This is a genomic window from Afipia sp. OHSU_II-C1 (assembly GCF_000497575.1).
GTDB lineage: Bacteria > Pseudomonadota > Alphaproteobacteria > Rhizobiales > Xanthobacteraceae > Afipia.
On record NZ_APJI01000009.1, the window covers coordinates 1 to 54,822 of the forward strand.

The following is a 54,822-nucleotide window of genomic DNA, read 5'->3' on the forward strand; positions in this document are numbered from 1 at the left end:
CGGCATGCCACTTGGGGAATGTATGCTAAAGGCACGCCAATGTTGCGCTTCCCGGTTGCAGAACCGGAGAGTTGCGTGAATCGCGGGTAAACGATCGGATAAGGTTTGAAGGTAATTTCGGAAGGCGGGAAGAAGTCCAATGAAAACAGTGCCTTCCCGGGTCCGTGGGAGCCGGCCCAATGCTGGACCGGCCCCTTGCGCGGGCTCTTGCGCCGGATCGTGCGCTGCGCCGGGTGACTTAGCTATCGCCTGGTCTGGGCTTTCAGCGTGTCGGCAACCACCTGGTCGAAGGACGAGGCCTTGGCAGGGGCAGCAGACCGCCGCTTTTCGGCGACGAACGCATCACGCTTCTGCACCAGCGCCGCGAGCTTTTCGTTGAGGTTTTTGCGAGCCGCCGTTTTCTTGTCGATCTCGGCCTTGCGCTGCTCCGGCGAGAGCTTGCGCAACTCGTCGGGCAGTTCGTCCTCCTTGACGCCTTCGATCTTGGTGCGGCCCGACGCCACGGCACTGACCAGATCGCCATCGCCGGTGACGGCTTCGGAGGAAAATTTCGAACGCTTGTTGAGATAGCTCGCCATGTCGGACGCCGAAGCGGGGGCCGCGGCGGCGACCTGGGACAGTTGCCGGGTTTTTTCTTCGACGCGCTTTTGCAGCTTCTGCGGGCCGTACGGAATGACCGTGCCGTTGATCTCCTTCTGCAGGATGATGATCTCGTCGTCGTAAGGCGTTTCGATCACGACGACCTCGCCGCCATCCTGTGGAATTGGAATGAATCGGCCGTCACCGAGCTGCGCAATGTCCTGCCAGACCCGCTCGGTGTCGCGAGCGTCTCCGGCCAGCACCGCGTTGACCACGATGTCGCGCTGCTTGGCGACAGCAAGCGTCTTCGGATATTTGGTGTCCTGCGCGTAATCCATGTGCGGTGGCGCGTCGCCGACAAGAAACACGATGCGCTTTGTATCGCTGCCTTTGGTCCATTGCAGTTTGTTGACCGCCACATCGAGCGCTTCGTTCACGCTCTCGGGCCAGTCGCCGCCGCCGCGCGCCTTCAGATCGAGCAGGTTGGCGTAGATGTCCTGAATGTCGGTGGTGAGATCGAATGTTCTGGTGACATATTCATCGCCGATGTCGCGATAGGCGACGAGGCCGATCCGGATGTCGGCGTCAGGATTGGTGTCGACAACGCTTGTTGCGATGGACCAGATCTTTCGCTTGGCGCCTTCGAGCAGACCGCCCATCGAGCCTGTCGTGTCGAGGACGAACGCGACTTCGACGGTGGGTTTGGCAACGGCTTGTGAGAACGTGGACATGATCGGCAAGGATAGAACGGCAAGTGCGAATGCAGTGCCGCCGAATTTAAATCTGTCGGTGATGCGTGAGTACATTTCCCCCTCCAAGGGCTCAAACCAATGTTCGCTCCCAGCGGAACCGATGGTTCCCCTGCTTCGCGACCGCTCGGGGTCCGAATTGTGTCGGGCCGTGTACGCTTTTGAGGCTGAGGGGTTTTGGCTTTTCTGCTACGCTTCCCGGAATCATGCATTCACCGTTTCGCCCCATCGAGCCGAGTTTGCCGCCGGATCGCCGCCAGTCCGACACAGCGCTGGCGATTGCGCGCGGTACTTCCAGGTTTTTGAAATCGCTGGGATTTTTCTGCGTCAGCGAATTGACCCTGCCGTCAGGCCGCCGTGCCGATCTGGTGGCGATGAACGCGCGCGGCGAGATCTGGATTGTCGAGATCAAATCGTCGGTCGAGGATCTGCGCGCCGATCAAAAATGGCAGGACTACCGGATGCATTGCGACCGGCTGTTCTTTGCCTTCACCCAGGACATGCCGTGCGATCTGTTTCCGGCAGATACCGGCTTGATCGTCGCCGACGCATACGGCGCGCATCTGCATTGCGATGCGCCTGAACACCGGCTGCCGGCCGCGACACGTAAATCGATGATTGTAAGTTTTGGATTGCTGGCGGCGCAGCGCATCAGCCGGCTCGTCGATCCGCAGGGGCATCACGAAGTCTAGAGATTGGCCTGTGTGAACTGGTTCACGGCAACGTTCGCCACCGGGATCAGGGCATCCTCAAACATCGCAAACGCAATCTCCGCGCCGTGCACGACGCCTGCCGGATCGGCCAGCGCCGCGGGATGGTTTTCCAGCAGCGTGAGAAAGCTCGGCCAGAACCGCTTGCCGAAGCCGTGCCGCAGATACGCCGTCGCGTTCATCGTCTCGGAGTCGGGATTTTCCGCCAGACGCGCCAGCATCACCCGCTCGCCCATGCGCGATGCTTCAAGCACATAAACAGCGCCGAGCATCTCCGCGGCCGATTTGAACTCAGGCGCGGACAGCGGCCGGCAGGGGATGCCCAGTGTGGCGAGATCGCGTTCAAGTGCGGGCGTGCGCACGCGCAGCGTCCAGTCGGGAATGAGATTTCCAATCCCGCCCGTTTCTAGAGCGGCTTCGAGCGGGAAGAGCGCTTCGGCCTGACTTCTTAGAAAGGCCTCGTAATAAAGCGGGATTGCGATATCGAGTCTGGACAGCGCGACATCGAGACGGCTGTGCGACGTCCGTGTCGCCTCGCGGATGATGTCCCAGATTGCGGCGCCCATGACGGTTTCGCCTTTCGATTGAAACTTATGTCACCACGATTTCGCGGGAGGGAACAAACGGCTCAAGCAGCGTCGTGACGTAGTTGCGCGTCAGTTGAGCAGGGTAAGCCGAACGCCTGCGGATCGTGACACGCGGAGCGCGGAGGGGCGATCCCTGAGGCCAATCGATCCGGTAATCTTCGACGAGGCCAAACTGCTTGGTGACTTCGAGGCGGGACGAGATTTCGATATGCCGGGCCTTTCGCATCTACCGTACGGCGGAGCCGCTCCCTGTGACAGTCCTGCGCTGATAACGCAGTCCTGCTCACAAAGGTTCCGCGCCGGAACAGCGCTCAGCGCGGGGCGCGCTTGGCCAGGATGCGCTGCAGGGTCCGGCGGTGCATGTTCAGGCGGCGCGCCGTCTCGGAGACATTGCGGTTGCACATCTCATAGATGCGCTGAATGTGTTCCCAGCGGACGCGGTCGGCCGACATCGGATTCTGCGGAAGCTGCGATTTATCGTCACCGCTTGCGAGCAGCGCGGCGACCACGTCATCGGCATCAGCCGGCTTGGAAAGATAGTCGACCGCGCCCATCTTCACCGCAGTAACTGCGGTTGCGATATTGCCGTACCCGGTCAGCACGATGGCGCGTGCATCGGGCCGCTGCCGCTTCAGCGCGGACACCACGTCGAGACCGTTGCCATCGCCGAGCCGCAGATCGACCACAGCGAAAGCAGGTGGCGTCTGATCGATGTGATGGAGGCCGTCGGACACATTGTCGCAGGTGCTCACAGCGAAGCCGCGAGTCTCCATGGCGCGCGCCAGCCGCTCCAAGAATGCCTTGTCATCCTCGACAATCAGCAAGGAACGGTCGGCAATTTCGGTCAAATCGGCAGTTGCGGTCACGGTTTTGCGCCTCCTGGGTACGCTGTGAGTGTGTCCTATAGATATGGCGCGTCAATCGGGCGATGCCAAGGCCGCCAGTTCGGGCTTCTCAGGCCACGCTTGCATGGACGTGGTTAAGACAGCGCCCCCGATGGAACTTCCGCAGTTTCGAAGCTGTCGCGCGGCCAGGTAATTGTGACAATTGCACCATGATCCGGAAAGGTCCGGTTGGTGAAAGACACGCGAGCGCCGGTACGCTCGAGCAAGGTGCGCGCGATAAATACCCCAAGGCCAAGCCCGCTTCGCTCGCCTCCCGTTTCGCCGGCGCGCCGCCGCGTCAGGTAGGGCTCGCCGATTCGCTTGAGAATGTCCGGCGGAATCCCGGGGCCGTCGTCGGACACGACGATCTCGACAGTATGCGCATTCCACCACGCATTCACCTCGACGCGCTCGCGCGCGAAATCGACGGCGTTCTCCAGAATGTTGCCGACGCCGTAGAGGATCGCAGGATTACGCATGCCGACGGGTTCCGCGTCCTGCGCCAGCGCGATACGCACCTTGATGGCGATGCCGAAGTCGCGATGCGGGGCGACCGTCTCCTCGATCAGCGTTGACAGCGGCATGCGGTCGAACGGTGCGCCATGCGAGGAGAGCTGTGTGATCTTGGCGAGAATTTCCCGGCAACGCTGCGCCTGTTCGCGCAGCGTCTTCAGATCGCCGCGGGCATGATCGTCGAGGCCGTTGGTCTGGATAGCCTGCTCCAGTTCGCGCGAAATCAGAAAGATGGTGGAGAGCGGCGTTCCGAGTTCATGGGCGGCGGCGGCGGCGAGTCCGTCGATTTGCGTCAGATGCTGCTCCCGCGTCAGCACGAGTTCGGTGGCGGCCAGCGCATCGGAGAGCTTGCGGGCCTCCTCGGTGACCTGAAACGCGTAAAGGCTGGTGACACCAATCGCGAGCACGATCGAAATCCACACGGCGATCATGTAGGTGCGCGGCAGCACAAGAGGCTCTTCGCCGTTCCACGGCAGTGGCAGATGGAAGAATCCGAGCGCGGTGGCGCAGGCGGCCGCGAAGATGCCGAGCGCGATGGTGATCCGTGTCGGCAGAGCGGTCGCCGAGATCAGAACCGGTGCGAGGAAAAGAAATGAAAATGGATTCTGCAAACCGCCGGTGAGGAACAGCAGAGCGGCAAGCTCCGCGATGTTGATCGCGAGAAGCCCCGCCGCATAACGGGGCGCCAGCCGGTGGACCGGGTTGAACCTGATCTGCAGCACCAGATTGAGGAGCGACGACAGCCCGATGATGACCACGCAGGGGATCACCGGGACCTCGAAATCGAGCCCTTCCGAAACGATGAAAATCGTCGCCAATTGCCCGAGCGCGGCCAGCCAGCGCAGCCGCAGGATGGTGTCGAGACGCACATAACGGCGCGGGTGGCGGAAATCGGAGGTCGCGATGTCGCTCATGCCATACTCTTAGCGTCCGGCAACGCCGATCACAAACCGGCCCTGCGTATGCGGCCCTTGCGGATGCCCTCCCGTTGGCTCAATGAACGGATATCATGACCGTGCAGCTCTCACCCTCTCGCGCCGCGTCTCATTCCGGTCCGGCCTCAGCCGCCGCGATCGAGCTTGAGCGGCTGGTGAAGGTTTACAAGACCACCCGCGCTGTCGACGACATCTCGTTCACGATTCCGCGCGGTTCGGTGACCGGGTTGCTGGGTGGCAATGGCGCCGGGAAGACCACGACCATCTCCATGATCATGGGGCTGGTATCGCCGACTTCGGGCCGTGTCAGTGTGCTCGGCTGCGCGATGCCCGAGCAGAGCGCGCAGGTGCTCGGCCGGATGAATTTCGAGAGCCCCTATGTCGACATGCCGGGCCGTCTCACCGTGCGGCAGAATCTCACCGTGTTCGGCCGGCTCTACGGCGTGACACATCTGAAGGACCGGATTCTTTCGCTCGCCGCCGATCTCGATCTTGGCGAGTTTCTCGACCGCCCGAGCGGAAAGCTCTCCGCAGGTCAGAAAACACGTGTCGCACTGGCAAAGGCCTTGATCAACGAGCCGGAACTTCTGCTGCTCGATGAGCCGACCGCGTCGCTCGATCCCGACACCGCGGACTGGATCCGAAGTCATCTCGAAAGTTACCGCAAGGAGCGCGGAGCCACGATCCTGCTGGCCTCGCACAACATGCTGGAAGTCGAGCGGCTGTGCGACCGGGTGATCATCATGAAGCGCGGGCGGATTGAAGACGACGATAGCCCGGCCGCTATTCTGGCGCGCTACAACCGCACAACGCTCGAAGAAGTGTTCCTCGATGTGGCGCGCGGCCGCGTGCAACAGGCGGCGTCATGAGCGGCATCGAGCTTCATCACGGCAATCCGCAGATGATCGCGCCACATCGCATCGGCGCGATGATCCTGCGCCACTGGTATCTTCTCACGTCATCCTGGCCGCGGCTGCTCGAACTGATTTACTGGCCGGTGCTGCAATTGATCACATGGGGCTTCTCGCAGGCCTATATCTCGCAGAATGCCGGATTCTTCGCCAAGGCTGGCGGCACCTTTATCGGCGCCGTGATCCTGTGGGACATCCTGTTCCGCGGCCAGCTCGGCTTTTCAATGTCGTTTCTGGAAGAGATGTGGTCGAAGAATCTCGGCAATCTGCTGATGAGCCCCCTCAAGGTCAGCGAATATCTGATCTCGCTGATGGTGATGAGCGTGGTGCGGCTGGCGGTCGGCGTGATTCCGATGACGATACTCGCCATCGCGTTCTTCGGCTTCAACCTGTTCGGTTTCGGCCTCGCGCTGGTGGCATTCTTCTGCAACCTGATTTTCACGAGCTGGTCGTTCGGGCTGATCTCGTCCGGGCTGGTGCTTCGCAATGGCATGGGCGCGGAAGGGTTGGCGTGGACGCTGATGTTCGCGCTGCTGCCATTGTCATGCGTGTACTACCCGGTCTCGGTCCTGCCGGACTGGCTTCAGGTCGTGGCCTGGATGCTGCCGCCGACCTACGTATTTGAGGGGATGCGGGCGCTGCTGATTGACCATGTCTTCCGGGCCGATCTGATGATCCAGGCGCTGGCCATCAATGTGGCTTTATTCGCCATATCGACTGTTGCCTTTTTGCTGTTGCTGAAAAGCGCCCGAAAAAACGGTTCCTTGGTCCAGAGCGGTGAATAACCATCGCTAGCGGGCCTCCGCCGGTTAATTAATCACCTGATCTGTAAAATGGGCGGATTGACGCTTTGTCGCAGGCCCGACAGTATGTTGCGCCGCGAAACTAGTGATCCGGTTCTGACATTCGTATCATTTCCCAGCCGACACCTTTTACGAATGTCAGAACCAAAGGATCACTAGAATCACAACGCAGTGTCCTTTCGTATCCGACGTTCGTTCGGAAGGTGCTGCATAGTGAGGGCGAACGTCGGATACGGGACACTAGGATCGAGGAATCATTATGCCGATAGGCGAATTTGGCAGGCCGCCTGGCTTGCCGTCCGAGGTCAGCCCTGCGCTGACCACGCCCATGTACTGGATGTACGAGATGGGTCAGGCCTCGCTCAATCCGGCGCGGGCGATGGCGGACATGATGAAGCTGTGGTTCGAGAACCCCTTCAATCCGGTTGCCAGCACCGAGGTCGGAAAATCCATCGCCGCCGGCTGCGAACTGTTCGAGCGCACAACGCGCCGTTACGGCAAGCCCGAATGGGGCCTGCACGATACTGAAGTCAACGGCATGCGCGTGCCGGTCGAGATCAAGACGGTCTGGGAAAAGCCGTTCTGCCGGCTGCTGCACTTCGAACGCAAGTTGACCCAGCCGCTGCGGACGCCGCATCCACGCGTGCTGATCGTGGCGCCGATGTCGGGACATTACGCGACGCTGTTGCGCGGCACGGTCGAAGCTTTCTTGCCTGGTCATGATGTCTACATCACCGACTGGGCTGACGCCCGGATGGTGCCGGTGGCGCAGGGCCGATTCGATCTCGACGACTATGTCGATTACGTCATCGAGATGATCCATGCGCTGAAGGGCGATGTGCATGTCGTGGCTGTATGCCAGCCTTCCGTGCCTGTCCTGGCTGCGGTGTCCATCATGGAGGCCGAGAAGGACCCGTATTACCCGACGTCGATGACGCTGATGGGTGGGCCGATCGATACGCGGCGCAATCCGACCGGTGTGAACGATCTCGCCGAGCAAAAGGGAATCGACTGGTTCCGCAACAACGTCATCACCAAGGTGCCGTTCCCGCATCCCGGCTTTATGCGCGACGTTTATCCGGGCTTTCTCCAGCTCACGGGCTTTGTGAGCATGAACCTCGATCGCCACGTCGACGCGCACAAGCGGTTGTTCGCTAATCTCGTCAAGGGCGACGGCGACCTTGTCGACAAGCATGTCGAATTTTACGACGAGTATCTGGCCGTGATGGATCTCACCGCCGAATTTTATCTGCAGACCGTCGATCTGGTGTTCGTGAAGCACGCCTTGCCGAAGGGCGAGATGAAACACCGCGGCAAGCCTGTCGATCCGTCAAAGATTCGGCGCGTTGCGCTGATGACGGTGGAGGGCGAGAACGACGACATCTCGGGTTTGGGCCAGACCGAAGCGACACACGGGCTGTGCAGTTCGATTCCAGACGCGCGGCGTGTGCATTATGTGCAGAAGGGCGTCGGCCATTACGGTGTGTTCAACGGCTCCCGCTTTAAGTCGGAAATCGTGCCTCGAATTTCCGATTTCATGCACTCGTCGGCTCATAGCAAGCGGGTTCTGGCGGCTGCCGAGTAGGCTTTTTTCGGCCCTTTGGGGCCGGAAAAGCCCATTTTATTGGGGATTTCGGAGCTTTGCGCTGCCGGATCTTCTCCGGCTCGTCTAACTATTTGGATTCGCTTCCTATTTTGCCTCTTTCAATTGAGGCGACGGAGTGAATTTCGCGAACTGTTTCCGGTCGGGGCTCCAGCTAAAAAATGAATCTTTATTTCAGGTTTCATCCCCCCGGATATGGGAGGCGAACCCCCTAAAACCACGATATATTGGGCAAATGATTTGTTTTTGCGCCGATGAATTTCACTGGCGGCGGATATGGCAGAATCCCGGCGAATTCCTGCTGTCCGGACCTGCTGACATGGCTTTTCGTGCTCTCCTTTATCGCCGACCGACCGAACCGCGCACGCTCGCGGTCAAAATTGGCTCATCGATCTACACGATTCAGCTCAGGCGTCATCGGCGCGCGCGCCGATACACGCTGCGCATTCATCCGAGCAGGCGCGAAGCCATTCTCACCATGCCTCCGCGGGGAAATCTGTATGAAGCCAAGGACTTCGCGCAACGTCACGGTGCCTGGATCGCTGCACGTCTCGGTGGTTTGCCGAAGGCCGCGCCGTTTTCGCCGGGCACTTCGGTACCTTTGCGTGGCGTTCCGCACCGGATTGTGCATCGTGCCGGTGTGCGTGGAACCGTGTGGCCGGAGACGCGTGACAGCGGCGACAAGATTCTGTGTGTCGCGGGTGATTCCGAATTCATTGATCGTCGCGTTCACGATTTTCTCAAGCGTGAAGCCCGTCGCGCGCTGACGGATGCTTCACATCGTTATGCCGAGGAACTCGGCGTCAAGGTGAAGCGGATTACGATCCGCGATCAGTCGAGCCGATGGGGGTCGTGTACCTCCGCGGGCGCGCTGTCGTTCTCATGGCGGCTGATTCTCGCGCCGCCTTATGTGCTGGATTATCTTGCGGCACATGAGGTTGCGCATCTCGTCGAGATGAACCACTCGCCGCGATTCTGGAAAGTTGTAGCCAAGATTTGTCCGGCGACCGAGCGCGCCAAGCGATGGCTCGATACCCACGGCAATGATCTTCATCGCTACGGGATTGAAGAATGACATCTGATTTTGAGAATGAGCGGTGAGTCTGATTCAGTAGAGTTGAATCAGACTTCAGTTGCGCCGCGCGTTAGCGCCGGCCACCGAAAACCCGATCGATCAGCCAGCCATCGAGCCCTGCGGCTGCTTCAGGACGCGCAGATGTCTGCGTGACCGGCGGACGAGACTGCTGCTGCGGCGGATAAGGCGCAGGTGCGTTCGGCGGCGGGAAGTCCTGATTGTTGGACGTCTGCGGATAAGGCTGCTGCGGATAGGGCGCGCGCGAAGGCGCGCGTGAACTTCCGGGAAACAGATTAGAGAGGAAGCCGCCCGACGGCTGCATCGAGCCCGGCAACGGCGCAGGCGCGACGTTCTGGTGCGCGGCCTTCATAAAGCGGGTCCAGACCTCGACAGGCAAGCCACCGCCGGTGGCTTTCCTGGTCGGCGAGTTGTCGTCATTGCCGAGCCAGATGCCGGTGACGAGATTGGCGGTATAGCCGATGAACCAGGCGTCACGGAAATCCTGGCTGGTGCCGGTCTTGCCTGCGGCCGACCAGCCCGGAATGTCCGCCTTCTTTGCGGTACCGGTGACCAGCGTCTCGTGCATCATGACGTTCATCATGCCCACCGCGTTGGCGTCGATCACGCGTGCCGGGGGATCGTTGCGGCGTGCGTACAGCACCTTGCCCTCGGGGGTACGAATCCGGTTCACCACATGAGGCGAGGCGGTAAATCCGCCATTGGCGAACGGTGCGTAAGCGCCCACCAGTTCGTTGAGGGAAACTTCCGACGTGCCGAGCGAGATGGTCGCGTTGGGCTCAAGCTTTGATGCGATACCGAGACGATGTGCGGTGCGCACCACATTGGCCGGGCCGACTTCGAGCCCGAGTCGGACCGCAACGGTGTTCAGTGACATCGACAGCGCCTGGGTCAGCGTCACCGGGCCGAAATACTCCCGGCTGTAGTTCTCCGGCCGCCAGCCTTTGACGTCGAGCGGCGCATCCTGGCGCACGGTGTCGGGCGTCATGCCCCCTTCGATGGCGGTGAGATAGACAAATGGCTTGAAGGCCGAGCCAGGCTGGCGTTTGGCGGTGACCGCGCGGTTGAACTGGCTTTCGGCATAGTTGCGGCCGCCGACCATGGCACGCACCGCGCCGCTCGGTGTCATCGCCACCAGCGCGCCCTGCGTAACGTTGAATTTCACGCTCTTGGTGGCGAGTTCGTCGATGATCGCGGCTTCGGCGACGCTTTGCAGCTTCGGGTCGATCGAGGTTTCCACCACGATGTTCTGGTCGATCTGGCCCACCAGATCGTCGAGCACTTCGCCGATCCAGTCGGCGACATAGTTGATGGTCCCGGCGCCGACCGGCCTGACGGCATAGGACGGCTTCTCGATCGCGGCCTTGGCCTGCGCGTCGGTGATGAAGCTGACGTCGGCCATCGCGCTCAGCACGATCTGCGCGCGCTTCTCCGCGCCTTCCGGGTTGCGGTTCGGCGCAAGCCGCGACGGCGACTTGACGAGACCGGCAAGCATCGCAGCCTCGGAGAGCGAAACGTTCTTCGCGGATTTGCCGAAATACTTCTGTGCCGCCGCTTCGACACCGTAAGCGCCGGAGCCGAAATAGACCCGGTTGAGATAGAGCTCCAGAATTTCGTTCTTCGAGTACTTCCGCTCCAGCCAGAGCGCGAGTTCGACCTCCTGCAGCTTGCGCTGGAAGGTGCGTTCCTGGGTCAGGAACAGGTTCTTGGCGAGCTGCTGGCTCAGGGTCGAGCCGCCCTGCGACACGCCGCGATGCAGAAGGTTGGTGACGGCAGCGCGCATGATTCCAGTCGGATCGATACCGAAATGCGAATAGAAGCGGCGGTCTTCGATGGCGATGAACGCCTTCGGCAGATAGGGCGGCAGATCCTTCAGCGACACATTGGCGCCCGGCATTTCGCCGCGCGTTGCAATGACGCTGCCGTCCATCCCGGTGATCTGGATGGTCGGTGGACGTTTGGGAATTTCCAGTGACTGGATCGCGGGCAGATGCGCGCCGACCCAGATGATGACGCCGGCACCGGCGATGATCGCCCACAGGCCGAGCACGGCGCCCCAATACACAAGACGGCCGAGGCCGGAGCGCGAACGGCCTCTCGCCTTCGACTTGTTTTCTTTGCGCTCGGCAGCGCGGGTCTTGCGAGGGCGCTCGCGAGGCATGTCATCTTCCTCGTCGTATTCGACGGGACGGCTTTTCGCCGCGCGGCGCTTCGGTGGGGCATTGTCGTCCACACCGCCGATACGATCTCGCGGATTGAGGCGGACGCCATCCAGCGACGCGGCGCCGTCGAATTTCGGCTCCTTGCGACCGCTGTTCTTTTTACGCCCCAGTGCCATCCAAATCCGTGTCGCAATGCTGATGATGCAAGGCGTGCAGGCTAGCGATGGCGGTTTAAAGGCGCGTTACGCAAAGGTTAACGAGCGTTTAGAGGTTCCGCTTCCCGGCAAGGTTACGCAGGTCGAAACAGAACTTGAACAAGCTGTGCAGCCGTCTGCTTCAACCGTTTCCGGTTGTGATGGACACGTTCCATGACGGCCAGTCCACGGGTGAACGTGACGATCAGGTCCGCCGCGGCGTCGGGTGCAACAGTAAGTTCTGCTTTTGCGTCGGCATGCGAGAGGGCCGCGGTGAGCAGCGCTGTCAGGTCGCCGATCAGTCGTTTGACGCGCGCCTCGATGGCGGGCCCGGCGGTATCGAGATCAAGGGCGGTTTTTGTTGTGAGGCATCCTCGCGGCGGGGAGCCGCTGGTCATGTTGGCGATCGCGGTTTCGAAGAACGCATTCAGAGCAGTTCGCGCGTCGGAGGCGGAAAGGGCCTGCTCGGCAGATTCGAGGAAACGCTGTGTGTATCGGTCGAATGCCAGCAGGAACAACTGCTCCTTGTCGCCATAGGCGTTGTAGAGGCTGCCGCGCTGGATTCCGGTCGCCTCCGCAAGGTCGATCATCGACGTGCCGGTAAATCCCTTGCGCCAAAAGACCTCCAGCGCGCCGGCCAGCATCTCGTCTTCGTCGAATTGTCGCGTTCCGACCATGCAACAGCACTAGGTCATCATTGACACCGATGTCAAGAATGACTTAGCTGAAGAAAATCAAAGATTCGTGGGAGAAGAAAAATGACCGGCCATATCGATCCGACCAAGGAAGTCTTCGCGGCGTTCCGCGACAACAATCGTCCCGGTCCCATCCACATGCTGAACCTTGTGCGGCTGCACGCGCAGGCGAAGTATCCCGATGGCCGCAAGGCCACCGGCGCGGAAGCCTATGCCAGTTACGGCCGCGAAAGCGGACCGGTGTTCACGCGGCTCGGTGGCCGGATCGTCTGGCAGGGTAAGTTTGAACTGATGCTGATCGGTCCGTCAGAAGAACGCTGGGATCATTGCTTCATCGCCGAGTATCCGAGTGTTGCCGCGTTCGTGGAAATGATCCGCGACCCGGCATACCGCGAAGCGGTCAAGCACCGGCAGGCTGCGGTCGAGGACTCGCGGCTCATCCGCACCGCACCGATGCAGGTCGGCACAACGTTCGGCGAAATTCCCGGCTAGCGGGCCAGCCAGAGCAGGATCAATGCAACGGCGGCGGGAAGCGCTTGCACGATGATGATCTTCTTGCTGACCGAGTAGCCGCCATAGAGCCCCGCGACGATCACGCACAGCAGGAAGAACACCTTGATCTGGAAGCCGAAAGCCAGGCTCGGATGGAGCAGGCCCCAGATCAGGCCCGCAGCAAGGAAACCATTATAGAGTCCCTGATTGGCTGCAAGCACCGCGGAAGCCTGCGCCTTTTCGATGGTGTTGCCGAATGTCGCGAGGCCTTTCGGCTTGGTCCAGAGAAACATCTCCAGCACCAGGAAATAGATGTGCAGCGCCGCGACCAGCGCGACGAGACCGTTGGCAATCAAATTCATGGCAATTCCCCCTGTAGGGAAGGGAAGCTAGCAGCAAGCGCGCCGATTGCCGAGGCCCTGATGTTGTCGGAAAACGGAAAGACTTCCCGTGTCATCACGGCCAGGATGGCCGAAACTCGTGATGACGGATATCGGACATGACTGCAAAACAATCTCACCGATTTCAGATCGGCCGGCTCGAAACACCGATCGGCACCGCCTTGCTCGTCACCGACGATCAGGGTTTCCTGCGCGCGCTCGACTGGAGCGATTACGAGACACGGCTGCATCGGCTGCTGCGGCGGCATTACGGCGACTATGTTCTGGAAAAGGCGCAGGCTCCCGCGAACATCACTGCTGCCTTGACCCGTTACTTTGCGGGGGATCTCGGCGAACTGAAAACCATCAAATGGCGGACCAACGGCACGCCGTTCCAGCGCAAGGTGTGGGCTGAACTTCAGAAAATTCGCGCGGGCAAGACCTCGAGCTACGGTGCGTTCGCGGCGCGCCTGAATGTGCCCAATGCGGCGCGCGCGGTCGGTCTCGCCAACGGTTCGAATCCGGTCAGCGTCGTTGTGCCGTGCCATCGGCTGATCGGCGCGGATGGTTCGCTGACCGGCTATGGCGGCGGGCTCGCGCGCAAGGAATGGCTGCTCGCGCATGAAGGCGCGGCGCTCCGCAAACGGGCGCGCATTTAGGCCGCCGGTTTTTCCGCCGCGTCGCCGTTGGCGAGCAGATGGATCAGCGCCCGTTTGATCGCGGCCTGTCGCGTGGGCGCGGTAATCTGCGCGCCTAGCAGGTCCGTGACATAGAACACGTCGCGGGCACGCTCGCCGAAGGTGGCGACGTGGGCCGATGCGATGTTGAGGTTCAGCTTCGAAATCGCGGTGGTGAGCTGGAACAGCAGACCCGGACGATCGAGGCCGGACACCTCGATCACGGTGTAGCGATCGGACCACTGATTGTTGATGCTGACTTCCGGCTCGACGCTGAACGGCTTGAGCCGCGTCTTGGACGCCGTCCGGCGCGCCATCATGTCGGGCAACCGCAGTTTGCCTTCCAGCACCTGTTCGATGGTATCGCCGATGCGGGTTGCGCGCCGGCCCTCGTCGTCATCGCGGTCATATTCGCGGGTAATTGCGATGGTATCGAGCGCGATGCCGTCGGTGGTGGTGTAGATCTGGGCGTCGACGATGTTGGCGCCGGCGGAGGCACAGGCGCCCGCGATGATCGACAGCAGCCAGGGATGATCGGGCGCCATGATCGTCAGTTCGGTGACGCCGCGTCCCTCATCGAAGCCGACATTGACCGCCAGCTTGTGACCGCCGGCCTCGCTGGCCTTGACGAAGCGCGCGTGGCGAATCTTGCGCGGCAGTTCCACCTTCAGCCAGTAAGCAGGATAGTGCCGTGAGATATAGGCCTCGAGTTCGGCGGTAGGCCACTCGGTGAAGGTTGCACGGAATTCCGCCTGCGCCGCGTCGATGCGCTGGGCCCGATTGACCTCGGAGAAGCCGCCGGTCAGCACCGGTTCGGTTTCATAATACAGCGTGCGGATCAGCTGCGCTTTCCAGCCGTTCCAGACGCCCGGGCCGACGCCGCGAATGTCGGCCGTGGTCAGGATGGTCAGCAGCTTCATCTGCTCGACTGATTGAACGACCGCTGCGAAGTTCTCGATGGTCTTGCGGTCCGACAGGTCGCGCGATTGCGCCACCGTGGACATGGTGAGGTGTTCCTCGATCAGCCACGCGATGAGCTCGGTGTCGGCTGCATTGAATCCAAAGCGCGGGCAAAGCCGCCGTGCGACCTTGGCGCCCGCGATGGAGTGATCCTCGGGACGGCCTTTGGCGATGTCGTGCAGGAACACTGCCATGTAGATCACGGCGCGATGCTCGGGATGGATTTTCCGCATCAGGTCGCTGGCGACCACGAATTCGTCGTTCCCGCCGCGCTCGATGTCCTGAAGGATACCGATACAGCGCAGCAAATGCTCATCGACCGTATAGTGATGATACATGTTGAACTGCATCATCGACACGATCCGCCCGAACGCGCGAATGAAGCGGCCAAGCACGCCGGCCTCGTTCATCCGCCGCAGCACCGTTTCCGCGTCGTTCGACGTCAGGATTTCCATGAACAGTTTGTTGGCTTCGGGATTCTCGCGGAGCTTCGGCGTGACCAGGCCGAGCGAGCGCGTCGCCGCGCGCATGGCGTCGGGATGGAAAGCGAGATTGTTCTTCTGCGCGAGCCGGAAAATGCGGATCAGGTTGACCGGGTCCGCCTTGAACACGTCGGGCGCGGCAAGGTTGATGCGGTTGTTGTCGATGACGAAATCTTCGCCGCCGGGGACGCGGCCGCGTTTGCGGCCCGGCCGGAGCCTTGCCATCATCCGGCTCAGCACCGGCGCGGGCTTGGCCTCCTGATCTTCCAGCTTGGCGCACAGGATCGCGGTGAGATCGCCGACTTCCTTTGCGATCAGGAAGTAGTGCTTCATGAAGCGCTCGACGTCCTGCATGCCGGGATGCGAGGTGTAGCCAAGCCGCTGCGCGATCTCGCGCTGCATCTCGAACGACAGCCGCTCCTCGGGACGGCCGGTGAAGAAGTGCATGTTGCACCGGACCGACCACAGGAAGTCCTCGCAGCGGCGGAACGTACGGTATTCCTGCGGGTCGAACACGCCACGCTGCACAAGATCCTCGGTCTCGCGAACGCGGTAGACGTATTTGGCAATCCAGAACAGCGTGTGCAGATCGCGAAGGCCGCCCTTGCCGTCCTTGACGTTGGGCTCGACCAGATAGCGTGACTGGCCTGCGCGCCGGTGCCGCTCTTCGCGTTCTGCGAGTTTCGCGGCGACGAATTCAGTCGCGGTCCCTTGCACGACCTCCTTGTCGAAGCGGGTGACCAGCTCCTCGTAAAGTGCGGTGTCGCCAGTGAGGAATCTGGTTTCCAGCACCGAGGTGCGGATCGTCATGTCGGCGCGTGCCTGCCGGATCGATTCATCGATGGAGCGGGTGGCGTGACCGACCTTCAGTCCCATGTCCCACAGGCAATAGAGGATCGCTTCGGCGACCTGCTCGCCCCAGGCGGTCTGCTTGTAGGGAAGGATGAACAGGAGATCGATGTCGGACTCGGGCGCCATCAGGCCGCGGCCATAACCACCGGTGGCGATCACCGCCATGCGTTCGGAATCCGAAGGGGTCGGTGAGTGATAGAGGTGACGGGTCGCCGCGTTGAACAGGATGCGGATGATCTCGTCCTGCACGAAGCAAAGCCGCTCGGCGCATCGCCGCCCGTGCCGGTCCTTGAGCAGTTCTGCCTGCGCAACGGCGCGGGCCTTCGCAAGTTCACCCTTCAGTAACTGCGTAATGGCCGCCCGGAGCAGGTCGTCCTTTCCTGCGTGTTTGTCCGCGAGCGCATCGATCTCGCCCGCGACGCGCGCGGTGTCGAACATCACTTCGTCTGGCTGAGGAGGCTTCGGCGTCACGCTGTCCATTCCATTCGGATAACGGACCGCGGCAACGGTGTCATCAGCGGATTGCGGCAAGAGGAGCCGTCCGTTCTGATTTCCGTTCCGCTGGTGAAAGGCGGTTCTCCCGCAGCGTGCATTTGCGGTGTGATTTTCTCGTTGACGATTGAGAATAACTCATTGAAAAACATAGTAATTTTCGCGTATCGAGTGGTGGTGAATGTTCGCCGGATGCTCGAGGTCGCACCAATTCAACCGCATTCCGATCCCAATCACCAGATGGAGACCTCGATGTTCCGACCAACCCGACGCGCTGTTGCCGCCCTGATTGCAGGCACCGTATTCGCTCCTGGCGCGGCCTTCGCTGCCGACGCGCCGAAGCAGATTGCGATCGACTGGGCGACCTACAATCCGGTTTCGATCATCCTGAAAGAGAAGGGCCTGCTCGAAAAGGAATTCGAGAAGGACGGCATCAAGATTGTCTGGGTGCAATCGGCGGGCTCGAACAAGGCGCTCGAATTCCTCAACGCCGGATCGATCGATTTCGGCTCGACGGCAGGCTCGGCCGCCTTGGTCGCAAAGATCAACGGCAATCCGATCAAGTCGGTCTATGTCTATTCGCGTCCCGAATGGACCGCGCTGGTGACCGGAAAGGATTCCAAGATCGCGAAGGTCGCCGATCTGAAAGGCAAGCGCGTTGCGGTGACCCGCGGCACCGATCCGCACATTTTCCTTATCCGCGCGCTGCTTGATGCGGGCCTCACCGACAAGGATATCACCCCGGTTCTGTTGCAGCATGCCGATGGCAAGGCCGCGCTGATCCGCGGCGATGTCGATGCCTGGGCGGGGCTCGATCCGATGATGGCGCAGGCCGAGATCGAGGACGGCGCAAGGCTGTTCTTCCGCAAGCCCGAAGCCAACACCTGGGGCATCCTCAACGTCCGCGAGCAGTTCCTGAAGGACAATCCGAAGATCGTGCAGCGCGTACTCGCGGTCTATGAGGAAGCGCGCAAGTATTCGCTCGCCAACTACGATGAATTGAAGAAGGGTTTCATCGCCGTGACCAAGCTGCCGGAGACTGTGGTCGACAAGCAGCTCAAGGAGCGTACAGAACTGACACACAATCGCATCGGCGCGCCGCAGCGCGAATCGATTTTGGCCGCTGGCCTTGCACTTCAGCAGGCCGGCGTGATTCAGCCGGGTGTGGACGTAAGGGCGACGGTGGACGCGCTGATCGACGATCAGGTGCCGCTGCCTACGAACTGACGATATGCCGCAGGCGGCACGTCTCAAGGCCGCATGCCGCAAGCTTGCAGGCCTTCGCTCTGAGCACCCTTGCAATCGTTTGCGATAAGCAGTCTTTGCTATGACCATGACACTCGATACCCCAGCGCCGGACGTCATCGCAGAGCAGCCGGCATCGCGTCCCGCCGCCCGCCTGCGCCGTGTTGTGCGTCCTGCAATCGGCTTGCTGCTGCCGCTCGTCGTTGCCCTGGCATGGGAATTCGCCGTGCGTCTCGGCTACTCCAACGGGCGGCTGGTGCCGCCGCCGAGCCGTATCTGGCAGACGCTGATCGAACTCACTGCGAGCGGTGAATTGAGCCGGCACATCATCGCGACGTTGAGTCGCGTCGGCGCGGGTTTCGGACTCGGCATTGCGGCGGGAACAATCCTTGGCGCGATCTGCGGTTACTGGGCATTGGCGCGGCGTCTGCTCGATCCGACTTTTCAGGCCTTGCGCGCGATCCCGTCGATTGCCTGGGTGCCGCTGTTCATCCTGTGGCTAGGAATCTTTGAAACCTCCAAGGTGGCCCTGATCGCGGTCGGCGTTTTCTTTCCGATCTATCTCGGTGTGATGGGTGCCATCCTCGCCGTTGATCGTAAGATCGTCGAGGTCGGCCGCATCTTTCGCCTCAGCGGTTTTGCAATGATCCGTCGCGTCATGCTGCCGGCGGTGCTGCCGGCCTATATTGTGTCGCTTCGCTCGGGCCTCGGTCTTGGCTGGATGTTCGTGGTTGCCGCGGAGTTCATGGGCGCGTCGGAGGGGCTCGGCTATCTGCTTACAGACGGCCAGCAACTGGGCAAGCCGGCGCAAATCGTTGCCGCCATCATCGTGTTTGCAATCCTCGGCAAGGTCACCGACTGGCTGATCCAACTGGCTGCGGCGCCGTTCCTGCGCTGGCAGGATTCCTTTGGCGCGCATGCGGGAGGGGCCTGATGCTTGTTCTCGATCATGTCAGCAAGACCTATCCGAATGGCGTCCGTGCGCTGGAGAATTTCTCTGCGCGCATCAAGCCCGGTGAGATCGTCGCCATCATCGGCGGTTCAGGCTGCGGGAAATCCACACTGCTGCGCGCGATATCCGGGCTCGACCGGGCGACGACAGGGGCCGTCACGCTCGACGCCATCTCGATCACAGCGCCGCACGAAAAGGTCGGCATCATTTTTCAGGAACCGCGCCTGCTACCATGGCTCAGCGTCGCGGATAATATCGGGTTTGGATTGAGCCACGCGCCTGCGCCGGAGCGAAAGCAGCGCGTTGCCCGCGCACTCGCGCGAGTCGGACTTGCCGACAAGGCCGATGCATGGCCGCGCGAGTTGTCTGGCGGTCAGGCGCAGCGGGTTGCCATCGCGCGGGCGCTGGTGCCATCTCCGGAAGTGCTGCTGCTGGACGAACCGTTTTCGGCGCTCGACGCGTTCACGCGTGCCGACTTGCAGGATCATCTGCTCGATCTGTGGGCCGACACCAAGCCGACGCTTGTCCTTGTGACCCATGATGTCGATGAGGCGGTGATGCTGGCGGATCGCGTGATGGTGATGCGGCCGCTGCCGGGGCGGCTGTTCAAGGAGATCAGGGTGGAACTCAGCCGTCCGCGCGACAGGAATTCGCCCGCCTTCGAGGCGGTCAAGCATCAGGTGCTGGCGTCGCTGGATCGCTCGCTCAACCGTGCCATGCGTCCCGCAGACGTTTCGCTGACGGTCGGCGAGGGGATATAAGGTGGAATAAGCTGCACGCGGCGTTGTTGATGCCGATGGAAACGGAGAACGAGACAATGGATTCAACCGCCCTCCGCGCCATGCAGGCGCCGATCAAGGATCGCTACAAATCCGACCCGCAGGCAGCTTTCATTACCTTGAAGGCGAAGGGATCGCTCGACAGCGAAGGTCTGTCCTGCAAGGTGGAAACCGGCAAGGCGGCAGCCGCGATCGCAGGGCTACATCCGGCCACCGGCGGCTCCGGACTTGAACTCTGTTCGGGCGACATGCTGCTCGAAGCGCTGGTGGCTTGCGCCGGCGTGACACTGAAATCGGTTGCGACCGCGCTCGACGCACCGCTGAAGTCCGGCAACGTGACGGCCGAAGGCGATCTTGATTTTCGCGGCACGCTCGGCGTCGACAAGGAGGCGCCGGTCGGGTTTGCTGAAATTCGCCTGCGGTTCGACGTCGACACCGATGCGCCGCAGGAAAAGCTCGATCAGCTCCTGAAACTCACCGAACGTTACTGCGTGGTCTATCAGACCATCAAGAACGGCCCGAAGACCAGTGTGTCGATTAATCGGGTTTGACGTTCGTCACTTCGGCAGCTTCGCCTTCAGTGCATAGAGCGCGTCCAGCGCCTCACGCGGCGACATCTCGTCGGGATGCAATGCGCTGAGCGCCTCGGCCACCTGATCGGCGGCGCTTGGCGGTTGAGGTTCGGCCGCTGCACGCGACGGGACTGCGAACAGCGGCAGATCGTCGGCCAGCGCACGTGCCGTGGTGCCGCGATCCTGCGCTTCGAGTTTCGCCAGCACCGATTTCGCGCGTGCGACGACTGCGGCGGGAAGACCCGCGAGCTTCGCGACCTGAATGCCGTAGGAGCGATCTGCCGAGCCGGGCAACACCTCATGCAGGAACACGACGTCGCCCTGCCATTCTTTCACGCGCACGGTGGCGTTGAACAGCCGCGGCAGGTTGGCCGAGAGCGCGGTGAGTTCATGATAATGCGTGGCGAACAGCGCGCGGCAGCGATTGCTCTCATGCAAATGTTCGATCGAGGCCCACGCGATCGAGAGACCGTCGAAGGTCGAGGTACCGCGGCCGATCTCGTCGAGGATCACCAGCGCACGCTCGCCGGCCTGATTGAGGATCGCGGCTGTCTCCACCATCTCGACCATGAAGGTCGAACGGCCGCGTGCAAGATCGTCCGCCGCGCCGACGCGCGAGAACAGCCGGTCGACGATACCGATATGCGCAAGTTTTGCGGGCACGAAACTGCCGATCTGCGCCATCAGCGCAATCAGCGCATTCTGCCGCAGGAAGGTCGACTTGCCGGCCATGTTCGGTCCGGTCAGCAGCCAGATCTGTCCCGACGCCTGCGACGGTCCGGGTGACAGGTCACAGGCGTTGGCGATGAAAGGCTGGCCATCGCGCTTCAGCGCCTGTTCGACCACAGGGTGGCGGCCGCCTTCGATGGAAAATTTTAAAGAATTATCGACCACGGGCCGCACGTAATTCTCGTCAATCGCAAGCTTCGCGAGCGCGGAGGTCACATCAAGCAGCGCGAACGCATGTGCTGCGGCGCGCAGGTCGTCACCGGCCGCAACCGCCATCGCGCACAGCTTGTCGAATATCTCGAGTTCAAGCCCGAGGGCGCGGTCGCCGGCATTGGCGATCTTGGCCTCGACTTCGCCCAGTTCGGTTGTGGTGAAACGCACCTGTCCGGCGAGGGTCTGACGATGGATGAAGGTCGCGTTGAGCGGCGCAGCCATCAGCTTGTCGCCGTGCTGCGCGGTGACCTCGACGAAGTAGCCAAGCACATTGTTATGCCGGATCTTCAGGCCCTTGATACCGGTGTCGTCGGCGTAGCGCGCCTGCATCGCGGCCACTACCAGTCGCGAGGCATCACGCAGGTTACGCGTTTCATCGAGCGCAGGTTCATAGCCTGCGCGGACGAAGCCGCCATCGCGTTTGAACAGCGGCAGTTCGTCGGCGAGGCCGCGTCCGAATTCCCGCGCAAGATCGCGTGAGGGGCGGCGCAGCGCATCGACGGCAAGCGTGATGTCGCGTGGAAGTTTTTCGATCCGCACCAGCCGCTCGACGGCCTTGTCGGCGGCCAGAATTCCGTCGCGCAGCGCCGCGAGATCGCGGGGGCCACCGCGGCCGACGGACAACCGCGCCAGTGCGCGCGAAATGTCCGGCGCCGCGCGCAGGATGCCGCGCAGATCGTCGCGTGCCGCACTGTCGCTTGCGAACAGGGCCGCGGCGTCGAGCCGATGCGAGATGGTTGCGCTGTCCGTCAGCGGCGCGGAGAGGCGTTGTGCCAGCAGCCGCGAGCCGGCTGCGGTCACCGTGCAGTCGATGGCATCTAACAGCGACCCGCGCCGCTCGCCTGCCAGCGTCCGTGTCAGCTCGAGGTTGGCGCGGGTGGCGGGATCGATCGCCATGGTTGTGCCGGCGGCCTCGCGCGCCGGTGGCGACAGCGGCAGGTGCTGGCCGACCTGCGTACGGTCCACATATGTCACCGCCGCTGCGGCGGCAGTCGCCTCTAGACGCGACATCGCGCCGAAGCCGTCCATGGTCGCGACGGCGAAATAGTCGCACAGCCGCCGCTCGGCGGTGGCGGCGTCGAACACATCGCGCGTCACCGGGGTAACGGCGGCCAGCGTGCGAAACAGCGCAGACAATTCCGGATCGGAGTACAGCGCGTCGGTGACGATCACTTCATTGGGATTGATTCGCGCCAGCGTCGCGCTGAGTTCGCTCGCGCTGCATTCGGTGACGCTGAACTCTGCTGTCGAAATATCGATCCACGCCAGTCCGATGCGGTCGCCGGCGGATGACGAGGCGCGAGCGCGGGCGATGGCGAGCAGGTAGTTGTTGGACTTGGCGTCGAGCAGATTGTCTTCGGTCAGGGTGCCCGGCGTCACCAGCCGCACCACGTCGCGCCGGACCACACTCTTGTTGCCGCGCTTCTTGGCTTCGGCGGGATTCTCTGTCTGCTCGCAAACTGCGACGCGATGACCCAGCGCAATCAGCCTGTGCAGGTAGTCGTCGGAGCGCTCCACCGGCACGCCGCACATCGGGATGTCTTCGCCCATGTGTTTGCCGCGCTTGGTCAGCGTGATGCCGAGCGCGCGCGAGGCGGTCTCGGCGTCTTCGAAGAACAGTTCATAGAAATCGCCCATCCGGTAGAACAGCAGCAGGCCCGGATTGGCGGCCTTTATTTCAAGGTACTGTTCCATCATCGGCGTCACGCGTCCGGCGGCCTCCGGGGAGGCAGTTTCGGCGTTCAGCGGTGCGGGGGGCGTGGAATGGATGGTCATGGAGCGAACACTAGCAAAGTTCTTTCGCATGGTGGAATTGCACGGGACGTTTTCCACGCCTTGAGACGGCCGGTGCATGGCCGCTCTGCCGGGCAATCAGGCTGTTCCGGGCATCGATCATTTGACGCCCCGCGCCGTGCTTCCTAAAACTCGCGGCAGCCGAGGACTTTGTCCGGACCAACTTCAGGGAGAACGACCATGCGTGATGTTTACATCTGTGATGCGGTGCGGACGCCAATCGGCCGGTTCGGCGGATCGCTGGCCAAGGTGCGTGCGGACGATCTGGCCGCGGCGCCCATCAAGGCGCTGATGGAGCGCAATCCCAAGGCCGACTGGGGTGCACTGGATGAAGTCTCCTATGGCTGTGCCAATCAGGCCGGCGAAGACAACCGGAACGTCGCCCGCATGGCGCTGTTGCTGGCCGGATTGCCGGAGACAGTGCCCGGCATGACCGTCAACCGGCTCTGCGCGTCGGGTCTCGATGCGGTTGGCGGTATCGCGCGGGCGATCCGCGCAGGGGAGATCGATTTCGCCATCGCCGGCGGTGTCGAATCCATGACGCGTGCGCCGTTTGTCACCGGCAAGGCCAACGAGGCTTATCAGCGCGCGGTCGAGACCTACGACACCACCATTGGCTGGCGGTTCGTGAATCCGCTGATGAAGAAGATGTACGGCGTCGATTCCATGCCGGAAACCGGCGAGAACGTGGCGACCGATTACCAGATCTCGCGGGCCGATCAGGACGCTTTCGCGATCCGCTCGCAGCAGCGCGCGGGCAAGGCGATTGCTGCCGGCTACTTCGCGGAAGAAATCACGCCCATCACGATTCCCGGCAAGGCCGGTCCGACCACGGTGGACAAGGACGAACATCCGCGTCCCGAAACCACACTTGAGCAGCTTGCCAAGCTGAAACCTGTCACGCGCCCCGACGGCACGGTGACGGCCGGAAACGCCTCGGGCGTCAATGACGGTGCGGCCGCGCTGATACTCGCCTCGGAAGAAGCCGTGAAGAAGCACGGCCTGACGCCGCGCGCAAAGCTCCTCGGTCATGCGTCGGCCGGTGTCGCACCGCGTGTGATGGGCATGGGCCCCGTGCCGGCGGTGCGCAAGCTGCTCGAGAAGCTTGGACTCAAGATCGGTGACATCGATTTGATCGAACTCAACGAAGCGTTCGCGTCGCAGGGCATCGCCGTGCTGCGCCAGCTTGGCGTCAAGGAAGATGCTGACTTCGTGAACCCGCATGGCGGCGCGATTGCGCTCGGTCATCCGCTCGGCATGAGCGGTGCGCGCCTGGTGCTGACGGCGGTGCATGGTCTCGAAAAGCGCGGCGGCAAGTACGCGCTGGCCACCATGTGTGTCGGCGTCGGGCAGGGCGCCGCGGCGGCCATCGAAAAACTGAACTGATCGTTCCGGATCTGATGCAAACGGGGAGCCGTCGGCTCCCCGTTTTGCTTTTGTGCGGAGCCTGACTAACCCAGCTCCCCCGTATGATCGCTCGCCTGCGATTGCTGATGCAGCGCCGCCTCCCTCGATCCGATCAGCGTGCGGGCCTCGACATACTTCATCGCGGTTACGCCCATTCCACGCCGGATTCGGCGGCGAGATCGATCGTGCTCCGGCGGCCGATATCGTCGAAATGATTGTCGAGAAACTTCTTGGCGGCGCGCATGCCCGCGCGGTGCAGCAATTCAAAGAAATCGTAGTCGGTTTTCATCTTGCTGGAGGCGGCGAGGCGCGTGCCGAGACCGCCAAGATCGATGCGATGGATGTTGAGCCGGCGGTACTGATCCTTGCCCGTGCCCCGCGGCAACCGGCCGTCGTCGATCAGCTGGTTGACGAAATCCATCGTGCGCAATTCGGAGATCAGCGCCGAGTTGAAGGTGATTTCGTTCAGCCGGTTGATGATCTCACCGGATGTCTTTGGCGTGGTGTCGCGCGACACCGGATTGATCTGCACCACCAGCACGTCTTCGGCGTCGGTTGCCTGCAGGAACGGAAAGATAGCGGGATTGCCCATGTAGCCGCCATCCCAATACGGCACGCCGTCGATCTCGACCGCGCGAAACATGAAAGGCAGTGCTGCGGACGCCATCACCACGTCGGCGGTGATTTTCTCGTTTGCGAAAATGCGCAGCCGGCCGGTGTGAACGTTGGTGGCGGAGATGTAGAGCGCAAGGTCGGTGTTGGCGCGCAGCGCATCGAAATCGACGAAGCGTTCAATCAGCTGGCTGAGCGGATTGATGTTGAGGGGATTCAGCTCGTAGGGCGAGAAGTAGCGTGCCATCGCCTCGAACCAGTTCTGCATCGGTGTGGCTGCGAACGGCATCAATGAAAACATCCGGTCGGTCATCGCGCGCTGGACCGGGGGAAGATCGCCGCCGGTGCTGGTCGCGCGCCAGAATTCGGCGAGGCGCTTGCGCGCTTCTTCAGGGCCGCCTCGGGTGAGGCCGTCCGCGACCATCACTGCATTCAGGGCGCCCGCCGACGCACCGGAGATGCCGGTGATTTCCAGCCGTCCGTCGGCGAGAAACTGATCCAGCACCCCCCAGGTGAAGGCACCGTGCGATCCCCCGCCCTGAAGCGCCAGATTGATTTTCTTGGCGGCGCTTGCCTTGCGCACGCCGGAAAAGTTCCAGGGCGTCAGATTGTCGAGATAGGTCTTGAGAGTGGTCGCCATGAGCTCTTTCTCTCTGAAATGGTTCAGTTATTGGGTTCCCTGGAGACCCGCGGAGTTCCTTTGTATGCCGATGATTTGGGGCTTTTATGATGCAATGCAATAAAAATGATGCGCTGCAAAATCTTGTGTCAACTTATGCCGCTGAAATTATGAGCGGAATCACCCTAACCGCACTACATATTGGGCGAATGAAACACGCGAAGCCGGTTTTTCCTGACCCAAACCATGACCACGGCCGTTGCGCCGAGGATGCGTTCTCGCATGCCGAAAAGGTTTGCACGGGACGCGGCCAGAAGTTCACGCCGATCCGGCGGCAGGTTTTGGGCGCGTTGCTATCGAGCCATCGGCCGCTCGGTGCATATGAAGTGATCGATGAACTCGCCAAGACCATGCCGCGCCCGGCGCCGATCACGGTCTATCGCGCACTGGATTTTCTGATGGAGAACGGTCTCGTTCACCGCATCGAAAGCCGCAACGCGTTTCTGGCCTGCGCGCACAATCACGACGAGACGGCGGTGGTGGCGTTCCTGATCTGCGAGACATGCGGATCGGTCGGCGAGATTCCGGCCGCGCCGCTTGCACAAAGTTTCAACGAAGCTGCGCGCGGTACGGGCTTCGCACCAAAATTATCGGTGGTGGAAATCACCGGCACCTGCGCACATTGTCAACGGACTGCATAAATCAGAACAACACGGCGGTAAGCCGGACACGGGGTGCCATGCCATCAGACAATTTGAAGGTTGTGCCAGCGGGGCGTCCGTTGAACGCGACGGCTATCGCCCTGATGGTGATGTTGTGCCTGAGCTGGGGCTTCAATCAGATCACGGTCAAGCTTGCGCTGCCGGATATCCCGCCGCTGTTGCAGGCCACGATCCGTTCCGCAGGCGGCCTGATCATCATTCTCATGGTGGCATGGTTTCGCGGCGTGCCGCTGTTCCGCCGTGATGGCACTCTCAAGGCGGGCGTGCTTGCCGGAATTTTCTTTGGCGTCGAGTTCATCCTGATCTATCGGGGGCTGGTCTACACCACGGCTTCCCGCGCGGTGGTGTTTCTCTACATCGCGCCGTTCGTCGTTGCGCTCGGATCGAAACGCTACCTCGGCGAATCCTTGAGCAGGCTGCAATGGGGCGGTCTTGCACTTTCCTTTGTGGGCGTGGCGCTGGCCATCGGGGTGCCGCAGCCGTCGGTGGATGCCAAGGTGATTATGGGAGACCTGCTGGTGATGGGCGGCGGCATTCTCTGGGCCGTCACCACGCTGGTCGTGAAGGCGACGCCGCTGTTGCACGCTCCCGCCGAAAAGACCCTGGCCTATCAGGTGGCAATCTCGGTCCCGATTCTGGCGCTCGGGGCAGCGATCTCGGGAGAGAGCATCAGCCACATGCCGGGGCCGCTGGCCCTGGGATTGATGGCCTATCAAACGATCTGGATCGTTGGGATCACATTCCTGATCTGGGTCTCTCTGGTCAAAACCTATTCGGCGAGCAAACTGTCGTCATTTACCTTTATGACGCCTTTGTTTGGGGTCATTGGGGGCTATTTCGTGATGCACGACACCCTGACATTGGCGTTTGCGGGGGCTGCCCTTCTGGTCATGGCGGGCCTATATCTGGTAAACCGCCCCGGCGAACCGGCGGGGAACCCCCTGCTTCCGGCCACCGAAAACGACACCTGAGCGCAAAGAGATTTTCACGTGAGCGATCTGAAAGAGCGGACCAAGGAAATCCAGGCCGGCCCCAAGGGGCGCCATCGGACGGTTCAGGTGACAGTCGGCAACGTCAAGGTCGGGGGCGGCGCACCGATCGTGGTGCAGTCGATGACCAACACCGACACCGCGGACATCGAGGGCACCGTCAAGCAGGTCGCAGCGCTTGCGCGCGCCGGCTCTGAAATGGTGCGCATCACGGTGGATCGTGACGAAGCCGCTGCTGCCGTCCCGCACATCCGCGAGAAACTCGACAAGCTCGGCGTCGATGTGCCGCTGATCGGCGACTTCCATTACATCGGCCACAAGCTGCTGGCCGATCATCCGGCCTGCGCCGCGGCGCTGTCGAAGTACCGCATCAATCCCGGCAACGTTGGCTTCAAGAACAAGCGCGACACGCAGTTCACCGACATCGTGGAAATGGCGCTCAAGCACGGCAAGACCATCCGGATCGGCGCGAACTGGGGTTCGCTCGATCAGGAATTGCTGACCAAGCTGATGGAAGAGAACGCCAAGTCACCCGACCCGATCGATGCCCGCGCGGTGACGCGCGAGGCGATGGTGCAGTCGGCGCTGCTGTCTGCAAAGCGCGCCGAGGAAATCGGACTGCCGAAGAACCGCATGATCCTGTCGGCCAAGGTGTCCAACGTGCAGGATCTGATCGCGGTCTATCGCGAACTGGCGGCGCGTTCTGACTACGCCATCCATCTCGGACTGACCGAGGCCGGCATGGGCTCGAAGGGCATCGTCGCATCGTCGGCAGCGCTCGGCATTCTGCTTCAGGACGGCATCGGCGACACCATCCGCGTCTCGCTGACCCCCGAGCCGGGCGGCGACCGCACGCTGGAAGTGAAGGTCGGTCAGGAAATCCTGCAGACCATGGGCTTCCGCACCTTCGTGCCCCTGGTGGCGGCGTGCCCCGGCTGCGGCCGCACGACCTCGACGGTATTCCAGGAACTGGCGCGGGACATCCAGAGCTTCATCGTTGAGGAAATGCCGGAGTGGAAGACGCGCTATCCGGGCGTTGAGCAGCTCAACGTCGCGGTGATGGGCTGCATCGTGAACGGCCCCGGCGAATCCAAGCATGCCGATATCGGCATCTCGCTGCCGGGCACCGGTGAAACGCCGGCGGCGCCGGTGTTCGTCGATGGCGAGAAGTTCCGCACGCTGCGCGGGCCGACCATCGCTGCCGACTTCAAGGCGCTGGTGATCGACTACATCGAGCAGCGCTACGGCGGTGCAGGCGCCAAGGCTCCGGCCGTTACTGCGGCGGAATAGTTTTAGCGCGCATCGCGCGACGCATGGCGGCCCGCTGTTACAGCGGGCCGTTTTTTTCACGGTTGTCGACGACAGCTTCCTCGAGATCGAGATCGCGCTCGATACGCCGGCGCGTCTCGTCGGTGATCTTTCCCTCACGCAGCAGCCTGTGAAGGCACGTCCGCTCGATCGTGATGATCTCCCGGACCAGCGAGGCGCCCTGAGTCGCCGGCGTGAACTGGCCTTCTTCCCTCGGAGGCTCCGGCAGCGCGCGCATGCGCGTTTCGTGACGGGCTTCGAGGAATCTTGCGAGCCCTTCGGGCAGATTGCGCTCCTTGATGATCCGGTCGAGGGACCCGCGGGCCGATTCAAGAATTTCACGCCGCGCAGCGATCTCCGCTTCCCGTTCGCGGATCGCTTCTAGTTGTCCATGCTCGGACAGGCCAAGAAGCTTGACCAGGATCGGAAGGGCCAATCCGATCCCGATCAGCGTGAAGACGATCACGCCGAAGGTGATGAGCAGGATGAGATCGCGATACGGGAAGTCCTGTCCGTTCGGCAGCGTCAGCGGCAAAGCCAGCGCAACGGCAAGTGACACCACGCCGCGAATGCCGGTGAAGCCGATGACGACGACATATTTCCACGACGGCTTCTCTTCGCGCGCCGCGATCCTCTTGCTGGCGAGGCGCGGCAGGTAAGAGCCGGGAAAGACCCAGAGGAACCGGGCCAGCACGACAATCGCGCAAACGATGCCGATAGCGACAAGGATTTCGCCTACCGGCACCGCCTTTGATTTCTCCATCAGGAGCCGCAACTGGAATCCGATCATCAGGAACAGCACGCCCTCGATCAGCCAGATCACGAAGTCCCAGAAGAAGATGCCCTGCAATCGGGTTTTCGATGAGATCAGCAGCGGTCCGTTCCAGCTCACATAGAGTCCAGTCACGACGGTGGCGATGACGCCCGAGCCGCCGAGATGCTCCGGGACCCAGAAAGCGAGATAGGGGGTCAGCAGCGACAATGAAATCTCGACGCGTGGGTCGTGTGCCCATTGCCGCAAGCGCAGGCTGAGCCAGCCGACCAGAATGCCGAACATGATTTCGCAGACGATGATCGCAACGAACGTTCCTGCCGCGGGCGGCAGCGAGAACGCGCCTGTGCTGACGGCAAGCACCGCAAACCGGTACAGGATGAGCGCGGTGGCGTCGTTTGCGAGTCCTTCGCCTTCGAGGATGACGAGAATGCGATGGGGCAGCTTCAACCGTCTGGCGATGGCAAGTGGCGCGACCACGTCCGGCGGCGACACGATCGCGCCGAGGACGAATCCGACGCTCCACGGCAGCCCAAGCGCATAATGCGCGGCCGCGGCAACCAGCACCGTCGTGAAGATCACGCAGCCGATCGCCAGCGCGCCAATCGGGCGGAGGTTGGCCCTGAATTCGCGCCAGCTCATCGCCACGCCGGATGAATAAATCAGCGGCGGCAGCACCAGCAGCAGGACGCCTTCCGGCTTCAGTTCGATGCGCGGAAATCCGGGCAGGAACGCCAGGATGATGCCGACAATCAGAAAGACAATAGCCGGCGCAATGGCAAGCCGTTTCGCGAGCGTCGCGGAAACGCCGAGCGCGGCGAGTATCAGAAGGAAGGTCAGAAAACCAGTTATCATCGAAGGATCATATCGCGCTGGCCGCGATATTGACCATCAGGGCCACCAGCGCGGTATTGAAGATAAAGGAGACGACGCCGTGGGCCGTTGCGGTCCGGCGGATGATCTTGTCGGTGATGCCGACATCCGACACCTGGGCCGTCATGCCGATCACGAAAGAGAAGTAGACGAAGTCCCAGTAATCAGGATCTTCGCCGCCCGGAAACGAAAGTCCGCCGGTCTTGGCGCTGCGATAAAAGTCGTGGGCGTAATGCAGCGCAAATGTCGTGTGGATCATTGCCCACGAGAGCACGATGGTCACGGCCGCGAGCACGAGCTGCGGAGCTCCCTGCGGCTTGATGGCAAGCTCCATGACGATGGCGGCGATGCTCGCAAAGGCGCCGAGGCCGGTCATGGCGAGGATGAAGAAGCGCCCGTCGTCCTGGATCGCCGCCTGACGGCGGATATGCGCCGTGTCGCACGTGAACACCGTCACGTAGGCGAGGATCATGTAGATCGCGACAAAGATATCCCATGCCACGAGAAGCCGGCTCGCGGGCCGCCACGACATTGGCGTGATCAGGAGCGATGCAAGACCGATCGCCAGCGCGATGAACGTGCGCGGGCGTCCGTAGATGATGCGGAGCGGCTTTGGCATGCCTTTGAGGCGAAGAAGATACGGATCGCCGTCCTTCTTGCCTGGCATGCTGGTGTGTCCTTCTAGTTCTGCCGCTCTGCGACGAAGCGCGAGGTCGCGCGCAGGACATCGCCTTTCGCGCCGAACGGAGCGAGCGCGGCATCGGCCTGCTTCAGCAGGTCGCGCACGCGCGCCTTGGCGCCATCGATGCCGAGCAGCGTGACGAATGTGGTTTTGCCGGCCGCGGCATCCTGTCCGGCGGGCTTGCCGAGCGCGGCGGCATCGCCTTCGACGTCCAGAAGATCGTCGGCGATCTGGAACGCTTCACCGAGCGCGTGACCATAGGTGTCGAGCGCGTCGTACTGGTCCTTCGGAGCCTGGCCGAGCAGTGCACCCGCGATGCAGCCATACTTGAGCAGTGCGCCGGTTTTCATTTGCTGCAGCTTGGCGACATCCGGCGGCTCGGGATCGCCGAAGCGGCCTTCGCCGGCGAGATCCATGATCTGTCCGCCCACCATGCCGCCGACACCGGCGGCGCGCGCGAGCGCACGGGTCAGCAGCAGGCGCACCGTCGGGTCCTTGTGAACCTCGTCACGGGTGATGATGTCGAACGCGATGGTCAGAAGCCCGTCGCCCGCGAGGATCGCGGTGGCGTCATCGAACTTCTTGTGCGAGGTCGGGCGCCCGCGCCGCAGATCGCTGTTGTCCATCGACGGAAGGTCGTCATGGATCAGCGAGTAACAGTGGATGCATTCGAGCGCGGCGCCGGCCAGCAGCGCGGCGTCGCGCGGCACGCCGAACACCGCAGCGCTTTCCACCACCAGAAACGGGCGCAGCCGCTTGCCGCCATTGAGGCTCGAATAGCGCATCGCTTCCATCAGCCGATGCGGGCGCACGATTTCGCCTGACAGCGGCGCGTCGGACAGAAGGCGCGTCAACAGCGCCTCGGTGTCGGCCGCCGTGGCGTCCAGCCGTTTCATGAAATCCTGTGGTGAAGTGCCGGTGGTCATCAAAAACTCCAAGAGAACGTCAGGCGAACGCAAATTTCGGCGGACAATCGGTTATGGCATCGCCCGCGTCAATTCCGCAAAGCCTAATCCTGCCCGGGATTTGGCTAGAGCATAGGCGCTGGTTTCTGTTAGCTAAACGGATCTGACCCGGCCGATCTCCAGACAGGAGCGCCCATGCCTGCCTATGTCATTTTCGATGTCGAGATTCGCGACGGTGAGCGATACCAGAGCTTCATGAGCCAGGTGAAACCGGCACTTGAGGCAGCAGGAGGGCGGTATCTGGCCCGCGGTGGTGCGCACAAGGTTCACGAAGGTGACTGGAATCCACGCCGTATCGTGATTCTCAAATTTCCATCCGTGGCGGCGTTCGAGAGTTTCTATGAGGGGCCGGTGTATCAGGGCCTTAAGCATATTCGGGACGAATGCAGTTCGGCCCGTCTCGTCAGCGTCGAAGGGCTGTAGCCCGTATGCGGCGACTGATCCGTTTAGTTGTGCTGGTAGTGCTGGGGCTGGTGCTTTTGCCCTATGTGCTGACCCCGCTCTACAGCAGCGGGCATCCCGTCTCCACACTGATGATCGGGCGCTATCTCACAGGTGAAACCGTCACCCGCAAGTGGGTCGATCTTGACGACATGTCCGAGGCTCTGCCGCGTTCCGTGGTGGCCGCCGAGGATGCCAAATTCTGTTTTCATCACGGCATCGACTGGGATTCTGTCCGGAACATTATTGAGGACGCACAGGACGGTGAGGTCGCCCGCGGGGGATCGACCATCACACAGCAGGTGGCAAAAAACCTGTTCCTCTGGCCGGGCCGAAGTGTGGTGCGCAAGGCGCTCGAGTTCCCGCTGGCGATGTGGATCGATCTGGTGTTGTCGAAGAAGCGCATTCTGGAGCTTTACCTGAATGTGGCTGAGCTCGGGCCTGACGGCCAGTTCGGAGCCGAAGCGGGCGCAAATTACGCGTTCGGCCGCCCGGCGGCGGCGCTTTCGGCCCGTGAGGCAGCCCTTTTAGCCTCGATCCTGCCCAATCCGGTCACCAGAAGTGCCCGGAATCCGGGGCCGGGCGTACGGCGGATGGCGGGGACCTACGTGGTGCGGGCCCAATCAGCCGAAATCTCCGACTGCTGGGAGCGAAATCGCTGATTTTGGGCCTTTTTGACCCATTTTCTCGACCTATCCGGTCTAGCTTTCGCGGCGGCCTTCCTCTATAAGCGCGGCCTCAATCCGAATTCTGGAGAGCCCCCGCCCGGCGGGTGAGCCTTGATTTAGAGGACGACGATCCCATGGCCGTTCCACGCAGGAAAACATCGCCGTCGCGCCGCGGCATGCGCCGCTCGGCGGACGCGCTCAAGAAGCCGACTTATGTCGAGGACAAGGATTCGGGCGAACTTCGCCGTCCGCATCACCTCGATCTCAAGACCGGCATGTACAAGGGCCGTCAGGTCCTGAAGGTCAAGAAGGACTAACGTCCGGATCGCAGCGCGCTGCATTTCAGGCAGCGCGCTTGCCCGCGATGCTGGCGGAGGCGCGCGAACGCGGCTTCATAAGAACGCCACAGACGCATGTGATGACCAGTGCATCACAGGATACTTTTTCAGAGAGAGCCTGCCGACGATGATCGGTTTTCCGCTGCTTCTGATTCCGTTCGCGATCTACAACATCTTCGTGTTCCTGATGCCGGGCGTGGCGTTCACCGCGCCGGTCACGACTGTCCCGTTGATGTCGGGCGTGCAGTGGGCGCCGACATTCGGTGACGCGCTGCTGGCGCTTGCCGCGCTTCTCCTGATGTTTGAAGTCATCAAGGCTGCGCGTCCCGGCGCGCGCTATCTGACGGACCACTTACTGTCGCTGATCGTGTCCGGCGCTGCGGTTGCGGAGTTTCTGCTGCTTCCGCAGTTCGGTACGTCGACATTCTTCCTGCTGACCGTGCTGATGGTCGTGGAGTTTTTCGCCGGGATCTCGATCGGCTTCCGCAACCGGCAGCGGCGTGTGCCGGTTGCCGTGCCTGCGGCCGCCGAGCCTGCACCCGTCCCGGCCAGTCCTGCACCAGCTAATCTCGCGCCCGCCGAGCCGGCTTTCGACCCGCCGCATCGGGATGTGAAACCGGTTGAACCTGCATTCTCTCCGTCGCACCCGGCCGAACCCGAAACCTCACCAAAGCCGGTGCCGACCTTGGCTGTGATCCGCAATTCCAACGGCGTCACTCCGGCGGCGGATCGCAAGGTTTTGGACTGGAATGTCAGTGATCTCGTGTCGGACACCACGCCGGATGGCGCGGTTAACATGCCGCCGAAGCCCTGATCGGTCTCAGGCGATCTGCGACAGCGCTTTGCCGTAACAGTTTGCACGTGGTGCTGCGGCACGGTCATAGACCGCGCGGGCGTCCGCCGGAGTCGCGCGCCTTAAGGTGCGTGTCTGAGGCGTCTGCTCGGCCATGGCAATCAGGTGCGCCACGAAGGATGCGTCCGGGCGTGCCGGGCGCAGCGGAGGCGTCCGGGCTGGACGCCCAAGCGGCACCAGAGCCCGGCTGGAAACAGGCTCCGCGGCGGCGGGGGACGCGCCGGCAGCAGGCTGCTCCGCCTGCGCGCCTCGTGCGGTTGTCGCTGCGATCCTGGATACGATCATGGCTTGGGTGCCTGTCTCATTTTGGGACTCAAAGCGCCTCCTTCCTAAGACATCGCAAGGGTCGTGCCGGATGTGGTTGGCATCGGGTTACCTGCTTTTGGACATTGATAATCAAGCGGTTTGTCGGATTGTTCAGGAAGTTGGCCTAGGCTGATGGGCGCCGGACGATTTACTCTTGGTTGTCGAATCACCCCGCCGTCTCGGAACGAGGCACCTTTGAAAGCTACGACGTTCCAAGCTTCGCTGGATCCCGGACCTGCGATTGCACCCGGCGAGACACCCTTTTTGCACAGGGTTCTTCCCGCTGCCGGGAACGAATTGCTCGCCACCCTTGGGCAGGCCAGTTTTTCCTGGGACATCGCGGGCGACACCCTGCACTGGAGCGACAACGTCGCGGCTGTGCTTGCCGATATTCCGCAACTGTCATTGTCGAGGGCCAGCGAGTTTGCGAAGCTGATCGAGCCGCTGCGCGCCATCCGCAACGACGCGGTGCTGAACTCCACTGCCACGGACAGCGGCGAGGGTGTGCCGTACCAGATCGAATACGGCGTGCGCGCCAGCACGTCGTCACCGGTGCTCTGGATCGACGAATGCGGCCGCTGGTTTGCCGGCGCCGATGGACGGCCGTCTCGCGCTCAGGGGATCGTTCGCATCAACAACGAGCGCCACGCCCGGGACGAGCAGCTTCTGAAGCTTTCGCAGGACGATCCGCTGACCGGCGAATTCAATCGCACACGTCTGATAGCCGCACTGGCCGAGGCGATCGAAGAAGCCGGCCGTTTCCGCTCATCCTTCGCATTCATGCTGGTCGGCATCGACCATCTTGCACAGATCAACGATGCTTTCGGCTATGAGGTTGCCGACGAAGTTATCGTCGAGGTCGCGAAACGCATTCGTACGCGGCTGCGCGGCGGCGATGTGCTCGGCCGGTTTTCCGGCAACAAGTTCGGCCTGATCCTGAAGAACTGTTCCGTCGACGACATGCATGTCGCCGCCGAGCGATTCCTTGCAGGAATTCGGAATGAAATCGTGCCGACGCGCTCCGGCCCGGTGGCATTGACCGCGTCGATTGGCGCGATCAACGCACTCCGGCATGCCAGCACTGTCGAAGAGGCGATGAGCCGGACCCAGGAGGCGCTCGATCTCGCCAAGGCGCGGCGCCGGGGTTCGCTGATGGTCTGGCGTCCGAATGTCGAACGTGACGCCCAGCGCCGGGTCAACATCCGGGTCACCGATGAAATCGTCACGGCGCTCAATGAGCGCCGTATTGTGATGGCTTACGAGCCGGTTGTGGCCACGGTTTCGCGGCAGCCGGCGTTCCACGAGTGTCTGGTGCGGATGCGCCAGGAGGACGGCGAGTATTCGCTGTCGCCGGACATTGTCCCCGTCGCCGAGAAGCTCGGCCTGATCCGGCTTGTCGATCACCGGGTGCTCGAACTCGTCGTTGCAGAACTCGCGGATGCGCCTCACGCACAGCTCAGCCTCAACATTTCGCCTGATACGACGATGGACCCGGACTGGTGGGCCAGCATCGAATCGCTGATGCGAGCGCATCCGGGGGTCGCCGAGCGGCTGATCGTCGAGATCACGGAAACCGTTGCGATTCAGGATCTGGACGACGTTCGCGGCTTCGTGACGCGGCTGAAAAACTTCGGCAGCCGGATTGCGATCGACGATTTCGGCGCGGGTTACACGTCATTCCGCAACCTGCGCAAGCTCGGCGTGGATATCGTGAAGATCGATGGCGCGTTCGTGCAGAACATCGCGCGATCATCGGATGACCGGGCTTTCGTGCAGACCCTGATCGATCTCGCCCACCGGCTCGGTATTAAGACGGTCGCCGAATGGGTGCAGGATGAAGAGTCGGCCAAGCTGTTGCAGGGCTGGGGTTGCGACTACATTCAGGGGCGGCTGACGGGATTGGCGTCACTGACGAAGCCCTGGGCCATGGTTGCAAAGCCGGCCGCGGCAGCCAACTAACATCACCGTATCGGCGGCAGAACCTGCCGCCGCGTCAGGTTGCAAGGGCTGCTTCGGTCAACCCTTGCTCTCTGATTCCTTCGACATCCGCTCGAGACGATCCTGCATCTCTTTCATCTGGCGCTTGAGATCGTCGATGTCGGCCTCCGGGGCCTCGTTCGCGGTCGGCGGAGATTCGGCGGAGGGAGTTTGATTCCGCACCGGCGCCCCGAACGGCTTGAACATCGCGAACGTGCGCTCGAACATTTCCATGTTGCGGCGGACGTGTTCCTCAAGCGGCGCGAACGGCGTGTTGCTGAACGTGTTCGTCATCTGCTTGCGGAATTTTTCCTGCTCGCGGGTCAGCGTGTCGATGGATTGTTCGAGATACTTCGGCACCACCATCTGCATGCTGTCGCCGTAGAAGCGGATCAACTGGCGTAGGAACGTGGTCGGCAGGAGGTTCTGACCGGCCTTGTTTTCCTGTTCGAAGATGATCTGGGCGAGCACAGAGCGGGTGATGTCGTCACCGGTCTTCGCGTCATAGACGAGGAAGTCTTCGCCTTCCTTCACCATCGCGGCGAGGTCTTCGAGCGTCACATAGGTGCTGGTGCCGGTGTTGTAGAGGCGCCGATTGGCGTACTTTTTAATCGTAATTGGCTGGTCGGATTTTGCCATGGAGTCACACGTACCTAGCGTAAAGAGGAACCGGCGAACGTTGCCGAGGGCAGTGCAAACAATGCATCGCAATAAACTAAGCACTTTCAGAAAGGTACGGCTACCGTTTTGTGCAGGACGGTTAATGTCAGGGCAGGGCAGGAAGCCGGAACCGCCCAGCAAACCGCCAGAATGCCTTTGGCTGGTTGACACGAAACGGCTAGGTTAACAGGATAGTGCGAGAGCCAGCCTAAGCCTTGCGGCGGCTTCCCTCGCGCCCTCACGTTTTTCGACTTCAAAAAAGCAGGAGATGCCCATGTCCGACGATGTCGTCATCGTCAGCGCTGCCCGCACCCCGGTCGGCACGTTCAACGGCGCGTTCGCCAACACCCCGGCCCACGAATTGGGTGCAGTCGCCATCAAGGCTGCGCTTGAGCGGGCCGGTGTTGAGCCAGCGCGCGTTTCCGAAGTCATCATGGGCCAGATTCTGACCGCCGCTCAAGGGCAGAACCCCGCCCGGCAGGCTGCCATGAAGGCCGGCATTCCCGTGGAAAGCCCGTCCTGGGGCGTCAATATGCTCTGCGGTTCGGGATTGCGCACGGTGGCACTGGGCTATCAGGCGCTGATGAACGGCGATTCCGAGATCGTGGTCGCCGGTGGCCAGGAATCCATGAGCATGTCGCCCCATGCACAGCATTTGCGCGCTGGCGTGAAAATGGGTGCTCTCGATTTTGTCGACACCATGATCAAGGACGGCCTGTGGGACGCTTTCAACGGCTACCATATGGGCAACACCGCCGAAAACGTCGCGCGGCAATTCCAGATCACCCGGCAGCAGCAGGATGAGTTTGCCGTCGGTTCGCAGAACAAGGCCGAGGCCGCACAGAAGGCTGGCAAGTTCAAGGATGAAATCGTCCCGTTCACCGTGAAGACCCGCAAAGGTGATATCGTCGTGGAAGCGGACGAAGGTCCGCGTCATGGCGCATCGATGGATGCGATGGCCAAGCTGAAGCCAGCCTTTGAGAAAGACGGTTCGGTGACCGCCGGTAACGCGTCGGGCATCAATGACGGCGCCGCGGCGCTGGTGCTGATGACCGCAAAGCAGGCGGCCAAGGAAGGCAAGACCCCGCTCGCACGCATCGTCTCGTGGGCGCAGGCAGGTGTCGATCCGTCCATCATGGGCACCGGACCGATCCCGGCATCCCGTGCGGCGCTCAAAAAGGCAGGCTGGAAAGCCAGCGATCTCGATCTGATCGAGGCCAATGAGGCTTTCGCCGCGCAGGCCTCCGCCGTGAACAAGGAAATCGGCTGGGATCCCGCCAAGGTCAACGTCAACGGCGGGGCGATTGCCATCGGTCATCCGATCGGTGCGTCCGGCGCGCGCGTTCTTGTGACATTGCTGCATGAAATGCAGAAGCGCGATTCCAAGAAGGGCCTTGCGACGCTTTGCATCGGCGGCGGCATGGGCATTGCATTGTGTGTTGAACGATAAAATTCTCTGAACGCACTGCACAATACAAAATCAAAATGCCCGGCAGGTTGCCGGGCATTTTTTCTTGCTGTTATCGCAATTGGCCTGAATACTTGTTTTCCAAAAACACTTCAGTGAACTGCGGAGGGGATACCTGATATGGCACGCGTGGCATTGGTAACAGGCGGAACGCGCGGCATCGGCGCTGCGATCAGCAAGGCGTTGAAAGCTGCGGGTTACAAGGTTGCGGCGAGTTACGCCGGCAACGACGAAGCCGCGGCGAAATTCAAGGCCGAGACGGGAATCCCCGTTTACAAGTGGGACGTCGGTGCGTTCGATGCGTGCGCGGACGGCGTGAAGAAAGTCGAGGCCGAGATCGGGCCGATCGACGTGCTCGTCAACAATGCCGGCATCACCCGCGACGTGCCCTTCCACAAGATGACGCTCGACCAGTGGAATGCGGTGATGAACACCAATCTCGGTTCGCTGTTCAATATGACGCGGCAGGTGATCGAGGGCATGCGCGGCCGCAAGTTCGGGCGCATCATCAACATCTCGTCGATCAACGGCCAGAAGGGCCAGTTCGGTCAGGTCAACTATTCGGCGGCGAAGGCCGGGGATATCGGATTCACCAAGGCGCTGGCGCTCGAGAATGCGCGGGGGGGTATCACGGTGAACGCCATCTGCCCCGGCTACATCAACACCGAAATGGTGCAGGCCGTGCCCAAGGACGTGCTCGAGAAGAATGTCATTCCCCAGATTCCCGTCAGCCGTCTCGGCGAGCCTGAAGAAATCGCGCGTGCCGTGGTATTCCTTGCCTCCGATGACTCCGGCTTCGTCACGGGGTCAACGATGACCATCAACGGCGGACAATACCTGCAATAAGCGAGCGATCCCGAATAGCGGGAATCGCTTTTCTGGATGTGGCGTTATCGCGGATTGAATGGCATTGATCCGCGATGACGTCATCAACCGCCACTCTTGTCGGCCTCGCTGCCATTGTGATGTGGTCGCTGCTTGCCGCGCTGACCGTGGCGACCGGCCGCGTTCCGCCGTTTCAGTTGCTGGCCATGACGTTTGCCATCGGTGCCTGCGTCGGCCCGTTGGCCTGGCTGTGGCGGCCATCGGCGATCCGCGCCTTGCGCCAACCGCTGCTGGTGTGGCTGGTCGGCATCGGCGGATTGTTTGGCTATCACGCGCTGTACTTCCTGGCGTTGCGACTTGCCCCGCCGGCCGAAGCGGGACTGCTGAATTATCTCTGGCCGCTCCTGATCGTGCTGCTCTCGTCGTTGCTGCCGGGCGAGCGGCTGGCGCCGCATCATATCGTCGGTGCGGTTCTGGGCTTCGCCGGGACGATCCTGCTGTTCGCAGGCAACGGCGGATCGGCACCAAATCCCGCGCATATTCCCGGATTCATCGCAGCCTTTGTCGCGGCCTTCGTGTGGGCGGGCTACTCGGTGATGTCGCGCAAGCTGGCGGCCGTGCCAACGGACGCGGTTGCCGGGTTTTGCCTTGCCACCGCAGTGCTGGCTGCGGCCTGCCATTTTGCTCTTGAGACGACGGTCTGGCCGGAAACAACAGCGCAATGGCTTGCCATCGTGGCACTCGGGATCGGGCCGGTGGGTATTGCGTTTTTCGTCTGGGACATCGGGATGAAACGCGGCGATATTCGCGTGCTGGGCGCTGCGTCCTACGCCACGCCGCTGCTCTCGACCGCATTCCTGATCATTGCCGGGTTTGCCAAGCCCACAGCGACGCTCGCCATCGCCGCCGCGCTGATCGCGGGCGGGGGATTGATCGCGGCGAAGGACATGATCGTCAAACGATCCCCTTAAGCCGGTGACCAATCCGGCGGCGCGAGCTCAAACTTTGCAAAGTCAAATCCGGGCGCCACAGTACAGCCGACCAGCGTCCAGTCGCCGATGCTCTCCGCGGCCTGCCATGCATGAGCAGGTACAACAGCTTGCGGTTGTTCGCCGGCATTGAGATCCGATCCAAGCAGGATGGCGCGCTCGCCGCCGTCATCGGCGATCCGCAGTATCAGCGGATCGCCGGCATGGTAGTGCCAGATCTCGACGGCATCGACGCGATGCCAGTGCGATGTCTGGCCTCGCGTCAGCAGGAAGTAGATCGCGGTGGACGCGGCCCGCCCGCCATCGACGGAGCACGAATCGCGAAACGTCTCGCGATAGTAGCCGCCTTCGGGATGCGGCTTCAGGCCGAGGCGCGCGATGATGTCATCGGCGGTCAATGCGGGCACGTCGTGCATCACGCCTTGTTCTTGCGTTCGCGCAGTTCGCCGAAAACATCCGCCGGGCTTTTTCCCGCGAGGCCGACGGCAGCTGCAACGGACGGAACGTCGGCGCGCAGGAACGTGTTGGCCTCCTTCTCGTCGCGGATCAGCGTCGGAACCGTCGGCTGGTTCGCGGCACGCAGCTTCGCCACTTCCTCGGCACGGGCCTTCAGCGCCGGATTGTTCGGCTCGATGCCCAGCGCGAATTTGACGTTGGACGCGGTGTACTCGTGCCCGCAATAGACGCGCATGTCGTTCGGCAGCGCGCGCAGCTTCAGCAGCGATTCCCACATCATCGGATAGCTGCCCTCGAAAACGCGGCCGCAGCCGATCGAGAACAGGGTGTCGGCGCAGAACAGCGCACGATCGGCGTCGAACACGTAGCTGATATGATCGAGGGTGTGACCCGGAGTTTCGAGCACGCGCGCGGTAAGATTGCCGACCTTGACGGTGTCACCTTCCTTGACGCGCTCATCGACAAGGGGAATCGCCGCGGCCTTGTCGTGCGGCGCCACCACGCGGCAGTTGTACTTGTCCTTGAGTTCGGCGATGCCGCCGACATGGTCCATGTGATGATGCGTGACGAGAATATCGGTCAGCGTCCAGCCCTCGCGCTGCAATGCCTTGATGATCGGTCCAGCTTCCGGTGCGTCGATCGAGGCGGTCGCCTTGGTGACCGGATCGTGAATCAGATAGCCGAAATTGTCGGACAGGCAGGGAAACAGGCGAATCTCGGCAGTCATGACAGCTCCATTTGTCGAGGATGGACCACGCTAACACGGCCATACCGGCGGTGAAATACGTTAACGCCGTTCCGTGGATCGCCTGCGGACCGCTGCGCGCCGTATTCCAGCATGATAGACTGATCCCATGACAATCGACGTGATCGATCTGCGCAATTTCTATTCGCAGCGCCTCGGTGCGGTGGCGCGGCGTTTGATCAGCCGCGGCATTCAGCGGCACTGGCCACAGGCGGATGGTCTGCGCGTCGCCGGACTTGGTTACCCGACGCCGTATCTCGGGCTGTTTCGAGAGGATGCCGAGCGGTGCATCGCACTGATGCCGGCCGCGCAAGGTGTCCTCAAATGGCCGACCGCACGACCGACATTGTCAACGCTGGTCGACGAATTCGCGCTGCCATTGGCGGACGCTGCGGTCGATCGCATTCTGCTGGTTCATGCGCTGGAAATATCGGACGATCCGGAAGGGCTGTTGCGCGAAGTCTGGCGCGTGCTGGCGCCCTCGGGACGGATGATGGCGATTATTCCCAACCGGCGCGGGGTGTGGTCGCGGACCGACAACACGCCATTCGGGCACGGCCGTCCGTATTCACGTTCGCAGATCACGCAACTTCTGAGACAGACATGGTTCACGCCGACGGCTTGGGGCGAAGCCCTGTTCGTGCCGCCATTCCAGGGCGGATGGGTGTTGCGTTCGGCGGTGGCGTGGGAGCGGATGAGCGCTGCGGTGTCGTCGCCGTTCGCCGGCGTTCACATCGTGGAAGCATCCAAGCAGGTTTATCGCGCGATCCCGGCGCATCGCGAGCGCACCCGGCTTATTCCCTCGATGCCGCCGGTTCTCCTGCCGACGCCGACACGGCGCGACGACCGGCCCGCCACAGGCTGAATGAAAAAGCCCGCCTGAGAGAACTCAGACGGGCCATCACATCAGATCGAATACAGCTTACTCGCCTGCCGAGTTGAGATCCTCGCTGGCAGGCTGCGCGCCCTGACCTTCAGGCCGCGGTCCGGGCGGCCGGCGCCGGCGGCGATGGCTGAAGCGTTCGCCATTCTGGTTGCCGTCCGTGTTGGTTCCATTCGGTTGCGGCTGTGCGCCTCCGGTGATGAAGGACGGAAGGCGATCGACCTGAGCGCCTTCGGCGGGCTGAGGCTGTGAACGCTGGTCCCGATCGCGGAAGTTCTGCTCGCGGGGCTGCTGCTGCTCACGCGGATACGGCTGGGCCTCACGCGGCTGGAATTGCGGCTGCTGCTGTTGCGACGGCGCGAAGCCGGGCTCGGCGCCGAAGTTGGAATAGCTGTCGCTGTCGTCGCCATTGTCGTCGAGGGCATCGCCTTCCGGACGCGGCATCGGTTGCTGCTGCGGCTGGCTCTGGCGGAACTGTTCCTGCGCCGCGGCGATCAGGCGGAAATAGTGTTCGGCGTGCTGGTAGTAGTTTTCGGCGGCAACGGGATCGCCGGAGGAACGCGCATCGCGCGCAAGCTGAACATACTTTTCGGCGACATGAGAGGCGGTGCCGCGAATCTTGATATCCGGCCCGTTGGACTCGAACACCCGGGTCATCGGGTTCTGTCCGCGCCGGTTGTTATTATTGTTGTTATTATTGTTGTTCCGGCTGCGCATGCGCTTGTTGTTGTTCGGGCCGTTTCTCATCTGATGCCTTTTACCGATTTTGGATCGTGGTGATTGATGTGCGGACACGGCGCAATGCATTCGCGCAGGCGGCGATACCGTAAATAGTCAGACCGTGGTTTTCGTACGTCGCGTTCAACAAGGACGCGTTCTCCAAATGCCCGAAGGCAATGAGCCGTCTGGGCCGGATCAGCCTGAACTAACAGGCGCGATGTTTTGCAGTTGAGTGTACAAGCGCAATATCAGGCTTTCGTTCGCTTCGCGGTCCCGAGCAGCGCAGCTCTTTCAGCCTTCGCGCTCGTCATGACCTGCCTTTTAGGAACCTTTCACCCGGCGGGCATCCCTTGCGGAATTTCTGGCTTCGACCCGTCATTTCTGAGCGGGGGCCACGGCCCTGAACCGATGCTGTGGCCGGAACGTAGTCGCTCCGGGGCAATATTCCAAGAGGTTTTTTCTGGCCCGGATACCCTTTAAATCGCCGCTTTTTGCCCCATGACGGCCCGATGAATGCCGCCCAGATCGGCCACCGGCGGCCGTGGGAGAGTTAATTTCGCGGCATGCATCAGATCGCTCACCGGCGTGCTTTGATCGTGTCCGGTCTCGACGATGAGGACGCCGCCCGCGCCGAGCAGGGCAGCCGCCTGAGGGATGATGGCACGATAGGCGTCCAGACCATCCGTGCCGCCATCCAGCGCCAGATGCGGGTCGTGATCGCGCACGTCGCGGTCGAGTGCGGCGATGTCCGAGGAGCAGATGTAGGGCGGGTTCGAGACGATCAGATCGAACGGGCCGGACAGCGCAGCCGCATAGTCGCACCGGACGAACGAGACCCGCCCGGCGAGGCCGAACCGGCGTGCATTCAACTCCGCGGTTGCGAGAGCTGCCGCGCTGATGTCGGTGCCAATGCCCGTCGCTGAGGGGAATTCGGAGAGCAGCGCGAGCAGAATCGCGCCGGACCCGGTGCCGATGTCTGCGATGCGGAGCGCCCTGGTCCCGGCGTCGCTCCGGAAAGTTTCAAGCGCAGCCTCGACGATGGTTTCGGTGTCGGGGCGCGGGACCAGCGTTGCATCCGACAGGTGGAAATCGAGTCCCCAGAATTCCTTGCGGCCGAGAATGCGGGCCACCGGTTCATGCTCGATCCGACGCTGCGCAAAACCAGCGATCATTTTTGATTCATCGCCGGTGATCAGGCGGGCTGACTGGATGGCAAGGCCGGTGTGATCGAGATCAAGCGCCGCGCCGATCAGCATCCGAGCGTCGAGGTCGGGCGTTTCGACGCCGTTTGTCTTGAGTTGTGAGGCCAAGGCACGCCGCGCCGCCTCGATAGTCAGTCCGGCGAACGGGTCGTTCGCGCTCACAGTGTGTTGCCCTGTTCCGCGAGCAGTTTGGCCTGATGCTCCGTGGTCAGGGCATCGACCAGTTCGCCGAGCGCGTCGCCCGCGATCACCTGCGGCAGTTTGTAGAGCGTGAGATTGATGCGGTGGTCGGTGACGCGGCCCTGCGGAAAGTTATAGGTCCTGATGCGTTCGGAGCGGTCGCCGGAGCCGACCTGGCCCTTCCGCTCGGCGGAGCGTTCGGCGTCGATACGCTGCCGCTCGGCGTCGTAGATGCGCGAGCGCAGGATGTTCATCGCGCTGGCGCGGTTCTTATGCTGCGAGCGGCTGTCCTGCATGTTGACCACAATGCCGGTCGGAATGTGTGTGATGCGGATCGCGGACTCTGTCTTGTTGACGTGCTGACCGCCGGCGCCCTGTGCGCGCATGGTCTCGATCCGCAGATCGTCATTCTTGATGGCGACGTCGACATCTTCAGCCTCCGGCAGCACAGCCACGGTCGCCGCAGAGGTATGGATGCGGCCCTGGGTTTCTGTGTCGGGTACGCGCTGCACGCGGTGCACGCCGGATTCGAATTTCAGCTTGGCGAATGCGCCGCGGCCTTGCACCTCTGCGACAATTTCCTTGTATCCGCCCATGGTGCCCTCGGAGGCGGAAATCAGGTCCACCTTCCAGCCCTGCAATGAAGCAAAGCGCTCATACATGCGGAACAGGTCGCCGGCGAATAGCGAGGCTTCGTCGCCGCCGGTGCCGGCGCGGATTTCGAGCATCACGTTGCGCTCGTCCATCGCGTCCTTGGGCAACAGCGCGATGCGGATATCCTGCGCGAGTTGATCGCGCCGGGCCTCAAGCTGCGGCCGTTCGCTTTCCGCCATTGCCCGCATATCGGATTCGGTGGCGGGATCGGCGATCAGCGCATCGATGCCGGCGATTTCGTCGACCGCGGACCGATATGCCTTAACGGCATCGGCCACGGGCGTCAGTTCGCTCAGTTCGCGGGTGATGCGAACATAGGTTTCCGAGTTCACCTGGCCGAGCAGTTCGGCCTCAAGTGAAGCATGACGCGCCAGCAAGGCATCGAGTTTAACTTCGGGCAGTGTGGTCATGGGTCTCGATCGATCAAAATGAATTCAGCGGGCGGGGCTTCGGCAATGTCCGGAAGCGTCGCTACAACGAAAGCCCTTCGGCTTCGGCGAATTCCATCAGCTTGCTGCGAATCGAGACGCTTCCGGCCGGCGCATCCAGCAGCGGCGTTATCATGGCCTCGGCTTTCCTGGCGTCGAGATCGAGAATCAGGGCCTTCACCGGACCATGCGCCGTCGCCGACAGCGACAGCGAGCGGTAGCCAAGCGCGATCAGCGCCAGTGCGCCGAGCGGCTGCGAGGCCATCTCGCCGCACAGCGAGACGGACTTGCCTGCCGCGTTGGCCTTCTTCGCGATGTCGCGCAGGGCCCGCAGGATCGGCGCAGACAGCGTATCGAAGCGGTCCGTGACCCGCGAGTTGCCGCGATCGACCGCGAACAGAAACTGGAACAGGTCGTTCGAGCCGACCGAAATGAAGTCGACCCGCTTGAGCAGTTCGTCCATCTGATAGAGCAGTGCCGGGACCTCGACCATGGTGCCGACATCGACGCGCTCAGGCAGCGTATGTCCGTGCTGGCGCAGATAGGTCAGTTCGCGCTCGATCACGAGCTTGGCCTGATCGAATTCATCGACCTGCGAGATCATCGGGAACATCACGCGCAGGTAACGCCCAGAGGCTGCACGCAGCAGCGCGCGAATCTGACCGCGCAGCAGGCCGGGCCGGTCGAGGCCGAGCCGGATCGCGCGCCAGCCGAGCGCCGGATTTTCCTCGACGATGGTGTCCATGTACGGCAGGGCCTTGTCGCCGCCGATATCGAGGGTGCGGAAGGTCACCGGCTTGTCCCCGGCCGCGTCCAGCACAGAGCGGTACAGCGCGAGCTGTTCGCTGGTGCGCGGCAGGCTCTGGCCGACCATGAACTGCAGTTCGGTGCGGAACAGTCCGATGCCGGACGAGCCGGTGTCGTCGATGTGAGGCAGGTCGATCACAAGACCGGCGTTGATCATCAGGTCGACTGGCTGGCCGTCCTTGGTTACGCAGGGCTTGTCGCGGAGTTCGCGGTACTGCTCCTGCCGGCGCGCGCGGAAGCGAACGCGTTCGGCGTAAGCGGATTGAATTTCGTTCGACGGGCGGATGTAGATCGAGCCCGAGGTGCCGTCCACGATGATCGCGTCGCCGGGATCGGCGATGCCTGCGGCGTTCGCCACCTCGCCGACGGCGGGAATGCCGAGTGCGCGCGCGACGATCGACACGTGCGAATTGGCGGTGCCTTCTTCGAGCACAAGGCCGCGCAGCCGCTTGCGATCGTAATCGAGCAGGGCTGCCGGGCCCATCGAACGCGCAATCAGGATGGCGTTGTCGGGCAATTGCTCGCGTGACGGCGCGTGGTCCTGTCCGACCAGCTGGCGCATCAGCCGGTGGCCGAGGTCTTCCAGATCGTGCAGGCGATCGCGCAGATAAGGATCGGTCGAGCGCAGCATGCGCGCGCGGGTATCCGACTGCACGCGCTCCACGGCGGCCTCAGCCGTAAGACCCGTGGCCACGGCTTCATGCAGTTTGTGCTGCCAGCCCTGGTCGTTGGCGAACATGCGGTAGGCCTCGAGCACGTCGCGGTGCTCGCCGCCTTCGGCGACATCGCCACGCTCCAGCATGCGGTCGAGATCAGAGCGAAGTTTCAGGATCGCCGTGTCTAGCCGCTTGAGTTCCTTGGGCAGGTCTTCGGCAATGTAGTTGGTGATGACGACGCGCGGTTCGTGCAGCACCACATGGCCTAGCGCGATGCCGTCCGAGAGGATCGCGCCGGTCTTGTGCAACGAATGACGTGCGGCGGGTTCGGCGCCGGGACGTGCGATCGACGACAACTCGCCCGAGGCGATCATCTCCGCGACCACCATCGCGGTGGTCTGCAGTGCTTCGACTTCCTCTTCGACGTAGGTTCGGTGCGCGCGGTTCTGCACCACCAGCACGCCGAGCGTGTTGCCAGAGCGCAGGATCGGCACGCCGAGGAACGAATGGTAGATTTCTTCGCCGGTTTCCGGGCGATATGAGAACGCCGGATGCGACTGCGCGTTCGACAGGTTCAGCGGCGTGGCTTCGGAGGCCACGAGGCCGACGAGGCCCTCATGCGCGTTCAGCACCGTCTGGTGGACGGCGTCGCGGTTCAGACCTTCGGTGGCGTAAAGCTCAAGGGTGTTGTCGACGCGCAGCACGTAGGTCGAGCAGACCTCCGCCACCATATTGGCGGCGATCAGCACCACGATCTTGTCGAGCCGCTCCTGAGCGCTGACCTGTTCGGCCATCACTTCGCGGAGCCGTCTCAACAAGACGCGGGGGCCTCCCAGCGCGCTCCGCATCCGTTGACATCCTTACCCGCAATTCCAGCACGGCCCGCAACCGGCTGCCATAGCGTTAACTAGCAGTAAAATAACGACTTTTCAGGTCTCGCGTAAACCGCTTGGCCGGTTTTGGGACATCGCAGACGGTCCAGAACCAGAGGCGCGGGCGCGGGTGCCTTATCCTGAGGCTATATCGAATTGAGGCGCGTTTTGCCAAGCAAAACACCTGCCAAAGATGAGAGGCAGTCCAGCAAATTGACCTCGGCAAAACGCCGCGGCGGAGTGAAGGCGGGATCGGGCCTCAGGCCTGATCCAGCCCGTAGAGGGTGTGCAGTGTCCGCACCGCCAGCTCGGTATAGGCGGCGTCGATCAGCAGCGAGAACTTGATCTCGGATGTGGTGATGGCGCGGATGTTGATGTTGCGCTCGGACAGCGCCTTGAAAGCCTGCGCGGCGACGCCCGCATGGCTGCGCATGCCGATACCGATCACCGAGACCTTGGCGACGTCGGTTGCCGAGTCCATCGCCTTGTAGCCGATCTTGTCCTTGGCCTTGGTGATGGTGTCCTTGGCGCGGGTGTATTCGGAGGCCGGAACGGTGAAGGTGAGGTCGGTATATTTGCCGTCCTCGGACACGTTCTGCACGATCATGTCGACATTGATGCTGGCGTCTGCCAGCGGTCCGAAGATCGCGGCCGCGATACCCGGCTTGTCCTCGATCTGGCGCACGGAAATCTGCGCTTCATCCTTCGAGAAGGCGATACCGGTGACGACCTGGCTTTCCATGATTTCCTCCTCGCTGCAAATCAGCGTTCCCGGCGGCGTGCCGTGGGGATCGATATCTTCCGGCTTGTCGAAGCTCGAGCGCACGAACACCGGGACGTTGTGAACCATGCCCAGTTCCACGGAGCGGACCTGAAGCACCTTGGCGCCAAGCGACGCCATTTCCAGCATTTCCTCGAACGCGACCTTCTCCAGCCGCCGCGCTTTCGGCACCACGCGCGGATCGGTGGTATAGACGCCGTCAACATCGGTGTAGATGTCGCAGCGGTCGGCGTGGATCGCGGCTGCAATCGCAACCGCCGAGGTGTCGGAGCCGCCGCGGCCGAGCGTGGTCACGCGTCCTGTCGGCTGGTGAATACCCTGGAAGCCCGCGATCACGGCGACTTCCTTGCGCTCCTTGAAGCGCTTGATCAGTTCGCTGCCGTCGATGCCGGTGATGCGGGCGGATGCATGCGCGTCACTGGTGTGGATCGGAATCTGCCAGCCCTGCCACGAGCGCGCCTGGACGCCCAGCGCCTGCAACGCGATGGCGAGCAGACCGGACGTGACCTGTTCGCCTGATGCGACGATCGCGTCGTATTCGCGCGCGTCATGCAGCGGAGATGTCTCGGTGGCCCACGCCACCAGCTCGTTGGTCTTGCCGGACATGGCCGACACGACAACGGCGACGTCATGACCGGCGTCGACCTCGCGCTTCACATGCTGCGCGACGTTACGGATACGGTCGATGTTGGCGACGGACGTGCCGCCGAATTTCATCACAAGGCGGCCCATGGTAAATGGCGCTGTCCCGGTTAGCTGATTTCAGTAAGGAGCCGGTTCCGTGCAAAACGGAGGCATGGCCCCGAAAAGGCGGCTATACATACCCAGCAGGTCGGGGGCAAGCAACACGCTTGGTCCTGAGGACGTGATTGGGGACAGGAATGGGCCGTTATATCGACGATATCCTGCAGCCGGGGGAGAAGATCCTGTATTCGACCACGATTCACGGGATCGTCTATGCGCCAGGGCTGCTATGCCTCGCCGGTGCGGCGGCTTGTCTGGTGGCCTCGGGCGGGGGCGTTATTTTCCCGCTGGCCGCAGTGGGCGCCCTGCTGGGGCTTGCAGGCGTGTTTCTGGTGCTCAAGGCCTGGTTTCAACGCTGGATCACGGAGACCGACGTGACATCGCTCCGGGTGGTTCACAAGGAGGGATTTATCCAGCGTCAGACTTTTGAGATCAGTTTGGATAAAATCGAAAGCGTCGACGTGACCCAGAGTATCCTCGGGCGGATTTTTGGGTGGGGAGATGTCAGGGTTAACGGTGTCGGGGAGGGCACGAAGACGATAAAGATGATCGGCGCGCCGATCGAATTCCGCAATCACATCACGGCGCGCTAACGTTCGACAGGCATGTCGATAACCCGGTAAACGCTCGGTATGAGTACAAATTCTCCATCGGTGTCCACGGTCGATCCCGGCGAAGTCGCGCGGTTCTCGGAGCTGTCCGAACAGTGGTGGGACCCGAAGGGCAAGATGGCTCCCCTGCACAAGATCAATCCGCTGCGGCTGGCCTATATCCGCGATGCGGCGTGCCGCAAATTCGACCGCAACCCGAAGAGCCTGAACTGTCTGTCGGGCCTGCGCATCCTCGACATCGGCTGCGGCGCGGGCCTGCTGTGCGAACCGCTGACCCGGCTTGGCGCCCAGGTGATCGGCGTCGATCCGTCGGACACCAACATCGCCGTCGCAAAACTACATGCCGAGCGGGGTCACCTCTCCATCGACTACCGCTGCACGACCATCGAAGAGATGGACCCGCGCGAGCGCTTCGACATCGTGCTCGCGATGGAGGTTGTCGAACATGTCGCCAATGTCGGGATGTTCCTCGACCGCTGTGCGGCGCTGCTCAAGCCGACCAGCATGATGGTGGCCTCGACCATCAACCGGACCTGGAAGAGTTTTGCGCTTGCGATCGTCGGCGCGGAATACATCCTGCGCTGGCTGCCGCGCGGCACCCATCAATGGGACAAGTTCGTCACGCCGGCCGAGCTGACGCTTCATCTCGAGCGCAACAAGCTCGCCATCAGCGATCAGGCAGGCGTGGTCTACAATCCGCTGGCCGACCGCTGGAGTCTGTCGTCCGACATGGACGTGAACTATATGGTGATCGCGGAAGCGGCCGTCTAGGATCGTGCAACACCGGCATGAGATCGTGCCGGTTGACCCGGGCCGCTGACAATGGCCTCTGGGCTGCGGCGCTCCTGCCGCTCCGGCCTTGTCCCATGACCCAGTTCGTTTGGCTCTGGATACCTTTCACCCTGCTGGCGGCGGGGGGACAGGTCGTGCGCAACGCCATGCAGCGCGGGCTTACGGCCCAGCTCGGGACGTTAGGGGCGACCCATATCCGCTTCCTGTTCGGATTTCCGTTTTCGCTGGTCTTTCTCGGACTGATTCTTGCCGTCAATGGCGACCGGTTGTCATGGCCCGAGACCGGCTTCTGGGCGTGGCTGGTGGTTGGCGGCATGGCGCAGATTCTTGCCACTGCCCTGATGCTGATGGCCATGAACGAGCGCTCGTTCGTGGTCACGACGGCATATCTGAAGACCGAGGCTATTCAGGCGGCGATCTTCGGCTTTGTGTTCCTGTCGGATCATCTCACGGTGTTGAAGGTTGCGGCGATTCTGATCGCCACCATCGGGGTGGTGATTACGGCGCTGCGGCCCAGCGGCATGAAGGGGTTCGGCGATCTCAAGCCCACGTTACTTGGCCTTGTGGCGGCATCGTTCTTCGCGCTCTCGGCGGTGGGCTATCGCGGCGCCATTCTCAATGTCACCGGCGTGAGCTTCGTCACTGCGGCGAGCGTCACGCTGGTGGCGACACTGCTGATGCAGACCATCGTGCTGTCCGGCTGGCTGATCGTGCGTTCGCCCGGAACGATGACGGCGATCTTCCGGCTCTGGAAGCCGTCGATGTTCGCAGGCTTCATGGGATCGTTCGCTTCATTGTTCTGGTTTCTCGCTTTCGCACTCACGGCTGCGGCGAATGTGCGGACGCTGGCGCTGGTCGAGGTGCTGTTCGCACAGGCCGTCGCCTACTTCTCGATGAAGCAGAAAATATCGCTGCGGGAGATGTCCGGCATCGCGCTGATCCTGATCGGCGTTGCGATGCTGGTGGCGGGCTGAACTATTTCTTGACGGCGAGCAGCACCGCGCCCGCGGCAATGAGCGCAATGCCAAGCCAGCCGGTGGCGGAGGGCCGCTCGCCAAGAAACAGAAACGCGAACAGCGCCACCAGCACGACGCTCAGCTTGTCGATGGGCGCGACAAGTGTGGCGGGCCCGAGTTTCAGCGCACGGAAGTAACACAGCCATGATGCGCCGGTTGCGAGCCCGGACAGGACGAGAAATGTCCATGTCCTTGTTGAGACCGGTCCCGGTGCACTGAACTGTCCGGTCGCGAAGAGAATAACCGCAAAGCTGGCCAGCACGATAACGGTGCGGATGAACGTTGCGAGGTCGGGGTTGATATCCTCGACGCCTATCTTGGCGAAAATCGCGGTCAGCGCGGCAAACGTCGCCGACAGCAGCGCCCACATCTGCCATGAACCGGACCAGGACATCGAATCGGGGCTCATATCAGGTTCTCGGGTGGCTCCCCGGTTTGATCTAGGACGCAGACTCATGAGCGCCGAGCCATTGCGCCTCGTCGGGTACCCTAGCGGACCGCCGACGGAGGTCGCCACTCTTTTCTCTCGAAGCGCGCCTAGGGTCAGAGCCGACCATCTTGCCGGGATTGCGCCGCCGATTTCTGATACTCGCGCGGTGAAGCCCCATACGCTGCTTTAAAGCAGCGGCCAAAGTGCGTCATGTCCGAAAACCCCCATCCCAGCGCGATTTCGGCTATGGTTCGATGCATCTGGTTGGGATCTTCGAAAGCAACCCGGCAATGTGAGAGCCGCCGGGAGAGAATGAGACGGTGAAGTGAGAGATCCTGTTCGGCAAGAATTGCGTTCGCATATCGGACGCTTATTCCGACAATATCGGCGACCTTCTGTCCGTCGAGGTCGGGATCGGTGAGCCTCGCTTCGACCACTGCACGAATCTGTCCCAGCAACAGCGCTTTTGGACTCGAGACGCGAGCAGTAGCGCTCCCAGTTGTTCTCGCAATGGATAATCCGATTAAGTCGAGGACATGATTTCCGACCATTTCTTCCATTAAAGAAGTGATCGTCCCAGCGAGCAATGGCAGCTTTGCAGCAACAGAAAGTGCCAGATCATCGTCCGCCCGCTCTGCCGACACACGGCGCCCGATCAAATCCTGGCAACCACCGATTCGTGCGCGTAGCTCCCGACGCGGAGCCTTGATAACAAGGGTTTTCGAATCTCGCGAAAACCTCGCATCATAAGGCAAGCGCGGCTCAAGAAGTGTCAGCGAACCGGCGTCCAGGCTAACCTCGCGCGCGTTCTGGACGATAAAGATTTTACCCGACAACTGGTAACACAGGAACACTGTGTCTGGACTGGTGCGCCCAACGTGGGCCAACGTGTGAGCGACCTGCATCGGCGAGTTGTTGAATTCAACAAGGTCCAGATTGCCGAAGTTCGCGGCTTTGATCTCAGCCTGAAACGTCGCCCGATTCTCCGGCACAGAGTCATGACCGATGATCTCTTTGCAGGCGACGCTGTGCCAATAATCAAATCGGTCGCGGGGGTGAACCGCAGAGGTCGAGAATATCGCTTTCAACTGGTTGCCGTTCCTTAACCGTCGCTTAGCCGACGAATTGATCCATGGTAGCCGAATACAAGCACACACCATTTGCTAGCAACAAACGCAACTCGAAACTCCGTTGTTGGAGGTTCACTCTCAGGGAACCCAGGACTTCTTCGCCGGCATTAACGAAAATACGGGCTGCAGATGCAACGACCGACGATGCACGACCGTCAGGCGACTCAACTGTCAGAACAGCTTTCAGTAGAGCCGGGAAACGTTTCCCGCCTACGAGCCATTGTCCTCGCCAATGAGTCGAGGACCAGGCAGACGCTGGGGTTTCCGTCCTTGAGTCTGGCGAAGCCGAAGCGCGTAGCTTTCTCCACTCCACTTTACGCGAGATGCACGTCGGTCGATGGATTGTGGGCCACAAACTGCCGGGTCTTGAGCGTTTGGGACCTCGGGGCCCAAATTGAGGCGATTCTTCCGGGCGATCTCACCCAGTTCCACCTCTTATTCACGCCCCCTCCAAGGCTGGTCTCCAAACAATGCAGGAGAGTCAGCACACGCGGCAACCTGATCGAAGTCTTGTATCTGAGAAGACAACCGACCTTCCTCCTGAACGCGAGTCTGGATTTATGAGCGAACGTAGCTTTAACGTTGATCAAATGTTGTCAGCATCCTGGGATCAACTGCTCGCTAGAGATCTCGCCTCAGAGGTAAAAGATTTCTGCGGCGACAAGCGTTATCCGATCCCGGAATTGCGGAGATTCTTCGCCATAAAGGGGTATCGCGACCTGCTCGTTAGGTTGAAGACAGCATGCAAGGACCAAACGTCATTTGACGCCTTGAAGTCGGTTGCCCGAGAAATGCGACAGTATGCGTTGGACCGTCCCGCCTTGTGGGCTGCCACATCCAGAACGGCCACAATTGATTGTGCCGAGTGGCGGGCAGGCGACAAAGAACTTTGCGACTTCATTCAATCTGTTCTCGCTGAATGTGGAGTGCATGGGCAACACGCAGAAAGCGCTTGGTATATGCTTCGCAGCTTAGTGCGCGGCTTTACCATGCATCAGATCCTGGGCTCATTCTCGCAAGTCCATTCGTATGACGAGAGCTTCGAAAGGATGGTTGAGATGTACGTGGCTGGGGTGTGCTCGGTCGGAGCTTCTGCCAGGTTGCCGTGCGCGACCATGCCGGAGCAGGGCTGGCCGCTTCATGAGAACGTGCCTTAATTCCTGTCGCCCGGCAGTACGGGCAGGGGGGCGACCTCGATGCCTTC

54 protein-coding genes (1 of these 54 only partly in view) are annotated in these 54,822 nt (G+C 61.9%); 28 read left to right on the forward strand and 26 right to left on the reverse strand.

Translation table 11 applies throughout. The features are described 5' to 3' along the window. Positions 1-242 precede the first annotated feature (242 nt). Positions 243-1,385: a vWA domain-containing protein gene (locus I554_RS0109200; RefSeq protein ID WP_024575560.1), complete on the reverse strand. Its 1,143-nt coding sequence runs from the start codon at positions 1,383-1,385 to the stop codon at positions 243-245. A 149-nt stretch (positions 1,386-1,534) separates the two neighbouring features. On the opposite strand from I554_RS0109200, the gene I554_RS0109205 reads away from it, so the two are divergent. Next, positions 1,535-2,020: an MmcB family DNA repair protein gene (locus I554_RS0109205; RefSeq protein ID WP_024575559.1), complete on the forward strand. Its 486-nt coding sequence runs from the start codon at positions 1,535-1,537 to the stop codon at positions 2,018-2,020. Here the strand turns inward: I554_RS0109205 and I554_RS0109210 are convergent. The 4 genes from I554_RS0109210 to I554_RS0109225 form a co-directional block, all read right to left on the reverse strand. Then, positions 2,017-2,604 carry a biliverdin-producing heme oxygenase gene (locus I554_RS0109210; protein WP_024575558.1) on the reverse strand — a complete coding sequence of 196 codons (588 nt, stop codon included), beginning with the start codon at positions 2,602-2,604 and terminating at the stop codon, positions 2,017-2,019. The two genes, I554_RS0109205 and I554_RS0109210, sit on opposite strands and share 4 nt — an antisense overlap. A gap of 25 nt (positions 2,605-2,629) precedes the next feature. After that, complete coding sequence (locus tag I554_RS0109215) at positions 2,630-2,851, reverse strand: hypothetical protein (protein ID WP_024575557.1); 222 nt, start codon at positions 2,849-2,851, stop codon at positions 2,630-2,632. An 85-nt stretch (positions 2,852-2,936) separates the two neighbouring features. Then, positions 2,937-3,491, reverse strand: coding sequence for an ActR/PrrA/RegA family redox response regulator transcription factor (locus I554_RS0109220; protein ID WP_024575556.1), 555 nt, complete (start codon positions 3,489-3,491; stop codon positions 2,937-2,939). A 113-nt stretch (positions 3,492-3,604) separates the two neighbouring features. Then, entirely contained in the window at positions 3,605-4,936 is a 1,332-nt protein-coding gene (locus tag I554_RS0109225; RefSeq protein ID WP_024575555.1) for an ActS/PrrB/RegB family redox-sensitive histidine kinase, read from the reverse strand. A gap of 95 nt (positions 4,937-5,031) precedes the next feature. Here I554_RS0109225 and I554_RS0109230 point away from each other — a divergent pair, with 95 nt between their 5' ends. The 4 genes from I554_RS0109230 (at position 5,032) to I554_RS0109245 (ending at position 9,349) form a co-directional block, all read left to right on the forward strand. Next, positions 5,032-5,826 carry an ABC transporter ATP-binding protein gene (locus tag I554_RS0109230; RefSeq protein WP_024575554.1) on the forward strand — a complete coding sequence of 265 codons (795 nt, stop codon included), beginning with the start codon at positions 5,032-5,034 and terminating at the stop codon, positions 5,824-5,826. Then, positions 5,823-6,653: an ABC transporter permease gene (locus tag I554_RS0109235; RefSeq protein ID WP_024575553.1), complete on the forward strand. Its 831-nt coding sequence runs from the start codon at positions 5,823-5,825 to the stop codon at positions 6,651-6,653. Before I554_RS0109230 ends, I554_RS0109235 begins: the two co-directional genes overlap by 4 nt. A gap of 277 nt (positions 6,654-6,930) precedes the next feature. After that, positions 6,931-8,256 (forward strand): polyhydroxyalkanoate depolymerase, encoded by a 1,326-nt coding sequence (gene phaZ, locus I554_RS0109240; RefSeq protein ID WP_024575552.1) that lies wholly within the window; start codon positions 6,931-6,933, stop codon positions 8,254-8,256. A gap of 253 nt (positions 8,257-8,509) precedes the next feature. Beyond that, entirely contained in the window at positions 8,510-9,349 is an 840-nt protein-coding gene (locus I554_RS0109245) for a SprT family zinc-dependent metalloprotease (protein ID WP_024575551.1), read from the forward strand. A gap of 70 nt (positions 9,350-9,419) precedes the next feature. Here the strand turns inward: I554_RS0109245 and I554_RS0109250 are convergent, their stop codons facing one another. Continuing rightward, positions 9,420-11,705 carry a transglycosylase domain-containing protein gene (locus I554_RS0109250; RefSeq protein WP_024575550.1) on the reverse strand — a complete coding sequence of 762 codons (2,286 nt, stop codon included), beginning with the start codon at positions 11,703-11,705 and terminating at the stop codon, positions 9,420-9,422. 113 nt (positions 11,706-11,818) lie between these two features. After that, positions 11,819-12,367: a TetR/AcrR family transcriptional regulator gene (locus tag I554_RS0109255; RefSeq protein ID WP_196812811.1), complete on the reverse strand. Its 549-nt coding sequence runs from the start codon at positions 12,365-12,367 to the stop codon at positions 11,819-11,821. A gap of 114 nt (positions 12,368-12,481) precedes the next feature. Here I554_RS0109255 and I554_RS0109260 point away from each other — a divergent pair, with 114 nt between their 5' ends. Continuing rightward, the gene (locus I554_RS0109260) at positions 12,482-12,910 is read left to right on the forward strand and encodes a DUF1330 domain-containing protein (protein WP_024575548.1); all 429 of its coding nucleotides are present in this window, start codon (positions 12,482-12,484) and stop codon (positions 12,908-12,910) included. Here the strand turns inward: I554_RS0109260 and I554_RS0109265 are convergent. Then, entirely contained in the window at positions 12,907-13,272 is a 366-nt protein-coding gene (locus tag I554_RS0109265) for a DUF1304 domain-containing protein (protein WP_024575547.1), read from the reverse strand. The genes I554_RS0109260 and I554_RS0109265 overlap by 4 nt on opposite strands. A 137-nt stretch (positions 13,273-13,409) precedes the next feature. Between I554_RS0109265 and I554_RS0109270 the strand changes: the two genes are divergently transcribed. Continuing rightward, the gene (locus tag I554_RS0109270; RefSeq protein WP_024575546.1) at positions 13,410-13,949 is read left to right on the forward strand and encodes a methylated-DNA--[protein]-cysteine S-methyltransferase; all 540 of its coding nucleotides are present in this window, start codon (positions 13,410-13,412) and stop codon (positions 13,947-13,949) included. Here the strand turns inward: I554_RS0109270 and I554_RS0109275 are convergent. Beyond that, positions 13,946-16,741 carry a [protein-PII] uridylyltransferase gene (locus I554_RS0109275; RefSeq protein WP_024575545.1) on the reverse strand — a complete coding sequence of 932 codons (2,796 nt, stop codon included), beginning with the start codon at positions 16,739-16,741 and terminating at the stop codon, positions 13,946-13,948. The two genes, I554_RS0109270 and I554_RS0109275, sit on opposite strands and share 4 nt — an antisense overlap. Positions 16,742-17,005: 264 nt before the next feature. Between I554_RS0109275 and I554_RS0109280 the strand changes: the two genes are divergently transcribed. The 4 genes from I554_RS0109280 to I554_RS0109295 all read left to right on the forward strand — a co-directional run bounded on the left by I554_RS0109280 (position 17,006) and on the right by I554_RS0109295 (position 20,280). Beyond that, positions 17,006-17,980: an aliphatic sulfonate ABC transporter substrate-binding protein gene (locus I554_RS0109280; RefSeq protein ID WP_024575544.1), complete on the forward strand. Its 975-nt coding sequence runs from the start codon at positions 17,006-17,008 to the stop codon at positions 17,978-17,980. Between the two features lie 100 nt (positions 17,981-18,080). Beyond that, positions 18,081-18,932 carry an ABC transporter permease gene (locus tag I554_RS0109285; protein WP_024575543.1) on the forward strand — a complete coding sequence of 284 codons (852 nt, stop codon included), beginning with the start codon at positions 18,081-18,083 and terminating at the stop codon, positions 18,930-18,932. Further along, complete coding sequence (locus I554_RS0109290) at positions 18,932-19,711, forward strand: ABC transporter ATP-binding protein (RefSeq protein ID WP_024575542.1); 780 nt, start codon at positions 18,932-18,934, stop codon at positions 19,709-19,711. The genes I554_RS0109285 and I554_RS0109290 overlap by 1 nt, the downstream gene beginning before the upstream one ends. A gap of 56 nt (positions 19,712-19,767) precedes the next feature. Next, positions 19,768-20,280: an OsmC family protein gene (locus I554_RS0109295; protein ID WP_024575541.1), complete on the forward strand. Its 513-nt coding sequence runs from the start codon at positions 19,768-19,770 to the stop codon at positions 20,278-20,280. 6 nt (positions 20,281-20,286) lie between these two features. Here the strand turns inward: I554_RS0109295 and mutS are convergent, their stop codons facing one another. Further along, entirely contained in the window at positions 20,287-23,019 is a 2,733-nt protein-coding gene (mutS, locus tag I554_RS0109300; RefSeq protein ID WP_024575540.1) for a DNA mismatch repair protein MutS, read from the reverse strand. 198 nt (positions 23,020-23,217) lie between these two features. Between mutS and pcaF the strand changes: the two genes are divergently transcribed. Beyond that, positions 23,218-24,423, forward strand: a complete 1,206-nt coding sequence (gene pcaF / locus I554_RS0109305) for a 3-oxoadipyl-CoA thiolase (RefSeq protein ID WP_024575539.1) — start codon at positions 23,218-23,220, stop codon at positions 24,421-24,423. A gap of 166 nt (positions 24,424-24,589) precedes the next feature. On the opposite strand, the gene I554_RS0109315 is transcribed toward pcaF, so the two are convergent. Beyond that, positions 24,590-25,696, reverse strand: coding sequence for a patatin-like phospholipase family protein (locus I554_RS0109315; protein WP_024575538.1), 1,107 nt, complete (start codon positions 25,694-25,696; stop codon positions 24,590-24,592). A gap of 188 nt (positions 25,697-25,884) precedes the next feature. Between I554_RS0109315 and I554_RS0109320 the strand changes: the two genes are divergently transcribed. From I554_RS0109320 to ispG, 3 genes are read left to right on the forward strand one after another with little or no spacing between them, the layout of a single operon-like run. Then, positions 25,885-26,376, forward strand: coding sequence for a Fur family transcriptional regulator (locus I554_RS0109320; RefSeq protein WP_024575537.1), 492 nt, complete (start codon positions 25,885-25,887; stop codon positions 26,374-26,376). 38 nt (positions 26,377-26,414) lie between these two features. After that, entirely contained in the window at positions 26,415-27,368 is a 954-nt protein-coding gene (locus tag I554_RS0109325) for a DMT family transporter (protein ID WP_024575536.1), read from the forward strand. Positions 27,369-27,386: 18 nt separating this feature from the next. Further along, positions 27,387-28,676: a flavodoxin-dependent (E)-4-hydroxy-3-methylbut-2-enyl-diphosphate synthase gene (ispG, locus tag I554_RS0109330; RefSeq protein WP_024575535.1), complete on the forward strand. Its 1,290-nt coding sequence runs from the start codon at positions 27,387-27,389 to the stop codon at positions 28,674-28,676. A gap of 37 nt (positions 28,677-28,713) precedes the next feature. Here ispG and I554_RS0109335 read toward each other — a convergent pair whose 3' ends face one another. The 3 genes from I554_RS0109335 to I554_RS0109345 are packed head-to-tail and all read right to left on the reverse strand — an operon-like array spanning position 28,714 to position 31,947. Beyond that, positions 28,714-30,321 carry a Na+/H+ antiporter gene (locus tag I554_RS0109335; protein WP_024575534.1) on the reverse strand — a complete coding sequence of 536 codons (1,608 nt, stop codon included), beginning with the start codon at positions 30,319-30,321 and terminating at the stop codon, positions 28,714-28,716. Between the two features lie 7 nt (positions 30,322-30,328). Beyond that, entirely contained in the window at positions 30,329-31,006 is a 678-nt protein-coding gene (locus I554_RS0109340; RefSeq protein ID WP_024575533.1) for a DUF1345 domain-containing protein, read from the reverse strand. A gap of 14 nt (positions 31,007-31,020) precedes the next feature. Then, positions 31,021-31,947: a polyprenyl synthetase family protein gene (locus I554_RS0109345; protein WP_024575532.1), complete on the reverse strand. Its 927-nt coding sequence runs from the start codon at positions 31,945-31,947 to the stop codon at positions 31,021-31,023. Between the two features lie 174 nt (positions 31,948-32,121). Here I554_RS0109345 and I554_RS0109350 point away from each other — a divergent pair, with 174 nt between their 5' ends. The 4 genes from I554_RS0109350 (at position 32,122) to I554_RS0109365 (ending at position 34,247) form a co-directional block, all read left to right on the forward strand. Continuing rightward, positions 32,122-32,409: a DUF1330 domain-containing protein gene (locus tag I554_RS0109350; RefSeq protein ID WP_024575531.1), complete on the forward strand. Its 288-nt coding sequence runs from the start codon at positions 32,122-32,124 to the stop codon at positions 32,407-32,409. Between the two features lie 5 nt (positions 32,410-32,414). Then, a complete protein-coding gene (gene mtgA, locus I554_RS0109355) occupies positions 32,415-33,089 on the forward strand; it encodes a monofunctional biosynthetic peptidoglycan transglycosylase (protein ID WP_024575530.1) in 675 nt (224 codons plus the stop codon). Positions 33,090-33,229: 140 nt separating this feature from the next. Beyond that, positions 33,230-33,412 (forward strand): 50S ribosomal protein L32, encoded by a 183-nt coding sequence (gene rpmF / locus I554_RS0109360; RefSeq protein WP_002713690.1) that lies wholly within the window; start codon positions 33,230-33,232, stop codon positions 33,410-33,412. A 148-nt stretch (positions 33,413-33,560) separates the two neighbouring features. Next, entirely contained in the window at positions 33,561-34,247 is a 687-nt protein-coding gene (locus I554_RS0109365; protein WP_024575529.1) for a hypothetical protein, read from the forward strand. 6 nt (positions 34,248-34,253) lie between these two features. Here I554_RS0109365 and I554_RS0109370 read toward each other — a convergent pair whose 3' ends face one another. Then, positions 34,254-34,571, reverse strand: coding sequence for a hypothetical protein (locus I554_RS0109370; RefSeq protein WP_029659726.1), 318 nt, complete (start codon positions 34,569-34,571; stop codon positions 34,254-34,256). A 285-nt stretch (positions 34,572-34,856) separates the two neighbouring features. Here I554_RS0109370 and I554_RS0109375 point away from each other — a divergent pair, with 285 nt between their 5' ends. Then, positions 34,857-36,551: a bifunctional diguanylate cyclase/phosphodiesterase gene (locus I554_RS0109375; RefSeq protein WP_024575527.1), complete on the forward strand. Its 1,695-nt coding sequence runs from the start codon at positions 34,857-34,859 to the stop codon at positions 36,549-36,551. Between the two features lie 57 nt (positions 36,552-36,608). Here the strand turns inward: I554_RS0109375 and phaR are convergent, their stop codons facing one another. Next, complete coding sequence (gene phaR, locus I554_RS0109380; protein WP_024575526.1) at positions 36,609-37,208, reverse strand: polyhydroxyalkanoate synthesis repressor PhaR; 600 nt, start codon at positions 37,206-37,208, stop codon at positions 36,609-36,611. A 295-nt stretch (positions 37,209-37,503) separates the two neighbouring features. Between phaR and I554_RS0109385 the strand changes: the two genes are divergently transcribed. From I554_RS0109385 to I554_RS0109395, 3 genes are all read left to right on the forward strand, one after another. Next, positions 37,504-38,679: an acetyl-CoA C-acetyltransferase gene (locus I554_RS0109385; RefSeq protein WP_024575525.1), complete on the forward strand. Its 1,176-nt coding sequence runs from the start codon at positions 37,504-37,506 to the stop codon at positions 38,677-38,679. Between the two features lie 138 nt (positions 38,680-38,817). Further along, positions 38,818-39,543 (forward strand): acetoacetyl-CoA reductase, encoded by a 726-nt coding sequence (phbB, locus tag I554_RS0109390; RefSeq protein WP_024575524.1) that lies wholly within the window; start codon positions 38,818-38,820, stop codon positions 39,541-39,543. A gap of 74 nt (positions 39,544-39,617) precedes the next feature. Continuing rightward, positions 39,618-40,493, forward strand: coding sequence for an EamA family transporter (locus I554_RS0109395; RefSeq protein ID WP_024575523.1), 876 nt, complete (start codon positions 39,618-39,620; stop codon positions 40,491-40,493). Here I554_RS0109395 and I554_RS0109400 read toward each other — a convergent pair. Both I554_RS0109400 and gloB read right to left on the reverse strand, forming a co-directional pair. After that, on the reverse strand, positions 40,490-40,927 hold the full coding sequence (locus I554_RS0109400) for a cupin domain-containing protein (protein ID WP_024575522.1): 438 nt from the start codon (positions 40,925-40,927) through the stop codon (positions 40,490-40,492). The two genes, I554_RS0109395 and I554_RS0109400, sit on opposite strands and share 4 nt — an antisense overlap. Next, positions 40,927-41,694 (reverse strand): hydroxyacylglutathione hydrolase, encoded by a 768-nt coding sequence (gene gloB, locus I554_RS0109405; RefSeq protein ID WP_024575521.1) that lies wholly within the window; start codon positions 41,692-41,694, stop codon positions 40,927-40,929. Before gloB ends, I554_RS0109400 begins: the two co-directional genes overlap by 1 nt. A gap of 127 nt (positions 41,695-41,821) precedes the next feature. Between gloB and I554_RS0109410 the strand changes: the two genes are divergently transcribed. Next, a complete protein-coding gene (locus I554_RS0109410) occupies positions 41,822-42,577 on the forward strand; it encodes a methyltransferase domain-containing protein (RefSeq protein ID WP_024575520.1) in 756 nt (251 codons plus the stop codon). 57 nt (positions 42,578-42,634) lie between these two features. Here the strand turns inward: I554_RS0109410 and I554_RS0109415 are convergent, their stop codons facing one another. From I554_RS0109415 to I554_RS0109435, 5 genes are all read right to left on the reverse strand, one after another. Then, positions 42,635-43,342 carry a DUF4167 domain-containing protein gene (locus I554_RS0109415; protein ID WP_024575519.1) on the reverse strand — a complete coding sequence of 236 codons (708 nt, stop codon included), beginning with the start codon at positions 43,340-43,342 and terminating at the stop codon, positions 42,635-42,637. A 449-nt stretch (positions 43,343-43,791) separates the two neighbouring features. After that, the gene (gene prmC, locus I554_RS0109420) at positions 43,792-44,679 is read right to left on the reverse strand and encodes a peptide chain release factor N(5)-glutamine methyltransferase (RefSeq protein ID WP_024575518.1); all 888 of its coding nucleotides are present in this window, start codon (positions 44,677-44,679) and stop codon (positions 43,792-43,794) included. Further along, a complete protein-coding gene (prfA, locus tag I554_RS0109425) occupies positions 44,676-45,761 on the reverse strand; it encodes a peptide chain release factor 1 (RefSeq protein ID WP_024575517.1) in 1,086 nt (361 codons plus the stop codon). Before prfA ends, prmC begins: the two co-directional genes overlap by 4 nt. Before the next feature lie 61 nt (positions 45,762-45,822). Further along, positions 45,823-48,090: a phosphoenolpyruvate--protein phosphotransferase gene (ptsP, locus tag I554_RS0109430; protein ID WP_024575516.1), complete on the reverse strand. Its 2,268-nt coding sequence runs from the start codon at positions 48,088-48,090 to the stop codon at positions 45,823-45,825. A 283-nt stretch (positions 48,091-48,373) separates the two neighbouring features. Further along, on the reverse strand, positions 48,374-49,627 hold the full coding sequence (locus tag I554_RS0109435; protein WP_024575515.1) for an aspartate kinase: 1,254 nt from the start codon (positions 49,625-49,627) through the stop codon (positions 48,374-48,376). 149 nt (positions 49,628-49,776) lie between these two features. On the opposite strand from I554_RS0109435, the gene I554_RS0109440 reads away from it, so the two are divergent. The 3 genes from I554_RS0109440 (at position 49,777) to I554_RS0109450 (ending at position 52,016) form a co-directional block, all read left to right on the forward strand. Further along, on the forward strand, positions 49,777-50,232 hold the full coding sequence (locus I554_RS0109440) for a PH domain-containing protein (protein ID WP_024575514.1): 456 nt from the start codon (positions 49,777-49,779) through the stop codon (positions 50,230-50,232). A 39-nt stretch (positions 50,233-50,271) separates the two neighbouring features. Further along, complete coding sequence (gene ubiG, locus I554_RS0109445; protein WP_024575513.1) at positions 50,272-51,021, forward strand: bifunctional 2-polyprenyl-6-hydroxyphenol methylase/3-demethylubiquinol 3-O-methyltransferase UbiG; 750 nt, start codon at positions 50,272-50,274, stop codon at positions 51,019-51,021. A 95-nt stretch (positions 51,022-51,116) separates the two neighbouring features. Next, on the forward strand, positions 51,117-52,016 hold the full coding sequence (locus I554_RS0109450) for a DMT family transporter (protein WP_024575512.1): 900 nt from the start codon (positions 51,117-51,119) through the stop codon (positions 52,014-52,016). A gap of 1 nt (position 52,017) precedes the next feature. On the opposite strand, the gene I554_RS0109455 is transcribed toward I554_RS0109450, so the two are convergent. Further along, the gene (locus tag I554_RS0109455; RefSeq protein ID WP_051358663.1) at positions 52,018-52,467 is read right to left on the reverse strand and encodes an EamA family transporter; all 450 of its coding nucleotides are present in this window, start codon (positions 52,465-52,467) and stop codon (positions 52,018-52,020) included. Positions 52,468-52,601: 134 nt separating this feature from the next. Then, positions 52,602-53,576 (reverse strand): helix-turn-helix domain-containing protein, encoded by a 975-nt coding sequence (locus I554_RS0109460; protein ID WP_024575510.1) that lies wholly within the window; start codon positions 53,574-53,576, stop codon positions 52,602-52,604. Positions 53,577-54,178: 602 nt separating this feature from the next. On the opposite strand from I554_RS0109460, the gene I554_RS0109470 reads away from it, so the two are divergent. Continuing rightward, a complete protein-coding gene (locus I554_RS0109470) occupies positions 54,179-54,775 on the forward strand; it encodes a TetR-like C-terminal domain-containing protein (protein ID WP_024575508.1) in 597 nt (198 codons plus the stop codon). Here I554_RS0109470 and I554_RS0109475 read toward each other — a convergent pair. Further along, positions 54,772-54,822: the 3' portion of a DUF1178 family protein gene (locus tag I554_RS0109475; RefSeq protein WP_024575507.1), read on the reverse strand. The gene runs 417 nt beyond the window's last position; the window shows 51 of its 468 coding nt (coding positions 418-468); its start codon lies beyond the right edge, outside the window — the gene reads right to left on this strand; it ends in the stop codon at positions 54,772-54,774. The two genes, I554_RS0109470 and I554_RS0109475, sit on opposite strands and share 4 nt — an antisense overlap.

What these genes read in the sequence shown, in the direction of transcription:
- I554_RS0109200 (WP_024575560.1), bottom strand. Translation starts at nt 1,385, where the DNA reads ATGTACTCACGCATCACCGACAGATTTAAATTCGGCGGCACTGCATTC.
- I554_RS0109205 (WP_024575559.1), top strand. Translation starts at nt 1,535, where the DNA reads ATGCATTCACCGTTTCGCCCCATCGAGCCGAGTTTGCCGCCGGATCGC.
- I554_RS0109210 (WP_024575558.1), bottom strand. Translation starts at nt 2,604, where the DNA reads ATGGGCGCCGCAATCTGGGACATCATCCGCGAGGCGACACGGACGTCG.
- I554_RS0109215 (WP_024575557.1), bottom strand. Translation starts at nt 2,851, where the DNA reads ATGCGAAAGGCCCGGCATATCGAAATCTCGTCCCGCCTCGAAGTCACC.
- I554_RS0109225 (WP_024575555.1), bottom strand. Translation starts at nt 4,936, where the DNA reads ATGAGCGACATCGCGACCTCCGATTTCCGCCACCCGCGCCGTTATGTG.
- I554_RS0109230 (WP_024575554.1), top strand. Translation starts at nt 5,032, where the DNA reads ATGACCGTGCAGCTCTCACCCTCTCGCGCCGCGTCTCATTCCGGTCCG.
- I554_RS0109235 (WP_024575553.1), top strand. Translation starts at nt 5,823, where the DNA reads ATGAGCGGCATCGAGCTTCATCACGGCAATCCGCAGATGATCGCGCCA.
- phaZ (WP_024575552.1), top strand. Translation starts at nt 6,931, where the DNA reads ATGCCGATAGGCGAATTTGGCAGGCCGCCTGGCTTGCCGTCCGAGGTC.
- I554_RS0109245 (WP_024575551.1), top strand. Translation starts at nt 8,510, where the DNA reads ATGATTTGTTTTTGCGCCGATGAATTTCACTGGCGGCGGATATGGCAG.
- I554_RS0109250 (WP_024575550.1), bottom strand. Translation starts at nt 11,705, where the DNA reads ATGGCACTGGGGCGTAAAAAGAACAGCGGTCGCAAGGAGCCGAAATTC.
- I554_RS0109255 (WP_196812811.1), bottom strand. Translation starts at nt 12,367, where the DNA reads ATGCTGGCCGGCGCGCTGGAGGTCTTTTGGCGCAAGGGATTTACCGGC.
- I554_RS0109260 (WP_024575548.1), top strand. Translation starts at nt 12,482, where the DNA reads ATGACCGGCCATATCGATCCGACCAAGGAAGTCTTCGCGGCGTTCCGC.
- I554_RS0109265 (WP_024575547.1), bottom strand. Translation starts at nt 13,272, where the DNA reads ATGAATTTGATTGCCAACGGTCTCGTCGCGCTGGTCGCGGCGCTGCAC.
- I554_RS0109270 (WP_024575546.1), top strand. Translation starts at nt 13,410, where the DNA reads ATGACTGCAAAACAATCTCACCGATTTCAGATCGGCCGGCTCGAAACA.
- I554_RS0109275 (WP_024575545.1), bottom strand. Translation starts at nt 16,741, where the DNA reads ATGGACAGCGTGACGCCGAAGCCTCCTCAGCCAGACGAAGTGATGTTC.
- I554_RS0109280 (WP_024575544.1), top strand. Translation starts at nt 17,006, where the DNA reads ATGTTCCGACCAACCCGACGCGCTGTTGCCGCCCTGATTGCAGGCACC.
- I554_RS0109285 (WP_024575543.1), top strand. Translation starts at nt 18,081, where the DNA reads ATGACCATGACACTCGATACCCCAGCGCCGGACGTCATCGCAGAGCAG.
- I554_RS0109290 (WP_024575542.1), top strand. Translation starts at nt 18,932, where the DNA reads ATGCTTGTTCTCGATCATGTCAGCAAGACCTATCCGAATGGCGTCCGT.
- I554_RS0109295 (WP_024575541.1), top strand. Translation starts at nt 19,768, where the DNA reads ATGGATTCAACCGCCCTCCGCGCCATGCAGGCGCCGATCAAGGATCGC.
- mutS (WP_024575540.1), bottom strand. Translation starts at nt 23,019, where the DNA reads ATGACCATCCATTCCACGCCCCCCGCACCGCTGAACGCCGAAACTGCC.
- pcaF (WP_024575539.1), top strand. Translation starts at nt 23,218, where the DNA reads ATGCGTGATGTTTACATCTGTGATGCGGTGCGGACGCCAATCGGCCGG.
- I554_RS0109315 (WP_024575538.1), bottom strand. Translation starts at nt 25,696, where the DNA reads ATGGCGACCACTCTCAAGACCTATCTCGACAATCTGACGCCCTGGAAC.
- I554_RS0109320 (WP_024575537.1), top strand. Translation starts at nt 25,885, where the DNA reads ATGAAACACGCGAAGCCGGTTTTTCCTGACCCAAACCATGACCACGGC.
- I554_RS0109325 (WP_024575536.1), top strand. Translation starts at nt 26,415, where the DNA reads ATGCCATCAGACAATTTGAAGGTTGTGCCAGCGGGGCGTCCGTTGAAC.
- I554_RS0109335 (WP_024575534.1), bottom strand. Translation starts at nt 30,321, where the DNA reads ATGATAACTGGTTTTCTGACCTTCCTTCTGATACTCGCCGCGCTCGGC.
- I554_RS0109340 (WP_024575533.1), bottom strand. Translation starts at nt 31,006, where the DNA reads ATGCCAGGCAAGAAGGACGGCGATCCGTATCTTCTTCGCCTCAAAGGC.
- I554_RS0109345 (WP_024575532.1), bottom strand. Translation starts at nt 31,947, where the DNA reads ATGACCACCGGCACTTCACCACAGGATTTCATGAAACGGCTGGACGCC.
- I554_RS0109350 (WP_024575531.1), top strand. Translation starts at nt 32,122, where the DNA reads ATGCCTGCCTATGTCATTTTCGATGTCGAGATTCGCGACGGTGAGCGA.
- mtgA (WP_024575530.1), top strand. Translation starts at nt 32,415, where the DNA reads ATGCGGCGACTGATCCGTTTAGTTGTGCTGGTAGTGCTGGGGCTGGTG.
- rpmF (WP_002713690.1), top strand. Translation starts at nt 33,230, where the DNA reads ATGGCCGTTCCACGCAGGAAAACATCGCCGTCGCGCCGCGGCATGCGC.
- I554_RS0109365 (WP_024575529.1), top strand. Translation starts at nt 33,561, where the DNA reads ATGATCGGTTTTCCGCTGCTTCTGATTCCGTTCGCGATCTACAACATC.
- I554_RS0109370 (WP_029659726.1), bottom strand. Translation starts at nt 34,571, where the DNA reads ATGATCGTATCCAGGATCGCAGCGACAACCGCACGAGGCGCGCAGGCG.
- phaR (WP_024575526.1), bottom strand. Translation starts at nt 37,208, where the DNA reads ATGGCAAAATCCGACCAGCCAATTACGATTAAAAAGTACGCCAATCGG.
- I554_RS0109385 (WP_024575525.1), top strand. Translation starts at nt 37,504, where the DNA reads ATGTCCGACGATGTCGTCATCGTCAGCGCTGCCCGCACCCCGGTCGGC.
- phbB (WP_024575524.1), top strand. Translation starts at nt 38,818, where the DNA reads ATGGCACGCGTGGCATTGGTAACAGGCGGAACGCGCGGCATCGGCGCT.
- I554_RS0109395 (WP_024575523.1), top strand. Translation starts at nt 39,618, where the DNA reads ATGACGTCATCAACCGCCACTCTTGTCGGCCTCGCTGCCATTGTGATG.
- I554_RS0109400 (WP_024575522.1), bottom strand. Translation starts at nt 40,927, where the DNA reads ATGCACGACGTGCCCGCATTGACCGCCGATGACATCATCGCGCGCCTC.
- gloB (WP_024575521.1), bottom strand. Translation starts at nt 41,694, where the DNA reads ATGACTGCCGAGATTCGCCTGTTTCCCTGCCTGTCCGACAATTTCGGC.
- I554_RS0109410 (WP_024575520.1), top strand. Translation starts at nt 41,822, where the DNA reads ATGACAATCGACGTGATCGATCTGCGCAATTTCTATTCGCAGCGCCTC.
- I554_RS0109415 (WP_024575519.1), bottom strand. Translation starts at nt 43,342, where the DNA reads ATGAGAAACGGCCCGAACAACAACAAGCGCATGCGCAGCCGGAACAAC.
- prfA (WP_024575517.1), bottom strand. Translation starts at nt 45,761, where the DNA reads ATGACCACACTGCCCGAAGTTAAACTCGATGCCTTGCTGGCGCGTCAT.
- ptsP (WP_024575516.1), bottom strand. Translation starts at nt 48,090, where the DNA reads ATGCGGAGCGCGCTGGGAGGCCCCCGCGTCTTGTTGAGACGGCTCCGC.
- I554_RS0109435 (WP_024575515.1), bottom strand. Translation starts at nt 49,627, where the DNA reads ATGGGCCGCCTTGTGATGAAATTCGGCGGCACGTCCGTCGCCAACATC.
- I554_RS0109440 (WP_024575514.1), top strand. Translation starts at nt 49,777, where the DNA reads ATGGGCCGTTATATCGACGATATCCTGCAGCCGGGGGAGAAGATCCTG.
- ubiG (WP_024575513.1), top strand. Translation starts at nt 50,272, where the DNA reads ATGAGTACAAATTCTCCATCGGTGTCCACGGTCGATCCCGGCGAAGTC.
- I554_RS0109450 (WP_024575512.1), top strand. Translation starts at nt 51,117, where the DNA reads ATGACCCAGTTCGTTTGGCTCTGGATACCTTTCACCCTGCTGGCGGCG.
- I554_RS0109455 (WP_051358663.1), bottom strand. Translation starts at nt 52,467, where the DNA reads ATGAGCCCCGATTCGATGTCCTGGTCCGGTTCATGGCAGATGTGGGCG.
- I554_RS0109470 (WP_024575508.1), top strand. Translation starts at nt 54,179, where the DNA reads ATGAGCGAACGTAGCTTTAACGTTGATCAAATGTTGTCAGCATCCTGG.